This window comes from Paralcaligenes sp. KSB-10 (assembly GCF_021266465.1).
GTDB lineage: Bacteria > Pseudomonadota > Gammaproteobacteria > Burkholderiales > Burkholderiaceae_B.
In genome coordinates this window covers 3,367,707-3,424,822 of the sequence record NZ_CP089848.1, presented here as the reverse complement: position 1 = coordinate 3,424,822, position 57,116 = coordinate 3,367,707, and the positions used below count along the sequence as shown (strand labels likewise).

The window sequence follows — 57,116 nt, the reverse complement described above, 5'->3', positions numbered from 1 at the left end:
TCTGATTCCAACGCAGATCGGGACGAACCCGATACCAGCAACTGATTCGTCAGCGTGTCGGCATCCGCTCTCTCGCCTCGCCCGGCGGTGATCTGGTCAGCCAATCGGCGCAGGTTCTCGACAAGGACAATTCGCAGTGTGATTGCCACTGCCCATAGCTCGCCGATGGTAAGGGGCTGAACGCGTTGGTAGGCGGTAATGAACCGCCGCAATATGTCTGGGTCGAAGTGGCTGTCTGTGTGCGCCACAAAGGCCCACGCAAGACCGAAGACCCTTGGATATCCGGCAAATGGCCCCTCCGCCAGTTTCGGCAATTGGCGATAATAGCCAGGCGGCAAATCATCCCGAATCTCGCGGATCTGTTCTTCGACGACATGATAATTGTCGAGCAGCCATTCGGCGGCGGGTACAACCCCTTCGCCGCCTTCGAGTTCGGCGGCACTCGCCTTATAGGCAGCAAGCAAAACGGCTGCATTGTCATCGAGCCGGGTGTGCAAAGGCAGCACCTTGGGCGGCCTGGTGGTGACCCGCTGCGCCGCAGCGAGGCTTTCAGCATGTTGCTCGAGTCGTTCTATACCGAAAAGCTCTTCCCTTACCGGTGCCTGATCGTCCCATGGCGGCACGGCAGGGCGATTCCTGAAAGCGTAAGAAAAAATCGATTTCATGAGCACCCCTCCGGCCGGCGCCGGCGTTTCGCAGTCGCCAGGGCCAGCGCAAAGAGCCCCCCGTTTATTTCTTCTTGGTGTCGGATGTCTGTGCCCCTCCTTTGGTGGAGGCGGCGCCAAACGGCGAAGCGGGCATTGCGGGCTTTGGAGGCTGCTTGGGCTTTTTTGCCTCTTTGTTCCCGCGTAATTGACCTTTGGCCATGGATATACTCCTTGAGAGACTACAGTTGTATGCCAGATGGCTCACTACAGCATACGCGCTATCCGATGGGATTGGGCGACTATCCATAAGCGGCCCCCGCATTGTTGCCGTGTACCGAGCTGCAGTTCGATCCGTGAGCATGTGTAAGAACGTATTGCAGGCGCTTGTGCCGCGTCGGTCGTGTTGCTAAATTGAAGACATGGTTGGAGTTGATTGCCGATTTATCTGGTACATGCTTTCCAACTTTGGAGGGTCGGCATCATGGCAAAGTTTCCTCTTTCGGGTAGCGAGCGGGCAGAGCTTGCCGGGGCGCGGTGTGTCGGCGCTGCCGACCCGGTAGAACAACTGGAAGTAACGGTGCTGATGAGGCGCCGGGGCGATGACGAGTTGCGTCGCATTGCCGATCGGCTTGTCGCAGGAGAAAGCACGCCGGCTTGTCTGTCGCGTGAGGAATTTGCGCGAAAATTCAGTGCCGCATCGCAGGATATCGCCAGAGTCGCCGAATTTGCAGATCGATACGGCCTTCGCGTGCTACGCAAGAATGCGGCTGGCAGCAATGTCGTTCTGGCGGGAACGGTCGCGCAGTTCAATGCCGCGTTCAATGTCGACCTGCAGGGGTACGAGCACATTCTTGGCAGCTATCGCGGACGAATCGGCCCGCTGCATATTCCCGAGGAGCTCAAAGAGATTGTGACCGCAGTCCTTGGCCTCGATAATCGTCCGCAGGCGCGATCTCATTTTCGCCTTCGTCCGCCGTTCCGGATAGCGCGGCAAGCCGCCCGCATCTCTTATCTACCGACGCAGATCGCTTCGCTCTACAACTTTCCGGACAATGCGGGCAAAGGGCAATGCATAGGCCTTATCGAGCTTGGGGGCGGATACAGTCCAGGCGATCTGTCGGCCTATTTTTCGAAACTGGGCTTGAGGCCTCCGGTGGTGACGGTGGTTTCGGTGGATGGTGCAAGCCATCCGCCAAGCGGCGATCCGAGCGGGCCAGACGGGGAAGTCATGCTCGATATCGAGATCGCCGGCGCGATTGCACCCGAAGCCGACATTGCCGTTTATTTCTCTACCAATAGCGATGCGGGTTTTCTCAGCGCATTGAATAGTGCGGTGCACGACGCCGACAATAAGCCATCGATAATTTCGATCAGTTGGGGCGGCCCGGAACCCGCCTGGACACCGCAGTCGATACGCGCGTTCAACGATGCGCTGCAAGCCGCCGCCGCGATGGGAATAACGGTCTGTGCCGCTTCGGGAGACAATGGCGCGAGCGACGGCGTCTCCGATGGTGCGAATCATGTTGATTTTCCGGCTTCCAGCCCTTATGTGCTGGCGTGCGGCGGTACAAGCCTGCGCGCGGCCGGTAATGCCATCCTGAATGAAGTGGTGTGGAACGATGGCGAACAAGGCGGTGCCGGAGGCGGCGGTGTCAGTGCTCTATTCGATTTGCCTGTGTGGCAGCGAACGTTGATGGTAAAAGGCCGCAATGGCGGCAGTACGGCCCTCTCCGGGCGAGGTGTTCCGGACGTTGCGGGCGATGCCGATCCCATGACCGGGTATCAAGTGCTTATCGATGGCACCGAGGAGGTCGTGGGGGGTACAAGCGCCGTGGCGCCTTTATGGGCGGCGCTCATCGCCCGGATCAATGCATCCAGAGGACAGGCAGTCGGGTATGTGAATGCGAAATTGTATCGGCAGCCCGAGGCCTTCAACGATATTACGCAAGGCGACAACGGCGGTTTTGCCGCTTCATCGGGATGGGATGCCTGCACGGGCCTGGGCAGTCCGAACGGAAGGAAGGTGGCCGATGCGCTCTGAACCCTGTTTCGACCCAACTCCGTACGGCAACGGGCCCGATGATTCGGTTGCTGACGCAAGCGAGAACGCGGCGGTCACGCATCATACGATCAAGCTTGGCGTTCACGCATTTGCGTATACGGCGACAGCGGGGCATTTGGTCGCTGTCGATTCCAGCAGCTCGAAGCCGTGCGCGAAAGTGTTCTATGTCGCCTTCACGCTCGACGGGCCTGCTCCCGAAAATCGCCCCGTCACGTTTTTCTACAATGGAGGGCCGGGATCGTCATCGGTTTTCGTCCTGCTGGGTTCGTTTGCACCCAAGCGCATCAAAACGGCCATGCCGGGCTTTACACCGCCCGCGCCGTACACGCTCGAAGACAATCCCGACAGCTTGCTCGACAAGAGCGATCTGATTTTCATCAATCCGGTCGGCACGGGGTATTCGGCTGCGGTTGCTCCGTTCAAGAACAAGGATTTCTGGGGCGTGGATCAGGATGCGAGATCGATCACCCAGTTCATCAAACGCTACCTCACCGCGAACGATCGCTGGAATTCACCGAAGTTCCTGTTTGGCGAATCGTATGGCACGGCCCGCAGCGCCGTGCTCTCGTACGTGCTGCATGAAGACGGCGTCGATCTGAATGGTGTGACGATTCAATCGTCAATTCTCGATTACGCCCAGGCCGGCAATCCGATCGGCGTCTTGCCGACCGCCGCGGCCGATGCCTGGTATCACAAGAAGGTCGGGGTTCATCCACGGCCCGCGCAGTTGTCGTCATTCATGGAAACCGTCCGCTCCTTTGCGCAGGGCGACTACGCGACGGCACTGCGGGAATTTCCGAAAACCAGGCCGGCCACGATAAAGCGGCTTGGCGATTACACGGGGATCGACCAGGCGACGCTGATGGCGTGGAATCTTGATCTTGCCGCAAGCGACACCCAAGGGCGGTCACTGTTTCTTACCGGCCTGCTGCAAGACAAAGGACTGGCATTGGGATCGTATGACGGCCGTGTGACGGGCATTGACACGGGCATCGCTAAAAATATCGCGCCGAACTCGGGCGGCAATGACCCAACCATGACGGCGGTATCGGGGGTCTATACGGCCATGTGGAACAGTTATCTGAACGACGAGCTGAAGTTCACGTCGAACTCGGCCTTTACAGATCTCAATGACCAGGCCTTCCAGAACTGGGATTTCAGCCATATCGACCCGACCGGAGCACAAAAAGGGATCGATGCCAAAGGCAATATCATCCTGTATACCGCGGGAGACCTGGCGGCCACGATGAGCCTGAATGTCGACTTGAAGGTGCTGTCGGCCAATGGCTATTATGATTTCGTCACGCCGTTCCATCAGACCGCCCTCGATCTGCAAAACATGCCGTTGGTGGATCCCTCTGTGCGCAAGAATCTCAGACTGGGATTCTATCCGTCCGGACACATGATCTACCTTGATGCCGGGTCGCGAACGGCATTGAAGGCGGATCTGGCAAAGTTGATCGACGAAGCGATCTCCGATCATCCGGCGATGATGCGTATCAGGGCATTGCAGGCGCGCAAGGCGGGTTAGCACCGGGTTTGCATTCCTCCAACGGGATAGAGCCGTACTCGATATACTGGCTGCATCAAACCATCGGGGGATTCAATTGAACAGTACGGGGCTTGCGCTCTGCGCATGGTGGCGAAGGTTGGGACTGGTCACCCTGGCCTTTTTGGCGGGATGTACAGGGGGAGGAAGCCCCGTCGGCGGCGATCACGTTGCCGCCGCTTTGCCGCCGTCTTACTGGCGACCGGGTTTGACCGACACCTGGCAATGGCAACTGAGCGGAGAGCTCAACACATCGCATGTAGCCACCGTTTACGACATCGATTTGTTCGATACGCCGGTTTCCGCCATTCGGGCGCTACAGGCTGCGGGGCGGAAGGTGGTTTGTTATTTCTCTGCCGGCAGTTCCGAAGATTGGCGATCCGATTTTCCCCGATTCAAACCGGCCGATATGGGAAGTAGCCTGGATGGCTGGGCTGGGGAAAGATGGCTCGATACGCGTTCGCCCAATGTGCGGCAGATCATGCGCGCACGGCTGGCTCTGGCGGCCAGGAAGGGATGCAATGGTGTGGAGCCGGACAATGTGGATGGTTATGCCAACAAAAGCGGATTGCCGCTGACAGCGGATACGCAACTGGACTATAACCGTTTCCTGGCCGCTGAAGCGCATAGTCTGGGCTTGTCCATAGGCTTGAAAAACGATGTGGATCAACTGGCCGATCTGGCGGAGTATTTTGATTTTGCGGTCAACGAGCAATGCCATGAATATAAGGAGTGCGATGGTTATCAGGCCTTTATCAGCGATGGCAAACCTGTGTTCAATGCCGAGTATGCCGCCTCGTATCGTACGAACCCGAAGGCGCGTGCCGCGCTCTGCGCCGATGCCCGCGCTCGCGGGTTTCAGACGCTGGTGTTGCCCCAGGAATTGGACGACAGTTTTCGCTATAGCTGTGGGCCTGAGTAGGATGAGCTCGGTGCCGGTGCCGTAGCGTGAGTGCCTTTTTGGTTCGAGTGTTTACGGGGTTTGATGGGTGGGTAGCTTTGGTATTTAAAGACGCCGTCTATCGGGGATAGGGTCAGGACCGGCACGGCGTGCTTGATCCGGATCTACCTCGTCCAGGCGGGCGTCGGGCGAACTCGCGTCGCCCCGCGGCGCGGGGCGCCACTCAGACAGCGCCCGCCGAAAGCCCCCGCCTTCCCTACGGTAGCATCCGGCGCACGCCTTACGCCGGTCCTGACCCTATCCCCGATAGACGGCTCACGTAATGGCATGCCTGGAATGAACTTGCCGACTCAGCGTATACCTCGATGCATGACCTCAACGCTTCTCTCTATGCATTTCCTCAACGCAAGCCGCAGGGTGGGCGGTGCTGTGTAGTCCGGCGGTAGTCCAGCGCCGGGTGCTGACGAAGGGAAGGCGGGGGCCTTCGGCGGGCGCTGTCTGAGTGTCGCCCCGCGCCGCGGGGCGACGCGAGTTCGCCCGACGCCCGCCTGGACGAGGCAGACCCGGGCAGTCGGGGTGCGTAGCACCACGACCGCTGGACGTGCCGGACTACACAGCACCGCCCACCCTGCGGCGTCTTTATAGAAATACTTCCACCCCAGCCAAACACAGTCAAAACGAATAGCTCAAGCCTAAAAACAGCTCAAAAAACAAAGTGACCGAAACGCATCCAGTGCCATAAAACACTCGAACCAAAAACACTCTAGCCGATTTGCGAAGCGCGCTTCCACCAGTCGTGGACACAAGGGCGGCTCCATTGCCGTTTTACATACTTCCTGATTTTTTCAGGTACAGGATCGCCGTTGGCAAGCAGGCGATTCAACATGACGGCGAAGTCCACATCGGCAATCGACCAATGCCCAAAAAGATGATTGCCTTCCTCGTCGATAAGCATATCGGCGATATCCAGCAGTTTTTTTACCTCCTGTCCGGCCTGAGCCGACAGGGGCCTGGGGTTTTTCGCCGCATAAAAGACAGTAGTGGGGCGCTCGTCGCGCAAGGCAGCCAGGTCGCTGCGCAGCCAGGCCTGGATTTGGCGGGCCTTGGCTCTTGATTTCCTGTCTTCGGGGAAAACCGAAATATGGTCGGGGTGAGAATAGGCCTCTTCCAGGTATTCGATAATGGCCGAAGATTCGGACAAGGAAAAATCGCCATCCACCAGGGTTGGAACCCGCGAGGTCAAGGAAAGCCGCGCATAATCTTTTGAAAATTGCTGGCCGCTGTTGAGGTCGATGGTTTTAAGATCGAAAGAAAGACCTTTCTCGACGAGAGTGGCATAAACCGATAATACATAGGGGCTGGAAAACTGACTGTTGGCGTATAAGGCAATGCGGTTGCTCATGGCGGTTTCTTCCGGTGACGTGGTTTGTCCTGAAGAAAGTATGACATCAGGCACGGTTCTTATCATAAACCTTGCCTATTTTTTGAGTCGCCTTTTCTGCCCATCAGCGGGTCGGTGCGGCAATGTCCACGCATTGCCGCATCGTGCTTCAAATCGCCGCCACTGCCGCTGTGTCGGGATTGCTGTGGCGCAGGTGCAGGAAGTTCACCACGGCCGCACGGCAGGCGAGGTAAGCCGGATTGCCGGCCAGGGCGATGCGGCTGCGCGGCCGTTCAAGCCCAACGTCCAGAATCTCGCCTATCGTGGCGGCGGGGCCGTTGCTCAGCATGACGATGCGGTCCGAGAGCAGCACGGCCTCGTCGACGTCGTGCGTCACCATGATGGTCGTGGTCCCGGTGCTTGCCACAATGCGCAAGAGCGCATCCTGCAAATGGGCCCGGGTCAGCGAGTCCAGGGCGCCGAAGGGTTCGTCCATCAGCAGTACCTTGGGTTCAATGGACAGGGCCCTGGCAATACCTACGCGCTGCTTCATGCCGCCGGAAATTTCCCGGGGATATTTGTGTTCGGCGTGCCGCAAGCCCACCAGATTCAGCGCCGAAGAAGTGCGTGCTTTGAGTTGCCGCACGTTTTCCGTGGCGGAAAAAACCCGTTCGACCGCCAGGTAGACGTTCTGAAAACAGCTGAGCCAGGGCAGCAGTGAATGATTTTGAAAGACGACGGCACGATCGGGCCCTGGACCCTTGATCTCTTTGTCGGCGCACAGCAGGACGCCGTCGGTGGGCTGCGTGATGCCGGCAATCAAATTCAGCAGCGTGGATTTGCCGCAGCCCGAGTGCCCGATCAGGGAAACGAATTCCCCTTTCTGTATGGACAGGTTGATGTCGCGCAGCGCGACAAAAGGGCCATTTTTGGTGTCGAAGGTTTGTCCGACATATTCAATGCTCACAAATTTTTTCATGATGTCAACTCTCGCTGTAGTCATAACGCCTGGCCAGCGCCAGCAAGGCCAGATCGAGGATCAGCCCCACCATGCCGATAATCAAAATGGCAATCAGAATGTGCCGGACATTCAGGTTGTTCCACTCATCCCACAGCCAGAAGCCTATGCCCGTGCCGCCCGTAAGCATCTCGGCGGCCACTATCACCAGCCATGCCGTGCCTATGGAGAGCCGTACCCCGGTTATCACATTGGGCAGGACCGACGGCAGGAGAATGCGTGTGAATATTTTCCATTCAGACAAGTTCAGCACGCGCGCCACATTCATGTAGTCCTGGGGAATACGCTTGACGCCATCGGCGGTGTTGATGATCATGGGCCAGATGGAGCAGATGAAAATGGCCCAGATGGCGGCGGGATTGGCGGCCTTGAACAACAGCAGGCCCAGCGGCAGCCAGGCCAGGGGCGATACCGGCCGCAGCAGGCTGATAATGGGTGCGCACATCGAGCCCAGCGAATGGAATCGGCCAATCAGGAACCCGATGGGGATGCCGGCCGCGGCGGCCAGCAGAAAGCCTATGGCCACGCGGCCCAGCGAGGCCAGAATATTCCAGCCTATGCCCACGTCGTTGGGTCCCTTGTCGTAGAAGGGATGCGCGAAAAGTTCGACGGCCGCTTGAAAAGTGCTGGCCGGGCCGGGGATATCGCTGATTTTCAGCGCGATGATCTGCCAGACGATGAGCAACATGGCAATGCCCGCAAGCGGCCCCGCGCTTGCCCTCAGAATGTGCCCGGCTTTATCGCGCCATGCGATGTTGCGCATAAAAGAAGTCAAGGTTGCCGCGGTCGTATTCATGATGCTCTCGTTACGTTGAAACGTTGATCTTGAAGCCGTCCGCATAGGCGGCCGGATTGCTGCCGTCCCACACCGTGCCGTCCATCAGCCGGCTGGAACGCATTTCCGAAGCGGGCAGCGCCGCTCCTGCCGCTGCGGCGGCGCTTTTATAGATGTCGATGCGGTTGATTTGCCGGGCTGCGGCCAGGTAGTTGGGGTGTTCTTTGATCAGGCCCCAGCGTTTGTGCTGCGTCAGGAACCACATGCCGTCGCTGAGATATGGAAAAGTGGCCGCTCCGTCGCCATAGAAACGCATGGGGTGCCGGTCAGTCCACGATTTGCCCAGGCCGTTGGCGTATTGGCCCAGCATGCGGTCCACGATCATGTCGGCATCGGTGTTGACATAAGCTTTGGCTGCAATGGTCTGCGCCGTCTTGCGCATGTTCTCGGCGGAACTATCTATCCACTTGCCTGCTTCGAGAATGGCCGCTGTCACGGCGCGCGCTGTATTCGGATACTGTTGCACGAAATCGGCGCGCGTACCCAATACCTTCTCGGGATGGTCGGGCCAGATTTCCTGCGTGGTAGTAACGGTAAAACCCGTCTTGTCGGCGATGGCGCGTGCATTCCAGGGCTCGCCCACGCAGAAGCCATCCATATTGCCGATACGCATATTGGCTACCATTTGCGGTGGAGGGATGGTGATGACGCGAGTATCCTTGAACGGGTTGATGCCGTAGTGGGCCAGCCAGTAATACAGCCACATGGCATGTGTGCCGGTGGGGAAAGTTTGTGCAAAGGTGTATTGACGCTTGTCGGCGGTGATTTTTTTCTTCAGCAATTCGCCGTCGCTGACACCAGCCTCATGCAATTGGCTAGACAGGGTGATGCCTTGGCCGTTCTGGTTCAGGCCCATCAGGACCGCCATTTCCTTTTTGGGTCCGGCAAGGCCCAGATGCATGCCGTATATCATTCCGTACAGCACATGGGCCATATCCAGGTCGCCATTACTCAGTTTTTCGCGCACGCCGGCCCAGGAGGCCTCTTTGCTTGGAATGATCTTGACACCATGCTTTCTGTCAAACCCCAGGACGGAAGCCATGACGACCGATGCGCAATCCGTCAAGGGAATGAAACCGATCCGGATCTCGCTTTTCTCGGGCGCGTCGGAGCCTCCCGCCCAGGCCGCGGATTTGATGAAGGGATCGAGCAGCGACATAGTCCCCAGACCCGCGGCGGCTTTCGCGACATTGCCCAGCCATAGCCGACGCTGGGTACTGACGACAGTGGTAGCATCGTCGGCTGTGTATAGGGTCGGTATAAGGGGCGATTCATTGGCAGGTTTCATATCCAGTCCTTGTAAAAAACAGGGGGGTTGCATCCGGTCGGCATGAGCGGCCAAGATTTGGCGGCTATGCCTGGCCTATATCTGGACTGAAGCAATTACCATGCCAGGTTCTTTCTGGCTGACATCGGGCCGGCGCTGGGGCAGCAGGCCGCACCACGAGCAGGCCGTTTGCCGCCGAGGCAGTGCGCCCGGGCACTAAAAGCGTGCCGGGAGGGTAAGCTAGCGGTGTTCCGTAATACAATTTTGTCGGCAGTGTGCCGGTTGTGAAGAGGCTCGGGAGGGCGCCAATTGACTATGTATGAATTATTAAAAGTAGATCGCAATGCTCCAACTCTCAGGGAATTGACGCTGGGCAAGTTGAGGGAAGCCATTTTCCAGGGTTATTTCAAACCGGGTAGCCGCCTTGTGGAACGGGCGTTGTGCGATCAGTTGGGTGTCAGCCGAACCGTTGTCAGGGAGGTGCTCCGGCATCTGGAAGCAGAAGGATTAGTCACCAGCGTTGCGCATCAGGGGCCTATTGTTGCGATCCTGGATACCGCTAAAGTAAAGGAAATCTACGAAATACGGGCATTGCTGGAAGCTCATGCCGCCAAGGCTTGCGCCGAAATTGCAGATGAGTCAACGATAGCCCGGCTGAAGGACATACGGGCCGTGATTGAAAAGGCTTTTGCCAAGAATGATTTTCATCGCGTCCTGGAGTACACCGGCCATTTTTACGAGGCCATGTTTGTCGGCGGCGAAAAGTACGTGACGCTGGAAGTCGTCAAATCGCTGAATGCCCGCATCAATAGTTTGCGGTTCAGGACGATATCATCACCTCGCCGTGGCGATGAGTCCAACAAAGAGATGCGCAAGCTCATGGACGCGATCTCGCGCCACGACGGGCTAGCCGCCTTTGAGGCTTCCATGGCGCATGTCGAACGCGCCAGTGAAGTGGCCCTTGCCTCGATCGAAAAGCTCGAGGCCCTGGAAAGCGCGGCCGCGACTCGATAAAAAACGTAGTCGCCGCCAAGAGAAACCGTCCTGTGCGCCTTCAGTGGCGCGATATACGCTGTGGCGGCGTCCCTCGCATCGATGCCAGCCCTGCTGGTTGGCCTTCGACGGTGCGGGTTTGACAGTGTCCAGCCCATAAAAACTTTCTTGATTATTTTTCCGCTCGGCGTTTGTCCCTGGCGATGGGGTTGACGAAATATATTAAATTAGATTATGGTATACCGTAATATAAAATTCCAATATCAAAGATCGGCATAAGGTCGTATCGAACGTTTGGGGTTTTATTGAAGTGCATGGGAATTTTCAAAGGAAGGAAAATGGCAATGGAGTTGAGGAAAGTGGTGTCGTATACGGAAACCACGTACATAGAGGGCGGGAAAGCCGCGGCAATGCCATTGAAGTTGTTTGCCGTGGCGGCCGTTTTGAGGAATCCGTGGTACGGGCAGGGTTTTGTCGAAGACTTGAAACCCGCTATTCATGAAATCGCACCGCAACTTGGCGAGATCCTGACAAAAGAGATATTGGCCGTCGCAGGCGGAGGCGAAAAGATAGAAGGGTATGGGAAAGCGGCTGTGGTGGGGACTTCCGGCGAGATAGAGCATGCTTCCGCCATGATACATACGCTGCGGTTTGGAAATAAATTCAGGGCCGCGGTAGGCGCCAAAAGCTACTTGAGCTTCACGAATACACGCGGGGGTCCGAATGCTTCCATTTCGATACCTTTGATGCACAAGCTGGATGAAGGAATGCGCTCGCACTATTTGACGGTACAGTTTTCCATCAACGATGCGCCCGCCCACGACGAAATATTGGTAGCGCTGGGTGGATCGATCGGCGGCCGGCCTCATCACCGCATCGGCGACCGTTACAAGGATCTTGAGGAGCTCGGGTCGAATGTCGCGGCCTGAGGCGATGGCCAGGCCGGAGGCGACCGGGGTTGCCAATGGAACCTCATATTGTGTATGCGGGACCGGCCCTGCCTTGGTGCTGATCCATGGGGTAGGAATGAGGAAGGCCGTCTGGGCTCCGCAAATAGCGGAGTTGTCGGATCGTTATCAGGTGATTGCGTATGACATGTTGGGGCATGGCGGTAGCGAGCTGCCTCCTGAAGCTCCGGCGTTGTCGGACTATTCCTCCCAGTTGCGGGATTTATTGCGGCATCTGGGAATCCGGGCCGCCCATATCATCGGCCATTCGATGGGGGCGCTTGTCGCCCTGGATTTCGCCCTGGATTATCCGCGGCATGTCTTGAGCCTGGTAGCCATGAACGCTGTGTATGAGCGCAGCGCGGAGCAAAGCGAGGCCGTGATGCAGCGGGCGCAGCACATAGAAAACACCGGCCCCACCGGAAATTGCGAAGCGACCCTGGAGCGCTGGTTCGGCCAGCCGGCAAACAGCGTCTTGCGGGCCGGCGCCGATTCCATACGCGAGCTCCTGTGCCAGGCCGACGTAGTCGGGTACGCCCGCAGCTACAAATTGTTCGCCGCTTCCGATCGTGCGCATTCCGAACGCCTGGCCCGCCTGCAATGCCCCGCCTTGTTCATGACCGGCGAACTCGACGCCAATTCCAGCCCGGCGATGTCCCGACGCATGGCGCAAATCGCGCCCGAGGGCGAGGTGGAAGTGTTGCCCGGCGAACGGCACATGATGAGCATCACAGCTCCTCATGAGGTGAATCGGCGTCTGCGCGCCTTTCTCGACAAGGCTGGCCAGCGGCCCGCTTGGGACGGAGCTCAATGCGCTACGCCACCGTCAAGAACGATTGCGTTTTAGTTGCAGGTAGTTCAAGAAATCATAACCGGCATCTGGCCAATATGGATTTGGGAAAAGGAGATAAGGAATGAATCGCAGGAATGCATTGAAGACAATAGGAGGCCTGGCGATCGCGGCGTCCGCCTATTCGAAGCTCAGTTTCGCAGGCAACCCCGCCTTGAATGTGGTTGTGCCATTCCCGCCCGGCGGGGGAACGGATGTGCTGGGCCGCGTGATCGCCTCGGAGCTCGACAAGACTCTTGGCCGGGCCGTGATTGTTGAAAACAAGGCGGGCGCGAGCGGGATGCTGGGCGCCGATTACGTGGCGAAAGCCGCTCCGAACGGAAATACCCTATTGTTTTCGGGCTTGGTGCCGTCCATCAAATATTACGCGCTATCGGCCGACGATCTGTTGAAACGGCTCACGCCCGTGTGTTCCATAGCGCGGTCGTTCTATATGATCGCGGTAAATTCCGAGTTGAAAGTGGAGACGCTGCAGGATCTCGTTGCTTTGGCCAAAAAAACCCCAAATCAGTTGTCGTATGGAACGCCCGGCAACGCCACTCCGCAGCATATAGCGACTGAGCTGCTGCAAGTCGAAACCGGTATAAGCATGATGCATGTGCCTTATCGGGGAACGGGCCCCATGATGACGGATTTGATGGGAGCGCAAATACAAGTTGTCGTTGCCACGGTCGCTGCCGTGGAGCCTTATCTGAAGGGTGGCCGCTTGAAAGTGCTGGCGGTTACAAGTCTTGAGCGGCTGAAGGATTTCCCCCAATTTCCCACCGTGGCTGAAAGCGGGTATCCGGGCTTTACCGCTGAAATCAGTTATGCCACCTACGCTCCGGCTGGAACCTCGCCGGCCGTTGTCGAAACCTTGAACAAAGGCGTCAACGAAGCCCTGAAGAAAGATGTTGTCAGTAAAAACCTGACGGTGCAGGGATTCATCACCACGGGCGGCTCGGCTCGGCAGTTGGAAGATACCTTGCGTGCCGAAATGAAAAAAGTTTCGGCTTTGATCAAGCAAGGCAGGCTTAAAGTGGATTTATAGGCCAATCCCCCCCTGGCACGGCTGGATCCTCCTGGACTAGCCGCACCGGATTTCCATGGCCCGTCGCGGCTTGGTACTATGGCGCATCATGATTGCGTCTACCAAGAAAAGCTTCTCTGCACGGTTTTACGTCCTATTGTTTTTGTTGGGCATGGTGGCTTTGTGGTCGCTGTTATGCGGCATCAGCCACAAGTCGCCCGACCTGGACAATATGGAAGAGCTCGTCTGGGCGTCGAGCTTCGAATGGGGATATTACAAACATCCACCTGTACCGGCGTGGTTCATGTACGGCTTGACGTCGCTGTTTGGCAAGCCCATTTGGCTGACGTTTCTGGCCGGGCAGCTGTTTTCGGCCATAGCCCTGTGGTTTGTCTGGTTGCTGGGCTGCGAATTCACCACGCCCAGGCGGGCTTTCATCGCCATGCTGCTGGTGTCGATTACCTCGTATTTCTCGGTCAGGGCCACCATGTACAACCACAACTCGGTGCAGTTGTGGTCGATTGTTGCCTCGACATGGCTGTTTTATCGGGCGCTGCGCTATCAGAAGATGTCCGACTGGCTTTGGCTGGGGGCGGCTTGCGGCATGGCGTTCATCACCAAATACAGCGCGCTGATCCAGTTCGCGGCATTTTTTGTATTTGTGGTCTGGCAGAAGCACTATCTGCAGGCGGCTGCCAGAAAAGGCGTATTGCTGGCACTGCTGACGTTTCTGATCGTTATTTCACCGCATGTCTATTGGCTTTTCCAGCATTCGTTCGAGCCGCTGTACTACGCTAATGAATCCATAGAGCCTGGGCAGGTTCCGTTCAGCGTGCTTGGCGATATCTGGGGTTTCAGCACCACTCAGCTGGGCCGGCTAAGCCCCATGCTGGTGGCGTGGCTGGTCCTGTTTTTCTGGGATCGCCGTAGCCGCAATGCGGCTGCGGCGCAAGAGCCGGACTCTTCAAGTGTGCAGCGGTACGCGGCTGCCCTGAGCGCCTGGGATCGTTCATTTTTATTGATAGTGGGCCTGAGCCCTGTTGTGCTGACTGTGCTGGTATCGGGCATTCTTGGCACCAGGTTGGGAAGTTCCTGGGCCAGTACCTTTTTTGTGTTGTTCGGGTTTTATGCATTCTGGTGGTTGCGTGGTAATGAAAATACCGTTTTGCGGCGCGCGGCCATTACGGTTATTGCCATTCAGGTCCTGATGGCCGTGGGCTATGCGGTTGGACGGGGGCCTTTGGCCTACTACACGGGCCGCAAAACCGATTCAACGTTTCCAGGCCTGGCCATATCCCGGGAAATGCAGGATGTCTGGCGTCAGCATGTACCCGGTGTCCCCCTGACGCTGGTGGCAAGCGACACCTGGTTGGGCGGTAATATTGCCGTGCACATCAAGCCCAGCGCCAATGTGTTCATCGACGGCAGCAAGCAGGAATCGCCCTGGTTGAAATCTGTCGATGTCATGACATGCGGCATGCTGGTTGCCTACAGCACCACCACCGATAGCAATGCGCCCAATCCGGGTATACGGAAACTGTACGATCAGGCAAGATTCAAGGGTGTGGTGGAGCAGCGCTGGTCGTCGGCAAAAAGTCCCTTGATTGTGATCAATTGGGGCATTATTCCGCCCGAGGCGGCATGCCTCCATGTGGCGGGACATTAGGGTATTTTTGGGTTGAGTTGTTTATGGCACTCGAGTGTTTTGGTCGCTTTGGTATTTACGTTTTGGTATTTTAAGACGCCGTCTATCGGGGCTTGGGGTCAGGCCCGGCACGGCGTGCTTGATCCGGATCTACCTCGTCCAGGCGGGCGTCGGGCCAAACTCGCTACGCCGCTGGCGCGGCTACGCTCAAACATGGCCCGCCGAAAGCCCCCGCCTTCCCTACGGTAGCATCCGGCGCACGCCTTACGCCGGTCCTGACCCCAAGCCCCGATAGACGGCTCGCGTTGTGGCATGCCTGGAATGAGCTTGCCGACCCAGCGTATACCTCGATGCATGACCTCAATGCTTCTTCTCTATGCATTGCCTCAACGCAAGCCGCAGGGTGGGCGGTGCTGTGCAGTCCGGCGGTAGTCCAGCGCCGGGTGCTGACGAAGGGAAGGCGGGGGCTTTCGGCGGGCGCTGTCTGAGCCCGGCCTCGCGAGGCCGGGCGAGTTCGCCCGACGCCCGCCTGGACGAGGCAGACCCGGGTAGTCGGCTAGCGCAGCTAGCCGACCGCTGGACGTGCCGGACTGCACAGCACCGCCCACCCTGCGGCGTCTTTATAGAAATACCACCACCGCCCACACAGCCCAATGCCCCAAGCCTAATGCAGCACCCCCGAGGCCTTGGCCACGTGCGTGGCAATGGCATCCATGAGTGCCGGCGACAGACAATCGTAGGGTTCCAGCCCTTTTTCCCTGAGGCTTCGGCGGATGGATGCCATGTTGCCAGGATCGGTACCGCTTTCAATAATGGACGATACAAACGCGGCAAATTCGGGCGGCGACCAGCCGCCGTCGGGGGATAATTCAGTATGAACAAAATCCAGCCCGAAAAAAGGGTGGTTTTCGTTATCGATGCGCCCGTACATATAGGCTCCACAGCCCTTGCAGGCATAGCGCTTGATAGTGGCGCCGGAGTCGACCACGGCAAGCTTTTCGGGATGAGCAGTGACTGTGACCTTATCGCGCGAGACGACCGCCACTTGCGAGAATAATGCGCCTTCGGGCTTCCAGCATTTGGAGCAGCCGCACAAATGGTTGTGTGCCGTTTGCGAGGAAACCCGGACTTCCACCTTGTTGTCGGGACAGAGGCATTGCAGCGTACCGCCGGCAAAAGACGGGTCGGCTGGCTTGATGCAGTGATCAATGGCCGGATGCAGGGAAAATTGAATCATGGTTCTGGCTCCTGGGCTAAATTCATGGGAATAAATTCGGGCCTACCTTTTATTGCTTCCAACGATCAAGCAATGCCACCATGCAAGTCATCCTACGCCGGCTCCAGGCCGGTTGGCAAGCGGTCGGCCGTGTTCTGGCCATTGCCGGCGCTGGGCCAGGGCCATGAAACTGGCTACACTGTCCCTGCTTCAGAGGATTTGAAATGGAATTGCGCCAGTTGCGTTACTTTGTGTGTGCGGTCGAGGCGGGCAGCCTGGGCCGCGCCGCGCTCGAGCTGGGGGTCGTGACCTCCGCGCTGAGCCAGCAAATCAGCCGCCTGGAAGGCGAGCTGGCCACGCGCTTGTTGCAGCGCACTTCGAGCGGCGTGATTCCCACCGATGCCGGGCTGGCTTTTTTCAGGCAGGCGCAACTGGCCCTGCGGCATGTCGAGCATGCCAGCCAGGCCGCCCAGCAGGCGCGATTGTCGGGGCATGTGAGCGTGGGAATGGCGCCCACCACGGCGTCGATACTGGGACTGCCATTCATGCAGGCCATGCGCGAACGCTATCCCGATGTGCGCCTGCATATGGTGGAAACCTTGTCGGGCCATTTGTCCGCCATGCTCAATACCCGCCAGCTGGATCTGGCTGTGGTATTTCAGACCGAGATGGCGCAGCGCTGGAGTACCACGCCATTGCTGAGTGAGCGCCTGTTTGTGATTTTTTCGCCGGCCCTGCCCAAGATGCCCAGGGCCAAACGCATTCGTCTCGACCAGGTGGGCGCTTTGCCCCTGATTTTGCCGACGGGCTCGCACGGCTTGCGATCCACGCTGAATGCGGCGTTTGCCCGGAACAAGGTTGCCCCTAATATTGTGATGGAAATCGACTCCCTGGCCATGCTGATGGATGCGGTGCGCGCCGGGTACGGGGCCACCATACAGCCGGGCGCGGCTATCGCGCGCTTAAGCGGCGATGCCATGCGCCTGGTGGAAATCTCCGATCTGCAAGTGGGGCGCCAGAATATTCTGGCCAGTCTGAGCGAGGACGAGCTGTCGCCGGCCGCACTGGCCGCGCGCGTCGTCTTGCTGAGCACGGTCAAATCCCTGGTTGCCGAGGGGTGCTGGATGGGAGCAACTCTTCACAAATCGTGAAGGCCCCATCAGTCTTAGCTGTCTAGTGGCCGATGGGATTGTCGGATAGAGTTATCGGTTGGTATCCGGGAGTCGAATGATGGTCGATGTATTGGTAATAGGCGGAGGCAATGCCGCTCTTTGTGCCGCGCTGATGGCGCGCGAAGCCGGGGCCAGCGTGCTGCTGCTCGAGTCGGCGCCGCGCGAGTGGCGCGGCGGCAATTCCCAGCACACTCGAAATTTGCGCTGCATGCACGATGCGCCGCAAGACGTCCTGGTCGAGGCCTATCCCGAAGAAGAATACTGGCAGGATCTGCTCAAGGTAACAGGAGGCCAGACCGACGAACATCTGGCTCGCCTGGTGATACGCGCTTCATCGAACTGCCGGGACTGGATGCGCAAGCATGGCGTGCGGTTCCAGCCATCCTTGTCCGGGACCTTGCATGTGGCCCGCACCAATGCCTTTTTCATGGGCGGGGGCAAGGCCCTGATCAATGCGTATTTCCGCAGCGCGGAAAACCTGGGCATACAGATTCGCTATGACGCACCGGTCGATTCCCTTGAACTGGATGGCGATCGCTTTGTGGCCGCCCGTATCGGCGACGAACGGATCGAGGCCAGAGCTTGTGTCGTGGCTTGCGGCGGATTCGAATCGAACCGGGAGTGGCTGCGTGAAGCGTGGGGCCAGGTCAATGGCGAGTGGGTAGCCGACAACTTCCTGATACGCGGCACCCGCTTCAACATGGGGGTCGTTCTCAAGGATTTGCTCCAGTCCGGGGCCGACTCCATAGGCGATCCCACACAATCCCATTCGGTGGCGATAGATGCCCGGGCGCCCCTGTACGACGGCGGCATCTGTACCCGGATCGATTGTGTATCCCTGGGTATCGTCGTGAACGGCAAGGCCGAGCGTTTCTATGATGAAGGCGAAGATTTCTGGCCCAAGCGCTATGCCATCTGGGGGCGCCTGGTGGCGCACCAGCCCGGCCAGATTGCCTATTCGATTATCGACGCCAAGGCCATCGGTCGATTCATGCCGCCGGTATTTCCCGGCATTGTTGCCAACACCTTGCCTGATCTGGTTCGTCAGTTGGGCCTGCCGGAGCAAAAATTCCTGGAGACGGTGCAATCCTATAACGCAGCCTGCCGCCTCGGCACTTTCGATCATGAAGTGCTGGACGACTGCCATACCGAAGGCATTGCGCCCGTAAAAACGCATTGGGCCCGCCCGTTGGACACCCCCCCTTATTACGCCTATGCATTGCGGCCGGGCATCACGTTTACCTATCTGGGCGTCAAGGTGGACGACCGGGCCCGGGTGCACTTTGGCGGCAAGCCCAGCGCCAATCTGTTTGCGGCCGGCGAGATCATGGCCGGCAATGTGCTGGGCAAGGGCTATACCGCCGGTGTCGGCATGTCGATCGGCATGGCGTTTGGCCGCATCGCGGGCACTCAGGCCGCCTCTGCCGCGCAGCACACCGCCGCTCACGTTTAATCGGAACCGAACATGCAAACTTTACAGAGCCTGACCAGCGAGGCCCAGACCTGGCAGCCCATACAGCTGACTCGCAACGAGGAAGAGGTTTCCCGCGTGATGCAGATATGCAATGCCTGCCGCTACTGCGAAGGGTTTTGCGCGGTCTTTCCGGCCATGACCCGGCGCCTGGATTTCACCAAGGCCGATGTGAATTACCTGGCCAACCTGTGCCATAACTGCGGCGCATGCCTGCATGCCTGTCAATACGCGCCGCCGCACGAATTCGGGGTGAATGTGCCGCAAGCCATGGCCAGGGTCCGGCTCGATACCTATACCGAATACGCGTGGCCGCGTGCGGTAGGGGTGCTATACAAGAGCGCTGGCGCCACCCTGGCGATAGCGGTGGCAGCGGGCCTGGCCTTGTTCCTGGTGCTGGCCCTGGCCATGACCGGGACTTTGCTGCACGAGCCCATGGCCGGCAATTTTTATGCGATTTTTCCGCATAACCTGCTGGCCGCGATGTTCGGCGTGGTTTTTGTCTGTGCCGTGCTGTCGCTGGGTATAGGCGTACGGCGGTTCTGGCGCGATGTGTCGCCGGCCGAAGCCTTGCAAACGGGCAAAGGGCCGGCATTTGCCGAGGCGGCGGGCGATGCGCTGAGCCTGAAATATCTGGACGGCGGCCACGGTGAGGGTTGCAATAATGAAGACGACCGGTATTCGCTGGCGCGACGGCGTTTTCACCACCTGACTTTTTATGGCTTCCTGCTTTGTTTCGCGGCAACCTGTGTCGCAACCCTGTACCATTTTTTCCTGGATTGGCCTGCGCCATATCCTTACCTGAGTTTGCCTGTCGTATTGGGAACCTTGGGCGGCATTGGCCTGTTGATCGGGCCGGCGGGCCTGCTGTACCTGAATATGCACCGGCATCCCCAGCAGGGCGATGCCGCTCAAAAACCCATGGATCGGGGTTTTATCGTGTTGCTGCTTCTGGTCAGCCTGACGGGCTTGCTGTTGCTGGCCTTGCGCGATACATCCGCCATGGCGCTGCTGTTGGCGGTACATTTAGGGTCTGTCATGGCATTTTTCCTGACCATGCCCTACAGCAAGTTCTCGCACGGGGTATTCAGGTGCGCTGCCTTGCTGAAAAACTCAATCGAAAAAAGGCTGCCCAGCCGTCTTCGTTTGGGATCGGATTAAGCAACTGCAAAAGCTGCATGTAAAAATGGGCAGGCGCTATGGCTTGTTGTCGAGGCCATGGCGCTTTCTGCGTCGTCTGAGAGGCTCCTTGAGTCGGCGTCATTTTAAAAATCACTTTGACACGAAAAGGAATCGAGACAATGAAATTAGCTTCTTTGATGAAGACCGGAGCCCTGGCTCTGGTGGCCGGTACGTTCTGCGCGACAGCCTATGCCGCCAAGTGGCCGGACCGTCCCATTACCCTGGTGGTGCCCTTTACTCCGGGCGGGACTACCGATATGGTGGCGCGCCCTCTGGCTCAGTTGCTGAGCGAAAAGCTGGGCCAGTCGGTGATTGTGGATAACCGCGCCGGAGCGGGCGGAACTTTGGGGGCGGGTTATGCCGCGCGCGCCCATCCGGATGGCTACACGCTTTTCCTCGCGACCATCGCCCACACGATTGCTCCCGCCATTTATCAGCATTTGCCTTATAACTTCGAAAAGGATTTCGATCCGGTCACTGTAGTGGCTTCGGTGCCCAATATCCTGATCGTGAACAAGAAGTTGCCGGTCAACTCGGTGCAGGAATTGGTCGATTACGCCAAGAAGAATCCTGGCCTGGTCAATTTCGGATCGGCGGGCATCGGCAGCACGGAAGATATGGCCGGTGAAATGTTCAAGTCGATGACCAAGACGGATCTGGTTCATGTCCCCTACAAGGGTGGCGCCCCGATGATGGCGGACCTGATTTCGGGCCAGATACAGATGGCTATCGAAACCAGCGGTTCGGCGGGGGCGCAAATCAAGGCGGGTACGGTCAAGGGTATTGCCGTCAGCACCGACAAGCCGTCCAAGTTTTTTCCGAAGCTGCCTACGATTGCCGCGTCGGGTGTGCCGGGCTATAACTTCCAGACTTGGTATGGGCTCCTGGTTCCGGCCGGCACTCCCGCCGAAATTCGCGATACGCTCTATAAAGATACTGTGGAAGCGTTGAAAAATCCGAAGCTCGTTCAGGTCTTCGACACGCTGGGTGCCGATCCAGGCGGGATGAAGCCTGCGGAATTCAAGACCTTTATTGCCGATCAGACCCGCAAATGGGGTGAAATTGCCAATGCTGTTGGCATGAAGAAGAACTGATCGAGCAGATCCGGGGTGTTTCCACGGCCGTCGGCTGTGTGTGGAGGCTGCCTCGGTGCGGTGTAGCATCCCTGGTGGCCGTTCGTTATTCGAGTTCTTAAGGCGCGGGGGTGGCGGCCCAGGCAGGGTGGCGCTCGCCTCGTCCGGTCCTGGCTGCGCCAGGACTGCCCGCGGCCGGCGCCTGGCTCGGGCGAGGCGGTGTCGATCACCTTATTAGGCCATGATGATAAAGCCAGGGGGTCAGGGCCGCGGCTTTTGTTGCGGGTGGCGCTCGATCCATGCGCTTAGTTGAGCCCGGTACCGATCGAGCGCGTCTTCGTAGAGATCGAAGATGCAAGGCTCGCATGAGCTGTGACAGCATTCGTCATTGTCCGGCCGTGTCGGCGGCGTTGGTTTGGGGTCTTCCCTGTTGGGTGGCTCACGCACGATGGCACTCGCATAATGGGCGTGGCTTCAGTATAAAACGGGCTGGGCTTCCCCGGGATGGTGAATGTGTGTGGCTTAGCCCTTCAAGGTACGCGCCAGAAACGCCGCCATTCCTTCTTCGACCGTTGTCATGCCGTGAAACTCATGCGTGGCCGGTGCGTTCGCCGGGTAAAAATGAGTGGCCTCGGGCACATGAATATGTTCGCATTGAAGGCCCAGCTCGCGCAGGCGTTTCACGGTTCCGGGAGTGTGGCTGGCGACGTAGTCCAGATCATGTTCCGCGCTGATGAAAAGCAAGGCCGGGAAGCTTGAACCCACGGCGGTGTGCCGTTCCATATCTTCCGGGTCCATGTATCCGGACAGCGCGACGACGGCGGCAACCGGTTCGCGTTCGCCCAGTGCGACATTGAGGGCGGTTCGGGCGCCGGCGGAAAATCCGCCGATCGCCAGCCTGTCTGGATCCACGCCCCACTCTTTGGCGCGACCCTTGACGTAGCGCACCGCCACGGCCATGTCGTCGCTGGCGGCTTCAATGCCGCGCCAAAGCAGATCGTCGCTGGCTTTGGGCAGCCCCATGATTTCACGCACCATGTCGACCCGCGAGCGCGGGATGCGGCCGGCGTCGGCGACCACGGGGGTGGCGCCGGGCAGGGGATCTTCCGGCACCAGGCGGTAATCGATCGAACAAGCCACATAGCCTCGTCGTGCAAACTCATGGCAATACCAGGCGACGGAGTTGTTTCGATGCGGGATATCTCCATAAGTGTCGTCTTCCTTGCTGCCGCGATGAAAGGCGCCGCCAAAGGCCAGTATCAACGCCGGCAGGCTTCGGGCCTGGGCTTCAAGCACCGGCTGGTACAGGTCCAGCTTCAGGTCGCGCTGCGTTCTTTCATGGCCGTTATGGAGGCCGATGTCGCCCGCGCCGTACACGATATTTCTGGTGACTTGCACGCGGTAGGGTTTCGACGCGCTCAATGGAGTATCTGGGTTCATGTTCAAGGCTGAATCCTCAGTTGACCGTTGCGCCGGAGTCATGGGCGATTTGCCCCCACACCTGGACGTCGTTGTTGAAGGTGGCCTGCCATTGACTCGCGCTGGTCGGCGGTGAGATGGGAATGGAGCCGCTTGTGACGATCAATTTGCGCATATCGGGTGTTGCCAGCACTTTGTTGACGGCGGCATTGAGGGTATGGGTAACGGCGGGCGGCAGGCCTGCCGGTGCGAACAGCCCGTACCAGCCGACCGCGTCGAAGTGCACGCCCTGCTCGCTCAATGTGGGAATATTCGGCAATTCCGGCGCACGGATTGGGCCGGTAATGGCCAGGGCCTTCAAGCGGCCGCTTTTAACCAGCGGAGCCATGGAGACCACATCCAGAATGCCAATGCTGATTTGCCCGGACAGGATTTCGGACAAGGCGGCCTGCCCTCCTTTATAGGGTATCTGCCGCATTTTTATCCGGGCCAGTTGCTGGATCTTTTCGCCGACCAGATGAGGCGGGGAGCCGACTCCGAATGTGGCATAGGTGATATCGGCCCCTTTTTTCCTGGCCGCGGCGAGGAGGTCTGCGACTGTGTTGAGTGGGGAATCGTTGCGCGTGACAATCAGCAAGGGGACGGTGGCGATTTCGGTGATGGCGGTGAAGTCCTTGACCGGATGGAAAGACAGGCCCTTGAACAAGGCCGGGGCGATGGCAAATGGGGCGGCGGTCATCATCAGCGTATAGCCGTCGGCCGGGGCGTGCGCAACCGCGGCGGCGCCAATATTGCCGCTGGCACCGCCGCGGTTTTCCACATAAACGGTTTGTTTGAGATCGGCGGTCAGCTTCTGGGCCAGCTTGCGCGCCACGATATCCGTGCCGCCACCGGCCGGAAATGGAACCAGCAGCTTGATGGGTTTGTCCGGGTAAGTGGCGGCGCTGGCTGTGGACATTATTCCGGCGGAGGCGATGCCGATGCCCAGCAATAATTTATGAAACCAGTTCATTGTCTCTTCCTTCATGGTATTGGTGAGACAATAGTGAACCTGTTTGTTATAAAGATATACGGGCAAGAAGCTATGGATCCATAAGGAAATACCATGGATGAGAGTGCGCATCAAATGGCGCTGCGCTTGCGGCGCCTGAAATTGCGGCATTTTGAAGTGCTGCTGGCGATTGCGGAGCATGGCAGCCTGACAGCTGCGGCGGCCGCGCTCGGAAGCAGCCAGCCGGCGGTATCGCAACAATTGGCGGAAACAGAGGATGCCCTGGGCGTCGCCTTGTTTTCCCGAGGCCGGCAGATCAAGCCCACTCCGTATTTACCCGCCGTCCTGAGGTATGTGCGCCGCGTCATAAATGATTCACGGCAATTGCAAAGCGAACTCGAAACTCTTGCGCTGGGCGGGCAAAGCATGGTGCGGGTTGGAACGATGCTGGTTACTGGAACGGAGTTATTGCCCGATGCCGTTATTCGCCTGCGCCAGCAATCGGAATTGATACAGATGGAAGTCGTCGAGGATATCGCGGCCGGATTGTGGGCGCGCTTCGAAAGGCACGAGCTCGATTTGATCGTGGGGCGGCTGGATGAGCGGGCATTCGCGGGCAACGTGCGGGTAGAGGCGCTGTATCAGGATCCGCATTGTGTCGTCGTGAACAAGAGGCACCCGCTTTTGAAGAAAAAAAGCCTGGCCTGGCGCGATACGGTAGCCTATCCGTGGATACTGCCGCCAAGGAATACAGCGTTGCGGCGCGCCATCGATGCCACTTTTCTGGACGAGAACCTGGGCCCCCGGACTCCGTGGGTGGAATCGGCCTCGCCCACCGTCAATCTGGTACTTTTAAGCAAGACTGAAAGCCTGAATGTGATTTCTAAAAGCGCTGCGGGCCTCTATTCGGGTTTAGGCGCTCTTGCGGTTTTGCCGTTGCAATTAAAATATGATGTAGGCCCGATCGGCATGGTATGGGCGGAGGCGGAAGAGAGTCCCGCGCTGGCTGCCGTGTTGGCGGCATTGCGGCAATCTGTAAACTTCGACCCGCCTCGCTGAGTATTCTGATTGATCATGGAATTAAAGAATTCACCCTCTCAAGAAGCTCTACGCCGTATCGCACATCTGGATATGGATGCGTTTTACGCGTCGGTCGAATTGTTGCGCTACCCCGAGCTGCGGGGCCTGCCGGTGGTGATAGGCGCCGGAAGCAACACACAGCCCCGCAAGCAGGCCGATGGCACGCACATTTTTGCGTGCCTGCGCGACTACACCGGCCGCGGCGTGATTACGACTTCGACTTACGAAGCCCGAGCCCTGGGGGTATTTTCGGCCATGGGCATGATGAAGGCTGCGCAACTGGCCCCCGATGCGGTGTTGCTGCCGGTGGATTTCGCGGCGTATCGTCGATATTCAAGGCTTTTCAAAGACGCGGTGGCCGCCGTGGCGCCTGCGATCGAAGATCGCGGCATCGACGAGATTTATATCGATCTGAGCTCTCACTCCGAGCCGTCTCGCGAGTTGGGGCAACGAATCAAGGATGCCGTCAAGACGGCTACCGGCTTGTCCTGTTCGATCGGCATCTCCCCCAACAAGCTGCTGTCGAAAATCGGCTCGGATCTGGAAAAGCCCGATGGCCTGACGATTTTGAGCCTGGACGATCTGGAACAGCGCATCTGGCCTTTGTCGGTGCGCAAGATCAATGGCATTGGGCCCAAGGCAGGCGCCCGCCTGGCCGGCTTGGGAATCAACACGGTGGCGGAGCTGGCGCGGGCGGCTCCGGCCTTGCTGCAGGAACATTTCGGACTTAGCTACGCGCGCTGGCTGGTCGAGGTGGCTCATGGCACGGACGAGAGGCCGGTCGTGACCCATTCCGAACCGAAATCGCTGAGCCGCGAAACGACTTTCGAGCGCGATCTGCACGTGGTGCGCGATCGCGCGGCGCTGTCCGAAGTGTTTCGGCGCCTGTGCGCGCAACTGGCTGGCGACCTGCAGCGCAAAGCGTACCTTGGACGTACTATAGGCATAAAGCTGCGCTTCGATGATTTTCGTACTGTCACGCGCGACATTACCTTGCCTGAGGCCACGGCCGACGCGGCTGTCATACATCGCGCCGCGGGCGCCTGCTTGAAGCGCATCACTCTGGATCACCGGATCCGCCTTCTGGGGGTGCGAGTCGGCAGCCTGTCGGCGCGCGACGCGCAGGCCGATGACCTGGTTCACCAGGGAGTGCAGCTGACGCTTTGCTGATGCAGCTTTAGTCTTGCCGGGAGCAGCCATGGACAATTCTTCTGTAATACACACGTTCCTGCAGGCCATGTCAGCGGAGCCGTCTGTGTTCGAGGCCAGCGGCTTTGATGCGACAGGTGCGGGTTCCTTGCCCTCGGCGTTCGCCGTTACCGAACTGGCGGTTGCCGCGGTTGGCTCGGCCGGCCTGGCGGTGGCCGAGTACATAGGGCATCGCTTTGGCAGCCGCCCCTCCGTTACGGTGGATCGCCGCCTGGCTTCTTTCTGGTTTGGCGCGTCGTTGCGGCCTCAGGGCTGGAGTCCCCCCGATGTCAGGGATCCCGTTACGGGCGACTACAGAAGCAGGGACGGCTGGGTTCGCCTGCATGCCAATATGCCACACCATCGCGCCGCGGAGCTGCGGGTACTGGGAGTGGAGGCCGACCACGAGGCGGTAGCGCGGGCGGTGGCGTCCTGGGATGCCCTGGAACTTGAAACGGCTATTGTCCAGGCCGGCGGCTGCGCGGCGATGATGCGCTCGCAAGACGAATGGGCGCATCACCCTCAAGGCCAGGCGGTGGCTGCCGAGCCGCTCTTTCATTATCAAGAGGCCAGTGCCGGCCCCCCGGGCGATTTGCGGGGGGCGCCAGCTCGGCCTTTGGCGGGGCTGAAGGTGCTGGATCTCACGCGTGTGCTGGCGGGGCCGGTGTGTACGCGATTTCTGGCCGCTTATGGGGCGCAGGTGTTGCGCGTGGATCCGCCGTTCTGGGTCGAACCGGGCCTGGTGCCCGAAGTCACCTTGGGCAAGCGCTGCGCGCAACTGGATTTTCGCGACCTGGCGCAGCTGGAACAGTTCAAGGCCCTGCTGGGCGGCGCCGACATTCTGGTGCACGGCTATCGGGCCGACGCTCTGGAGCGCATGGGCCTGGGGGCGGAAGTCCGGCAACTGATACGGCCGGGCCTGGTGGATGTGTGCCTGGATGCGTATGGTTGGACGGGGCCCTGGAACACCCGGCGCGGTTTCGATAGCCTGGTGCAGATGAGCAATGGCTTTGCCCATGCCGGCATGCGGCATTACGGCAAGGATAAGCCGACACCCTTGCCGGTGCAGGCGCTGGACCAGGCCAGCGGTTATTTAATGGCGGCCGCGGTAGTGCGTGCCCTGACCGGGCGCCTGGTCACGGGACTGGGGTCGACGACGCGCTTGTCGCTGGCGCGCACGGCCGTGTTGCTGGCGTCCCGCCCGGCCTCGCGGGCGATGGCGGCATTGGAGCCGGAGATCGCGGATGACTGCGGCCCCGAAATCGAACTTACCTCCTGGGGGCCCGCGCACCGGCTCAGGCCACCCTGCGACGTGCAGGGCGCGCCCATGCGATGGGATTATCCCGCCAACGCCTTGGGCAGCAGCCCGGCGCAATGGTTGGCATAAGGGCGCAGTCAATTAAATAACGGAAACGGCCATGTCATTGCTTTTATATTCATTTTAGATATATATAAGTAATTATGAAATCGTTATCAAGCCGCTTCAATATTGTTAGCATGAGCATATATGCAGGGGGAATATCTGGCGCGGGCGCGTTGGGTGCTCCGCATCTTATTCAGCAGGAAATCAAATGAAATTGACAAAGTACGTACGTAGTGCGCTGGCTGCCGGAACCATGGCTTTTGCAACGTTGATGACGGTTTCCGCGCATGCCGCGGATTTGCTCGACACCGTCAAGGCGCGCGGCACACTGATTGTGGGCCTTGAAGGGACCTACCCTCCGTTTAACTTTGTCGACACCAAAACACAGCAACTCGATGGTTTCGATGTGGATGTGGCGAAACTGGTTGCCGGCAAATTGGGCGTGAAGGTTCAGTTCGTCAAAACGGAATGGAGCGGGATTCTGGCCGGCCTCGAGTCAGGCAAATTCGATGTGATTGTCAACCAGGTGGGCATTACGCCCGAACGCAAAAAGACCTTCGATTTTTCGGTTCCTTATGTCGCGTCCAGCCCGCAACTGATATTGCGCAAGGACGACACCAGCCAGTACAAGAGTTTCGCCGACCTGAAGGGCAAGAAGCTGGGAGTGTCCCAGGGCAGCAATTACGAGGCGCTTGCCAAGGCGCAGGCCGGCGTTGTTGTCAAGAGTTATCCGGGTGCCCCCGAATACCTGTCCGACCTGGTTGGGAAGCGAGTCGATGCGGCGCTTAACGATCAACTGATGACGGCTTATCTGGTCAAGACGTCCAATATCCCGATCAAGGGCGGCGCGATTGTGGGCGATCCAAAGTTCAACGGCATTCCTTTCAAGAAGGGTAATCCGAAGTTCGAGGCGGCCGTGAACAAGGCGCTGGAAGATTCGTTCAAAGACGGCGAGTTTGCCAAGATCTCCAATAAATGGTTCGGCATCGACGTCAGCAAGGTTCGCAAGGCTGATTAGGCTGGCTCTGTGTTTCGCAGGGGCGGCCCTTGTGCCTGCCCCCGCGCTTTCAAAGTCATTTCTTGCCGTGCAAGACGGTTTCCGTGGAACAGGACCACGCGGTATGTCTGGCGGGCGCTATTAAAAAATAGCTGGATGACTCGTCCCCGCAGGCGTATAAAGCGTTTGCGGGGACTTTGCATTATTCGGCGGCGATGGCATGCCGCGCGTTTGCGCGGCATTTTGTCGAGCGGCAGCGCCATTTCACACGCGTTCGCCGTCAGTGCCGCGGTAGGTACGGCGCTTTGAAATGCCGTTTTGTCTGCAAGCCGGCTTATGGATCAAGTATGAATTTTTTGGAATTGATGAAGGTAGCGGCGCCGATTCTTTTGAAGGGAACCGGCTATACGCTTATCTTTGCCTTTGCGGCCATGCTGGGCGGTTTGCTGATCGGGTTCGCGATCGCCGTGGCGCGCATTGTGCCAAGCCGTCTGAGCCGATGGCCGGCTTCCGTGTATGTGAGCCTTATGCGGGGCACCCCATTATTGGTGCAGGTGTTTATTATTTACTACGGCTTGCCGGGCATAGGCATTTCGTTCGATCCGCTGACTGCGGGCATCCTTGCCTTGAGTCTGAATGCGGGAGCCTATATTTCCGAAAGCCTGCGTGGGGCCATTCTAGGTATTGCGCGTGGGCAGTGGTCCGCAGGCTACAGCCTGGGCCTGACTTACTGGCAGAACCTTTATTATGTGGTCCTGCCTCAGGCTTTGCGCCTTGCGGTGCCATCCATGAGCAATACCTTGATCAGCCTGATCAAGGATACGTCGCTGGTGTCGGTCATTACCGTGACCGAGTTGCTGCTGGCCACCAAGGATGTGATTGCAACCACCTTCCAGCCGCTGCCCTTGTATCTGGCCGCCGCTGGCATCTACTGGGTGCTGAGTCTGTGCCTCGAACGCGTACAGGGACGCCTGGAAAAGTATTTCGGGCGCAGCAGCCAGGCAGCTTAAAGGTCGAATTCGGGCTCTACGTAGTCGCCCGTGCTCAACTGCGAGCTGGGTCCCGCCACTACGGCATTGACACCAAACAATACCCCTTCCTCGAAGCTGCGGTGCGCGGCCAGAGTAAGGCCGGGTTCGGCCGCCGATAGGGCCGTTGCCTGATCGATATTGGGGATGGGGCAGCGGGCGCAGGCTTTAACGAAGGCAAAGGCCAGCGAGCCGATGCGCATTCCGCCGAGATAGTCTTCCTCGAAGGGAGCGAGTCCCTGCACGACGATATTCGGGCGAAAGCGGTTCATGGGTACAGGCGCTTGTCCTTTTTCCTGCAGTTGTTGGTTCAGTTCGTCCAGCGAGGCCTGGTTGGCAACAAGAAAGGGGAAGCCGTCGGCAAAGGCGAACTGGTGACGGGCCGGGAAATCGGGCTCCCAGTGTTTGTGTTTCCCGAGCCAGGCATCGACATGCTTTTTGCTGGCGATCCGGGTGGCTTGCGGGTGCACGCGCAACAGGCGGCAAGGCAGATTCAAGAATTGACTTAGCCATTGCGCTGGCGAATCGCCTTCGTCGTAGCCTAGGGTATCGGAGCTCCAGATGCGTACGGGAACCTGCGTGGGAACAGGGTCGGTGCTGCGCAAGGGGATGGCGATGGCGGGCATGCCGGGCGCGCTCAGGCTCAGGCAATCGGCATCGAGCCCAGGCTGGATCAAAGCCATCCTGGCGTAACTGCGCTGGGTCATGAAGATTCCGTGCTGGTCCACGATGACCCAGTTCCGATCGAAGGGCATGCCGGCGGCGGTGATGGGCGCGGTTTCGTGCGCAAGGCCCGCGCATGATTTGACGGGGTAGCTGTGCAAACTCAAGACGGAGATTGACATATTGAACCTGATTTTCTTGCTGTATCGGAAAAATCGGGCCGAGCCCATGTGCTTGCATGACTCGGCCTGCTTTGCTAACTATACAAGGTCGCGCGGGCCCTAGCTGGACAATTGCGACAAAGATAGGTCGAACATATTTTTTCGGCTTCAGGCAAAATAGTCGCGCATAACACCTTGAGGATTGGAAATGCCCGTTCGTGACTGGCTGGCTGCTTTGGCCGTGATAAGCGCCTGGGGCATCAATTTCGTGGTGATCAAGGTAGGCCTGCACGAGATTCCCCCTCTGTTGCTGGGAGGATTGCGGTTTGGCCTGGTGGCGTTTCCCGCCGTCTTTTTCATCAAGCGCCCTTTGCTTGCATGGCGCTCGCTGCTCTTGTATGCCCTGACGCTGAGCTTTGGACAGTTTGTCTTTCTGTTCACGGCGATATACGTTGGTATGCCGGCGGGCCTGGCCTCGCTGGTGTTGCAGTCGCAGGCTTTTTTCACTGTGCTGATAGCCGCCCTGTTCCTGGGCGAGCGTGTGCGCTGGCCCAATGTGCTTGGCATAGTGGTTGCGGTCCTGGGGCTGGTGCTGATTGAACAGGGGGCGCTGCCTGGCAGCGTTTCGGTGCTGGGCTTTATCCTGACCCTGTGCGCGGCGTTGTCCTGGGCCTGCGGGAATATCGTCGTCAAGCGCATCGGCAAGGTGGATATGCTTGGGCTGGTGGTATGGGCCGCACTGATTCCGCCCATCCCGTTTTTCGTGCTGTCCTGGGTAATCGAGGGTCCGGCGCGGATTCGGCACAGCCTCCTGAGTATCAGCGCTGTTGGCGTGGCCTCGGTCATCTACCTGGCGCTGGTGGCAACGATTGTCGGTTATGTGTTGTGGGGGCGCCTGCTGGGCAGGCACCCCGTCAGCAAGATTGCCCCTCTGAGCCTGCTGATACCGGTTATTGGCCTGGTTTCGTCGTGGCTGCTGCTGGGCGAGCATCTGAGCCTGATCCAATGGGTGGGCGGGGCGGTGGTCATGCTTGGGCTGGCGCTCAATGTCTTCGGACTGCAGTTTGCGCAGAAGATATTCAGCGGCAAAGCCCGCAATTGATGTGGGCGGGCCTCGTACCCCCATCACCGGTGCGCACGATCGATGTTGGCTCGTTTTACAGGCCTGATTGGTTGCGTGCCAATTTGATCTTTATAATTCCGAAGTAATCTTCTGCAGCGGGATTGTTAAAATCTCCTGTTTTCAGGGCGCCGTGTGTCCTGGAAAGCCTGCAGTTGCCTGGGATCTTTTGTTCATCACCCTCCCTTTCCTCAAGGATGTCAAAATGAAATTTAATCAGTCGGACGTGAACGCACTCATGGAAATCACTTCACGTCCAGAGCTGGTGTTTGTCCGTGGCAATGGTTCCTGGCTCGAGGATCACAACGGCAAGCGATATCTGGATTTCGTGCAGGGGTGGGCGGTGAATTGTCTGGGCCATTGCCCCGCGTCCGTGGTCAAGGCCATCAACGAACAGTCGGCAAAGTTGCTGAATCCCTCGCCGGCCTTTTACAACGAGCCGTCGATCAAGCTGGCCATGCGCCTGACCGGCGCGTCGTGCTTCGATCGCATCTTTTTTGCCAATAGCGGCGCCGAGGCCAATGAAGGGGCAATCAAGCTGGCTCGAAAGTGGGGCCAATTGAACCGCAAGGGCGCCTACAAGATCATTACTTTCGACCACAGCTTCCATGGGCGCACGATAGCCACCATGTCGGCGTCGGGCAAGCCGGGCTGGGATACCATTTTCGCACCTCAGGTCGACGGCTTCCCGAAAGCCGACCTGAACGATATAGCTTCGGTGCGGGCCCTGATCGATGCGCAGACGGTCGCCATCATGCTCGAACCCGTGCAGGGCGAAGGCGGGGTGATCCCGGCTACAGCCGAATTCATGCAGGCTTTGCGCAAGCTGGCCGATGAGCATGGCCTGCTGCTGATTGTCGACGAAGTGCAAACCGGGATGGGCCGCACCGGCAAGCTGTTTGCGTACGAGCATGCCGGCATTACGCCCGACATCATGACCCTGGGCAAAGGCATAGGCGCCGGCGTGCCGCTGGCGGCTTTGTGCGCGCGGGAAGCCGTGTCGTGCTTCTCGCATGGCGACCAGGGCGGCACCTACAATGGCAACCCACTGATGACGGCGGTGGGTGTGGCTGTGTTCGACGAGCTGACCGCGCCGGGCTTCATGGAGGCCGTCAACGACCGCAGCCAGCAATTGTCGGAAGGCCTCGCAAGGCTGTCGGCCAAGTGGGGCATGAAGGGAGAGCGGGGCGTGGGCCTGCTGCGCGCGCTCATCATGGATCGCAATGATGGCGCCGCCATTGTGGAAACGGCCCGTAACAGCAGTCCAGAGGGCATGTTGCTCAATTCGCCGCGCCCGAACTTGCTGCGCTTCATGCCGTCGCTCAATGTCACCGCCGAGGAAATCGACCTGATGCTGCGGCGCCTCGATGATGTGATTCAACAGGTTCGCGCCTGAGCCGCCGCAAATACCGCCGCTAAGGCGGTATCGTAAGCGCGGGCCTTGTGCCCGCCCGCGGCAACGCGTCGGCCGAACAGGCGGGCACAAGGCCCGCCCCCATGCCGATGAATCCGCCGTAACCGGGCGGCACAAGGGCTGTCGCTATGGAATAACGCGCTCCATCAGCATTTCATGGCGCGTTCGATCAGCACTTCAATTTTGTCCGCATTGTCGATTTCAAGCATGGCCAGCAGGGCGAACCGGGCAAGCGCCTGATTGGCCTGGGATTCGCCGACTTCACTTAGCGATTTGCACAGATGGGTGTAGACACGGTCCAGGTCGAGTTCGTTCATGCGAGCTCCTGTTGATTCGAAGCGCCTTTCAGGCAAGCGCGGATAGCCTGTTCGAGGGTGTTGCCTGACGTGGTGCGCCAGCGCCCCAGCACGTAGCCGTCGGGCCGCAGGATGTAGCTGGTGCCCGGGGTGGCGTCGTACAGCCCGAAAGCCGTACCCTGTGCATCCAGAAGAAAATCGCAGTCGCTTGCCTCGGCGGCCGGCTCGCGGCTGAGCAATGCCAATCGCACCGGCAACTGGCAGGATTGGAGCTTGGCGACGGCAGCGGCGAGGCCGGCCGCCGCCCGGCCTTCGGTGCAAAAATGCAGGACGAGGAACTGGCCAGCCTTGATCTGGTCGCCCAGATGAGTGGGTGTGCCGTCCAGCCCTTTGCGCCAAAGCGTGAGCGGAACATTGCTGAGTACGGTGCCAGCCGGCGGCCCGCCGATAAATGCGGAGTCTTCGCTGCCTGGTGCATTCAGGCTTGAGCCGGTATACGCAATGGCGCTGGTTTGTCGCGGATTGATCAGGCTGCGTATGGCCGGAGTATCCACCGAGAGATTCAGCACGGCTTCGCGCATGAGCTTGAAGGCGAAAGTGGGCGGAGCCATGAATTCGGTGCTTTTCATGCCGCTCTTCAAGTTTTCGCGGGCGGCGAAGACACGTTCCCCGGAATAGGAGTCGAGCAGGGATTCGTGTGCGTGGCCCTTGATGACGCTGGCCAGCTTCCAGCTCAGATTGTCGGCGTCATCGATGGAAGAGTTGGCGCCGCGGACCCCAAAAATAGGGACCAGATGGGCGGCATCGCCGGCGAACAGGACGCGCCCGTGGCGATACTTGCCCAGCGTCAGGGCGTTGGCCTTGTAGACCGTGATCCAGAGCGGTTCCCAGCGGCCTGTTTCGCCTATCATTTCCAGGTGGGCCTGGACCCGCGGCAATACGTTTTCGGGTTTTACCGCTTCTTCGGGGTCTTCATCGTCGCGCAACTGGTAATCGATGCGCCAGATATTGTCCGGCTGCTTGTGCATGAGCAGGGTTGATCCGGGATTGGATGGAGGATCGAACCAGGCCAGGCGTTCGGTGGGCAGGGCGGATTCCAGCGCGATATCGGCAATGACGTAGCGGCCTTCGTAGGCCGTGCCTTCCAGTTGCAGGCCCAAGGCCTCGCGCATGAGGCTGCGGCCGCCGTCGCTGGCCAGCACCCAGTCGGCTTCCAGGCGGTAGGTTTGTTCGGCCTCGACGATATTCAACCGCACGCCATCGGCTTCGTTTTGTACGCCCGTTACTTTGGCGCCCCAGCGGATATCGATCAGTTCGGGGTAGCGTTCGGCCGCCTGGACCAGGAATTCTTCCAGATAGTATTGCTGGATATTGATCATGGGCGGCAGTTTCTGGTTTTCATCATGGGGCATGGTGAAGTGCAGCACCTCGGTGTCGCGGTAGTAGGACCGGCCCCCCGTCCAGGCCAGGCCCTTGGCCAGAATCGCATCGACAGCGCCGATGCGCTCGAAGATCTCCAGGCTGCGGCGTGAAATGCAGATGGCCCGGCTACCGTAGCAGACTGTATCGTCGGCTTCGATCACGACCGAAGGTATGCCTTGCCGGGCCAGGGCGACCGCGGCGGTAAGGCCGGCCACACCGCCCCCGACGATGACCACCGGGTGCCGGGTGTTGTTCGGCAGACTGGAATGACTTGACTGTCGTTTGGTGAAGTCAAAGGGGTAGGCTTTAAGTTCGATGGGCATGGGAGTCCTTGGCAGGAGGTGCTGCATAACGGCTATTAAATAACAATATTCTTGTTTATTGATAATAAAGCATAATTTTTATTCAAAAATATGTCAATATTCTTTTTAAATGAGATAATTGCCGAGTTCTATTTCCAGGCATGGTGTCAGCGCGAAGTAAGCCTCCATCCTGCCGCCAGTCGCGATCTGGAAATGGGCCAACCGATAAGGGAGTGTTGCGTGTGAATCCAGCTTTTGTCGCCCGGAGGGTTTGCCATGGCCAATGAGCGTTCAGTCATCAGCCGCGTGTCGACCATCCTGAACCTGTTTGGCGAGCACAAGCCGCTGATTACCATCGATGAAATCGCACAGGCCCTGGATGCGAGCCCGGCCTCGGCCTACCGCTATGCGGCCGATCTGGTCGAGGCTGGACTTTTGTCGCGGCTGTTCGGTCGCTATCGGCTTGGCCTGAAGCTGATCGAGCTCGAATACCTGATCAGCACTTGCGATCCGATCATCGCGGCGGCGCATGATCTTATGGATGCGTTGGCCCGCGCTACCGGAGCCAATGTGCTGCTGTGCAATATGTATGATCACACGCTGGTGAACGTCGCGCATGTGACCGGGGTACAAGCCATACGGCTGCGGTATACGAAAGGTTTGCCCATGCCGCTGTTCCGGGGTTCGCAGGCGCATGTGGTCGTGGCGCATATGGAGCGGCGTCGGCTCAAGCGCCTGTACGAGGCTTCGCTGCTCGATCCGCTCACGCGCGACGATGCGATGGCCTTGGGGGGCGACTGGAAGGCGTTCAGCCGTTCGTTGAGGCAAATCCGCAGCCAGGGCTATTACATTTCGCGCGGCGAGCTGGATAAAGGGGTGGTGGGTATTGCCGCTCCCGTGTTTGGCGAGCACCAGGAAATTCTGGGCAGCCTGGTGCTGGTGACCGACGAGCGCACGCCTTTGCAATTGCCGGAAACAGCGCTAATCGAACTCGTGGTGCAGAACGCCAGGCAATTGTCGCAGCGCATTGAGCAGCTTGCGTGAGTGAGCGGCGCCGGTGGCTTGGACACGGGCAGTCTCGGCAAGGTCAAGGCTGGGCGATGCGAGCTCGACTCGCCTGGGGCATTTTTGGTTCGAGTGTTTTATGGCACTGGGTGTGTTTCAGTCACTTTGTTTTTTGAGCCGCTTTTTGGCTTGGGTAGTGACTTTGGAGTGAGCGTTGCTGTGTAGGCGGCGGTTAATTCTATAAGGACGCCGCAGGGTGGGCGGTGCTGTGCAGTCCGGCACGTCCAGCGGTCGGCTAGCTGCGCTAGCCGACTACCCGGGTCTGCCTCGTCCAGGCGGGCGTCGGGCGAACTCGCCCGGCCTCGCGAGGCCGGGCTCAGACAGCGCCCGCCGAAGGCCCCCGCCTTCCCTTCGTCAGCACCCGGCGCTGGACTACCGCCGGCCTGCACAGCACCGCCCACCCTGCGGCTTGCGTTGAGGCAATGCATAGAGAGAGGCATTGGGGTCGTGCACCGAGAGAAACATGCACCGAGAGAAACGTTGAAATCATGCATCGAGGTATACGTTGAGGCGGGCAAGTTCATTCCAGGCATGCCATTACGCGAGCCGTCTATCGGGGATAGGGTCAGGACCGGCGTAAGGCGTGCGCCGGATGCTACCGTAGGGAAGGCGGGGGAAGTCGTCGGGCCCTGTTTGAACGGAGCCGCGCCAGCGGCGTAGTGAGTTGGCCCGACGCCCGCCTGGACGAGGTAGATCCGGATCAAGCACGCCGTGCCGGTCCTGACCCTATCCCCGATAGACGGCGTCTTTAAATACCAAAGCTACCAAAACATCGAATTCCGTAAGCAACTCAAACCAAAAAATGCGCTAGGCCACAGGCGCAGCGGTTTAAGTACGCAAAACGCCCGCAATAAGTACCCCACCACGAAACAGCGGATTACCTATCGATTATTGGCCTTCCTCCAGACAGCGAAATCGTCCAGGGTTTTAGGGTCGGTGGCCGGATACAGGCCCAGAATCGAACGGCCTTCCTTTACTTTTTCCGTCACGAAGTCTTCGAAGGCCGTCATCTGGACCGCTTCTTCAGCCAGATCTTCGACCACATGCGCCGGGATCACGACCACGCCTTCCTCATCGCCGAAAATAATGTCGCCCGGAAATACAGGCGCGTCGCCGCAGCCTATCGGCACATTGATATCGATGGCTTGATGATGCGTAAGATTGGTCGGCGACGAAGGGCGGTGATGATAGGCGGGCATCGTCAGGCTGGCGATTTCCATTGAGTCGCGAAAACCGCCATCGGTAATGACGCCGGCCACGCCGCGCTGCTGCAGGCGCGTGACCAATATTCCGCCCGCCGAGGCGGCCCGTGCATCCTTGCGGCTGTCCATCACCAGCACATATCCCGGCGGGCATTCTTCCACCGCCTTGCGCTGCGGGTGCTCGTGGTCGCGGAAGACCTCGAGTTTATTGAGGTCTTCACGCGCCGGCATATAGCGCAGTGTGTAGGCTGGCCCGATCAAGCGTTCTTTCTTGCCGGCGCCGACAGGGTAGACGTCCTGAATCATCTGGTTTCTGAAGCCGCGCTTGTACAAGGCCGTAGTGACGGTGGCCACACTGACTTGCTTGAGCTGGTTCATGATGACTGCGCTGAGTACTGCCATGAGATGTTCTCCTAGAAGATGTCCGGTTCACCGACGGGCTTGCCAAATCCGGTTTGTAAAAAGTCGAAATCACAGCCGAGATCGGCTTGCTGGATATGGCGCGTGAACATCCACCCGTAGCCGCGTTCATAGCGGGGTTCGGGTGCGCTGCGCGCGGCCTTGCGACGCTCCAGTTCGCTGTCGGAAACATTCAGGTGAATACGGCGTGCCGCCACATCCACCGAGATTTCATCGCCGTTCTCGACCAGTCCAAGCGGGCCGCCAATATACGCTTCGGGGGCCACATGCAGCACACAGGCACCGTAGCTTGTGCCGCTCATGCGCGCGTCGGAGATGCGGACCATGTCGCGCACCCCTTGTTCGACCAGTTTTTGCGGAATTGGAATCATGCCCCATTCCGGCATGCCAGGGCCGCCCTGCGGGCCGACATTGCGCAAGATCAGAACATGGTCGGCCGTGACATCGAGATCGGGCCGGTTGATCTGTTCTTTCATTTCGGGGTAGCTATTGAATACCAGCGCCTTGCCGGTGTGCTTCAGGAAGCGTTTTTCGGCGGCGGCCGGCTTGATTACGCAGCCGTCGGGAGCCAGGTTGCCTTTGAGCACCGCCAGCGAGCCTTCCGCGTAAATGGGGTTGTCGAGGCTGCGGATGACATCGTGGTTGTAGACTTCGGCGCCCTCCAGATTTTCCCCCAGCGTCTTGCCCGTGACGGTCATGACGCTCAGATCCAGGTGCGACTTGAGCTCGCCCATGAGCGCGCGCAGGCCGCCGGCATAGTAGAAATCTTCCATCAGGTATTTGTCGCCGCTCGGCCGCACATTGGCAATCACGGGCACCTTGCGGCTTGCCGCCTCGAAATCGTCCAGGCTGATATCGCAGCCCGCGCGACGGGCCTGGGCGATGACATGGATGATCGCATTGGTGGAACAGCCCATGGCCATGGCAACGGTAATGGCGTTCTTGAACGCGGCAACCGTCTGGATTTTTTCCGGAGTCAGATCTTCCCAGACCATATCGACAATGCGGCGACCGGCTTCGGCGCACATGCGGATATGGTTGACATCGGCGGCCGGAATCGACGATGCGCCCGGCAAAGTCATGCCCAGCGCATCGGCAATGGCCGTCATGGTGCTGGCCGTGCCCATGGTCATGCAGTGCCCGTGGCTGCGTGCGATGCCGCCTTCGATGCCCAGCCATTGCACCGGCGTGATATTGCCGGCGCGGCGCTCGTCCCAGAACTTCCAGGCATCCGAGCCCGAACCCAGCACCTTGCCTTCCCAATTGCCGCGCAGCATGGGGCCGGCGGGTATATAAATAGCCGGCACGCCGGCGCTGCTTGCTCCCATGAGCAATGCCGGCGTAGTCTTGTCGCAACCGCCCATCAGCACCACGCCGTCGATAGGGTGGCAGCGGATGAGTTCTTCGACATCCATGGCCAGCATATTGCGATACAGCATGGTGGACGGCTTGACGTATTGTTCCGCGAGCGACAGGGCCGGCAATTCGAGGGGAAAGCCGCCCGTCTGCAGCACGCCGCGCTTGACGTCTTCGACGCGCTGCTTGAAGTGGGCGTGACAGGGATTGATATCCGACCAGGTATTGATGATGCCGATTACCGGTTTACCGGCCCAGTCGTCAGGGCCGTAGCCCATTTGCATGATTCTGGACCGGTGTCCGAAACCTCTCAGGTCGTCGGGAGCAAACCAGCGTGCGCTGCGTAATGAATCCGGGGTTTTCATTTGTTTTCCTGGTATGAGTTAGCTTTGCATGCCCCAACGCCTGACGGTTTTCTTTTCGATCAGGCGAAAGACCAAGTTTTCCACGATCAATCCGATAATGATAACGGTCAGCAGGCCGGCAAACACCGCCGGTATGTCGAGCAGATTGCGATTTTCGAAAATGAACCAGCCCAGGCCGCCTTTGCCGGATGCGACCCCGAACACCAGTTCGGCGGCGATCAGGGTACGCCAGGCAAATGCCCAGCCTATTTTCAGGCCGGTCAATATCGAGGGAAAGGCTGCGGGAATCAGGATTCTGGCCACATAGCTCAGGCCGCGCAGCTCATAATTCCTGCCCACCATGCGCAAGGTATGCGAGACCGCAAGAAAGCCGGCCTGCGTATTGAGCGCCACCACCCATACCACCGAGTGCAGCAGAACGAAGACGATGCTGGTGGTGCCCAGGCCGAACCAGATCAGGGCCAGCGGCAGCAGCGCTATGGCGGGCAGCGGGTTGAACATGGCGGTCATGACTTCCAGGAAGTCCGTGCCGATGCGGGTGCTGATGGCCAGCACGGTAATGATGGCCGCCAGCGTTATGCCTATGACGTATCCGATCAGCAGCACCTTGATCGAGGTCCAGGCGCGCGCCAGCAGGACTCCATCGCCGATGCGGTCGATGAAAGACTGGACCGTGTCGGAAAGCGTGGGAAACAGCAAAGGGTTATTGAGCAGGCGTCCGTAAATTTCCCAGGCCAGGGCCAGCACGATAATGATGGCGGTCTTGCGGAAAAAATTATTGTTCCAGAGTTTTTGCCAGGCCGACAGCTGGCGTACCAGCACGACATTCTTGGTGGCCGAGGTGTCGGCCGCCTGTTTCATGGTGATAGTTGCCTGGCCCATTAATGCGCCCCTTCTTTTTGATTGAATAACAACTCGTGTATTTCCTGTTCGAGCGCCGCGGCCGAGCCGTCTTCGAACGAAACGGCCTCGACATTGCTGACTTCGGCCTTGACTTCGCCGGGGTGGGGCGAGAGCAGGAGGATGCGATTGCCGATGCGTATGGCTTCGGCAATCGAGTGGGTCACAAACATGACGGTGAAGCGGGTGCCTTCCCAGAGCTGCAGAAGCTCGTCCTGCATCTGGCGTCGTGTCAGAGCATCGAGCGCGGCGAAAGGTTCATCCATCAGCAGGATGTCCGGCTCCATGGCCATGCCGCGGGCGATGGCCACGCGCTGCTTCATGCCGCCCGACAGGGTGTGGGTGTAGCTGTCGGCGAACTTGTCCAGATGGACCTTCTCGACATAAGCCCTGGCGCGCTCTTCAGCCTGCTTTCTGGGCATCTTGCGCGCTACCAGCAAGGGGAACATGACATTGTCGAGCACTGTTTTCCAGGGCAAAAGCTGATCGAACTCCTGGAACACCATCATCCGATCCGAACCTGGCCGTTTGACCGGCTTGCCCTTGATCCGGATCTCGCCTTCTTCTGGAGCCAGATAGCCGCCCACGGCCTTGAGCAAGGTGGATTTGCCGCAACCGGAAGGGCCGAGCAATACGAACCGGTCTCCGCTATTGACGTTAAAACTGACCTTGTCGGTGGCCGTGACAATACTATCGGGTGTTTTATACCGCAGGGTTACGGTGTCTACTTCAAGCAAATACGACATTCTGATCTCCAGATCTCCGCCTTACTTAATTACCATTGAGCGACGCGGAGGCGGGCAGGAAGTAATCGGTCCATTTCTTGGGCATGGTTTTCAGGATGCCGACTTTGTGCATGTGTTCGGCGAACTTCATGGAACCGGCCGGAGCCATCTGGAAGTCCATCATGCCGGGTTGTTTGAGCATGTCCAGCAGCTCAGGCACGCTGGTCTTGTCGCCGCTGATCTCGCGGTAGATTTCGACCGACTTTTCGGTATTGGCCTTGATGTAATCGATAGCCTCTTTGGATGCGGTCAGCACAGCCTTGATGATTTTGGGATTGGCGTCCGCAAACTTGGTGGTGGTGAACAGCGTCGATTGGGACAGGCCGCCGTCGATGACGTCGTTCGAGCGCAGGATGACGTGCGCGTTGGGGACAGTCTTGAGTTCTTTGTAGTCATAAGGAGGCGCGGCGAAATGCGAGGAGATTTCGCCTTTTGGATTGGCCAGCATGGCGGCCGCATCGGGATGGCCCAATTGCACTGTATTGACGTCGAGCTTGGCCCAGTTGTCTTTGCCAAATGCCTTTTCACACGCCATTTGCAGCAAGATGGCCTGGGTCGAGATGCGTACCGTCGGCACGGCTATTTTGTCTTTAGGGCCGAAGTCTTTCAATGTCTTGATTTTCGGATCGCGGCTGACCAGCGTCAGGGGCAGCGCCGAGTTGGTCGTAATGCCCTTGACCTGGCCTTTGGTGCGGTCCCACAGCAGCAGCAAATTGCCCAGGCCGCTATTGACGATCTGCACATTGCCCGACAGCAGGGCATCGGTCGATGCGCCGCCGCTGCTGAATGAGCGCCAGTTCACTTTCAGGTCCTTGATGCCGTCGGCCGCGGCGGCTTTTTCGATCAGGCCTTGCTTTTCCATGACCAGCGCCGGCAAATACAGAATGCTGGGCTGCTTGGTAATGGTTATTTCATTTTGCCCCTGGGCATAGGCTGTTGCCCCGGCCGCGGTGAGCGCAGCCATTAAAATGGAACTGATGTGTTTGACGATTTTCATATTGTCTCCATTGATCGAAAAAAATTTGTTAGTCATTGCGGAAAACTATACTAATATATTAGTATATTAACAAAAAGTATTAATTTTATATAAACTAAATCCTTTCGATTGGTTTTAACTATGGCATCGACAGCAGAATTGGATCGGTACAGACAGGCGGCTCCGCAGTTGTACGAGTTGCTGCGGCATAAAATCATTTCCCTGGAGCTACTGCCGGGGGCGCCGCTGTCGCGTGTTCAGCTCTCGGCGGATTACCGCGTCAGCCAGACGCCGGTTCGAGAGGCCCTGCTGAGGCTGGCCGAAGAGCAACTGATCGATGTATTTCCGCAGGCGGCCACAAAGGTCAGCCTGATCGATACCCGCCATGCCGAAGAAACTCATTTTCTACGCCGCGCGATCGAGCTTGAAATCGTGCGTGACCTGGCCCTGAACAGCACTCCCGAATTGCTGGCAACCTTGAAGTCGCTGCTGGACAGGCAGGTATCGCTGCAGGAAAAACAGGATTTCGGCGGTTTTGCCGAGACCGATCAGGAATTTCATCGCTGCATGTACAGTGCCGCGGGTAAAGAGGCGCTATGGAAGCTGGTGCGCAGCCGCAGCGGCCATATCGATCGCTTGCGGCGATTGCATTTGCCCGCCGCGGGCAAGATCACACGTATCGTCAGTGACCATAGCCAGATCCTTGCGGCCATTGTGCGCGGCGATCCCCTGGCCGCGCAACAGCATTTGCGCACGCACTTGTCGGGGACTCTGGAATCCATGGAACAAATCCGCGCCAGCCATCCTCAGTTTTTCACGCAAGCGTAGATACCGCCCTGGAAGTCAAGGGGCGGCAACGTGGGAGTGGCCTTTGCGGCCGCCCGTCGGGATCGGTGTATCTCCAGACTTGGCCCGATTCAGTCTTCTTTCTGGCCGGCATTGGCTAAAAATTCTTTGGCCAGCTTGTCGAGCAGGCGATTCAAATTATTCTGTTCGTCGGACGAGAGCACCGACAGCATGGCCGATTCCATCGTATGGCCGAGATCGTCGCTGGCAATCCGCAGCTCCGTTCCGCGTTTGGTCGGCCAAAGCTGATGGTGGCGGGCGTCGTCCGGATGTATCGAGCGCCGGATCAGTTTCAGCGCGATCAACTCGGCCACGACTTTTGACAGTATGGTTTTTTCGACCAGCGTCAATTCCCTCAGGCCTGTGGCGGTCACGCCCGGGTTATCGCAGATGGCACGCAACAGGCGCAACGAGCGCACGTCAAGCCCGAATTCCTTTCGGTAGACCAGATTAGCCTGGCGCAGCATTTCCGATTTGACGAGATCGAGCTTGAAAGTCAGGTAGGCGGCGAATTCGGAGCGATGCTGTGTGACCTGGATAGGTGTTTTTGCCATGCGCCTGATGGTCCCGGTTTTTATGCCAGCCCTCATTCTATCTCAAGGGCCGAAAACCCCATGAACATTGGGATCGGGCACCCCCTGACCTAGGGAAACCGAGCATAAGAAAATTAGTTGATAATTTCAACTTTTGAGATATTCTACGATTTTTCCGTGCCGTACGAATAATGAATGCGGCAGAGGTTTGATTGCTTTCAAGGAGCTGAAGCGTGATCCAGGAATCCGAACTGCTTGCCCTTGCTGCCGATATGCAGGGCTGGCGCCGCGACATACACAGGCATCCGGAATTGGGTTTCAAGGAACATCGGACCGCGGAAAAGGTTGCGGCTCTGCTGGAGTCATGGGGCATCGAGGTGGTGGCCGATTTTGGCGGTACGACTGGAGTGATAGGAACGCTGCGCGGTACGCGAGGCACCGGTGTCTCGCTTGGCCTGCGGGCCGACATGGACGCCCTGCCCATGCAGGAAAATGGTCATGCCGAGTACCGTTCGATTCACGATAATGTGTTTCATGGCTGCGGCCACGATGGCCATACCGCCATTTTGCTGGGCGTGGCCAAGTACCTGTCTTCACACAAGGACTTCCGGGGCACGGTGCATTTCATTTTCCAGCCGGCCGAAGAAACGCTGCGCGGCGGTTCGGAAATGATTCGTCACGGTTTGTTCGAGCAGTTCCCCTGCGACGAAATTTACGCTTTGCATAATAATAATTGCGTGCCCGCCGGCAAGGTGGGTGTGAGGGCGGGGGCTATTTTGTCGGCTTGCGATCTGTTCCGCATCCGCATCAAGGGTGTGGGCAGCCATGCCGCCATGCCGCATAAATCCGTGGATCCGATCATCATTGGCTCGTCGATCGTGCAGTCGCTGCAAAGCGTCGTCAGCCGCAATGTCGATCCGTTCGATGCGGCAGTGCTCAGCATCTGCAAGTTTCATGCCGGCACGGCAATCAATGTCATCGCCGAGACCGCCCAGCTTGAAGGTACGGTCCGCACGCTTTCCAAGGCGGCCCAGGCATTGATGCTGGCGCGTTTGCGCGCGGTTTGCGAGGGGGCGGCGCAGACTTTCGGCTGCGAAGTGACGTTCGAGCATCTGCAGTCTTCTCCTCCCACTATCAATACCGAAGCCGAAACCGACGTGGTGAGGCGCGCCGCCGAGTGCGTGGTGGGCAAAGGCAATGTGATCGTCAATGCCGACGCACTCATGGCTTCCGAAGATTTTGCCTTCATGCTCGAGCAGCGGCCGGGCTCGTATTTTTTCCTGGGCCATGACGGCCTGACCTGCCATCACCCCGAATTCGATTTCGACGATAGTTCTTCATCGATAGGTGCTGGCGTTTTCATTCAAATAGTTCGCCAGAGATTAGGCTGAACAAGTCCAAAAGGAGACGGGCATGGATGTGAGACAACCTTCACCGCAGATGGTGCGGCGCGCCATCGTGGCATCGGTCATAGGCAATGCTTTCGAATGGTTCGATTTTGCCATCTACGGGCTGTTCGCCGTGGTGATTTCCAAGCTGTTTTTCCCGGCGCACAGCGATTATTCTTCATTGCTGCTGGCCCTGGCCACCTTTGGCGTGGGCTTTGCCGTGCGGCCGCTGGGCGGCCTGCTGCTGGGCATGTACGGCGATCGCATGGGCCGCAAGAAGGCTTTGTCGTTTACCATCGTTTTAATGGCGGTAGGCACGGGCATGATAGGCTTGTTGCCTACTTACGCGTCCATCGGCATTGCGGCGCCCATACTCATGGTGCTGGCGCGCCTGATACAAGGTTTTTCGGCGGGCGGGGAATTCAGCGGTGCGACGACCATGCTGATCGAGTTCGCGCCAAAGAATCGCCGCGGCTTTTATGGCAGTTTCCAGATGTGCTCGCAAGCCCTGGCATTCTCTTGCGGTGCGCTGGTGGCGTATCTGCTGACGGTGAACCTGTCGACTCATGCCCTGGAATCCTGGGGCTGGCGCATTCCATTCTTGTTCGGCATTCTGGTTGGGCCGGTAGGCTGGCTGATCCGCTCGCGCGTCGACGAATCGCCGGAGTTCCTGGCCTATATCAACGAAGCGTCGAAGAGTCGCCAAAAATCCGCCAAGACATCGTTTGCTCGCCTTTTCAAAGACTATCCGCGCGAGATGCTGGCTACGCTTTGCATAGGGGTGGTGGGTACGGTATCGGCTTATGTATTCATTTTCTTCATGCCGATTTTTGCGAAGAAACAGCTGGGCATGGCGGCGGCCGACGTCAACCTGACCACATTTATCGGTACGGCGGTGATACTGGTGTTTTGCCCGCTCGCCGGCTATCTGTCGGACAAGTATGGGCGCAAGAATGTGCTCTTGCCGGGGATTATTGCGTATGGCATAGCGAGCTACTTCCTGTTCCATCATCTTGTCGCGGCGCCTTCGTTCGCCGCCTTGCTGACGGCGCAGATGGGTGTATCGTTTTTCATGAGTTTTTTCTGGGGCCCCACTCCCATTGTGTTCACGGAAGTCTTTCCGGTCGGGGTGCGTTCGACGGGAGCCGCAATCACATACAACCTTGCCGTGCTGCTGTTCGGCGGCTTGGCGCCGTTTTTCAATACCTGGCTGGTGCAGGCGACCGGCAGCAACATCGCTCCTATTTATTATGTGCTGATCAGCGTGCTGATCGGTATAGCGGGTGTTCTGCTGTTGCCGGCGCGGGAAGGGCGCGCCACAGTGCGGGCGCAGGCCGCTTAACGTATTTTTGGTTCGAGTGTTTACGGGATTCGATGTTTTGGTCGCTTTGGTATTTGAAGACGCCGTCTATCGGGGCTTGGGGTCAGGGCCGGCACGGCGTGCTTGATCCGGATCTACCTCGTCCAGGCGGGCGTCGGGCCAAACTCGCTACGCCGCTGGCGCGGCTACGCTCAAACATGGCCCGCCGAAAGCCCCCGCCTTCCCTACGGTAGCATCCGGCGCACGCCTTACGCCGGCCCTGACCCCAAGCCCCGATAGACGGCTCGCGTTAGGGTATGCCTGGAATTACATTACGGGATGTCTGGAATTAACGTGCACGCACCCATGCCTCCATCACGTGGTCACGTATACCTCAATGTACGACTCGATTGACTAAACACGGGCTCCCCAACGTATACCTCGATGCATTGCCTCAACGCAAGCCGCAGGGTGGGCGGTGCTGTGTAGTCCGGCGGTAGTCCAGCGCCGGGTGCTGACGAAGGGAAGGCGGGGGGTGTCGGCGGGCGCTGTCTGAGCCCGGCCTCGCGAGGCCGGGCGAGTTCGCCCGACGCCCGCCTGGACGAGGCAGACCCGGGCAGTCGGGGTGCGCAGCACCACGACCGCTGGACGTGCCGGACTACACAGCACCGCCCACCCTGCGGCGTCTTTATAGAACTACCGTCCAAAAAACGAAAGTCACTGAATGGTTTCACGGTGGGCGGGCATAAGACCCGCCCTGAACAGGGCTCGTCCCGACGAACGTTAGCGTGCCTTGACTGCCTGGCGTGCGCGATGCAGCAGCGGCTCGGTATAGCCATTGGGTTGTTCCAGCCCCTTGAACACCAGGTCGCACGCGGCCTTGAAGGCAATCGAGCCTTCGAAGTCGGGCGCCATGGGGCGGTAGGCCGGGTCGCCCGCGTTCTGGCCGTCGACCACGGCGGCCATGCGCCGCATGGTTTCGGTAATCTGCGCGGGCGTCACGATTTTGTGGCGTAGCCAGTTGGCCATGTGCTGGCTGGATATGCGCAGGGTGGCGCGGTCTTCCATCAGGCCGACATTATGGATGTCGGGGACTTTCGAGCAGCCTATGCCCTGATCGACCCAGCGCACCACATAGCCGAGTATGCCCTGGGCGTTGTTGTCGAGTTCTTCCTGGATTTCCTGTTCCGACCAGTTGGTATTGGCGGCGACTGGAACGGTAAGCAGCTTGTCGAGCAGGGGTTCGGACTTGCCTTCCATGGACTGTTGCACGGCTTGTACGTCGATCTGGTGATAGTGCAGGGCATGCAGGGTGGCGGCGGTGGGCGAGGGGACCCATGCCGTATTGCCGCCCGCCTTGAGCTGGCCGACTTTCTGGACCAGCATGTCGGCCATCAGGTCGGGCATGGCCCACATGCCCTTGCCGATCTGTGCGTGGCCGCGCAGGCCGCATTCCAGGCCTACCTGCACGTTGTTGCGTTCGTACGCGTCGATCCAGGCGCTGCGCTTCATTTCGCCCTTGCGCACCATGGCCCCGGCCTCCATGGACGTATGCATTTCGTCGCCGGTGCGGTCAAGGAAGCCGGTGTTGATGAACACCACGCGCTGGGCGGCCTGTGCAATGCTGGCCTTCAGGTTGGCGCTGGTGCGGCGCTCTTCGTCCATGATGCCCATTTTTATGGTGTTGGGTTCCAGGCCCAGCACGCCTTCGACACGCGTGAATATTTCGCTGGCGAAGGCAACTTCGTCTGGGCCATGCATTTTCGGCTTGACGATGTAGATCGAGCCGGTGCGCGAGTTGCCGCCTTCGCGCTTGAGGTCGTGCATGGCGATCAAACTGGTAAGGAGGGCGTCGAGTATGCCTTCGGGAATTTCCTGCCCCTGTTCGTCGAGGATGGCTGGATTGGTCATCAGGTGCCCGACGTTGCGGATGAACATCAGCGAACGCCCCGGAAGAGTCCGGGCCTGGCCGCCGGCATCGGTATAGCCGCGATCGGGGTTCAGGGCGCGGGTAAAGGTTTTCCCGCCCTTTGTGACTGTTTCGGTCAGATTGCCTTGCATCAGGCCCAGCCAGTTGCGATAGGCCAGCACCTTGTCGTCGGCATCGACGGCGGCGATGGAATCCTCGCAATCCATGATGGTGGTGATGGCCGCTTCCATCAGGATGTCTTTGACGCCTGCGGGATCCTGTTTGCCTATGGGGTTGTTTTTGTCGATCTGGATTTCGAAGTGCAGGCCATGGTGTTTGAGGACAATCGCCTCGGGCGCGCCGGCATCGCCGCGATAGCCCGCGAACAGGCTGGTGTCCGCCAGGCCGGTCGTGCCGCCGCCCTTGAGTCCCGCGCTGAGCGTGCCCTGCTTGACGCTGTACGAGACGACGTCGGCATGCGAACCTTGCGCCAGGGCTGCGTTCTGGTCGAGAAAGTGACGTGCATAGGCAACGACCTTGGCGCCGCGTACCGGGTTATAGCCGCCGGCGCGTGTCGCGCCGCCGTCTTCGGAAATGGCGTCGGTGCCGTACAAGGCGTCGTAAAGACTGCCCCAGCGGGCATTGGCCGCGTTCAGTGCGTAGCGCGCATTCATGACGGGTACCACCAGCTGCGGCCCGGCCTGGCGGGTGATTTCGAGATCGACCTTGCTGGTTTTGACGGCGACGCTGGCGGGCGCATCGTTCAGGTAGCCGATCTGGCGCAGGAAGCCGCGGTAGGCGGCTGCATCCTTGACGGCGCCGGGATTCTGCCGGTACCAGTTGTCCAGTTCAGCCTGCAGGCGATCGCGTTCGGCCAGGAGAGCGCGGTTTTTCGGCGCCAGATCGTGGACGAGCTGGTCGAAGCCCGACCAGAAGGCTTCTGAATCAAGGCCTGTGCCGGGCAATGCTTCCTGTTCGATGAATTGATGCAGCACATTGGCAACTTGCAGCCGTTTGCAAGAGGTTCGCTCGCTCATGGTTTTCCTTGATCAGATAAGTTAAATAGTCTTTAAGATGGCCGCCGCAGCTTGCAACAAGCCGGCACGGCGCTTGCGCGCTCGTGCAATGGGCTGCTGTTTTTCGTTGTACCTGATTATAGGACGTGTTTGAAACAGCCGGACCGATACGCCAAGCGCCTGTCTTTATTCGAGACAGGCGCTTGGCGCTGATCGGCCTTTGGCGCGGCGGGGGGCCGGGCCAAAGGAAAGGCTGCTTATAGGCTAATGGCCCGTGTTTTTGGCCTCGACCGTGGCTATATGCAGCAGATTGGTGCTGCCGCTGCGCCCGAAAGGCAGGCCGGCAATCACAATGACGGTATCGTGCTCGCCCGCCATCCCGTGTTGCGTTGCAAGGGCGGTGGCATGCCGGATCATGTCGCCGACATTATCCATCTGCGCGTTGAATCGAATCGGGTGCAGGCCCCATGCCAGGGCAAGCTGTCTTGCTGTGCTCAGGTTGGGCGTCAAGGCCAGAATAGGCGTCATGGGACGTTCCCGGCTGGCTCGCAGGGCGCTGAAACCCGAGGCGGTGTAGGCGACTGTGGCGGCGGGCTCGAGTAGATCGGCCACGCGGCGCAAGGCGCAACAGACGGCGTCGGGAGGGTTGGCCTTGGCCGGGCTGTGGCTGGCTTCCAGGCCTGCGCGCCAGGCGGGGTCCTGTTCAACTTCGCGGATGATGCTTTCCATGATGGTCACTGCCTCGACCGGATACTGGCCGGATGCCGACTCGGCCGACAGCATGACGGCGTCGGCCCCGCTGTAGATGGCGGTGGCGACATCCGAGGCTTCGGCCCGCGTCGGCACGGGCGAGCCGATCATGGACTCCAGCATCTGCGTGGCAACGACCACGGGGCGGCCGGCTGCGCGGGCGGCCCGCACAATGCGCTGCTGCAGGATAGGCACTTGTTGCGGCGGCATTTCCACGCCAAGGTCGCCGCGTGCCACCATGACGCCGTCGGATAATTCAATGATGGCGTTCAGATGCTCGATGGCGGCGGGCTTTTCCAGCTTGGCCATGATCCAGGCCCGCTTGCCGATAATGGCCCGGGCTTCCGCAATATCTTCGGCGCGTTGCACGAAAGACAGCGCGACCCAGTCCACGCCCAGGTCGAGGCCGAAATCGAGATCGGCACGGTCTTTGGCGGTCAGTGGCGAAATGGGCAGGACCACGCTCGGGACGTTGACGCCTTTGCGGTCCGATAAGGATCCGCCCACCAGGACGGTGGTTTCCGCAAAATCGGGCCCAAATTCGTCTACGCGCAGCCGCAGCTTGCCGTCGTCCAGCAGCAGGTCGGTGTTTTTTTCAAGCGCTGCAAAAATTTCGGGATGAGGCAGGCTGGCTCGTGTGGAGTTTCCTTCGGCAGGATCGAGATCCAGCCGGAACCGCCGGCCGGCTTCAAGGGTGGTTCGCCCTCCCGCGATGCGCCCCACCCGCAGTTTGGGGCCTTGAAGATCCATCAGGATGCCTATCGGGCGCCCGGCCTCGCGTTCGGCTTCACGAATGATGCGCAGGCGCTGCGCGTGATCTGCGTGGGTGCCGTGGCTGAAATTCAGGCGGAATACGTTGGCCCCGGCGTCGATCAGTGCGCGGATGCATTCAGGGCTGGAGCTGGAGGGGCCGAGTGTGGCGAGTATGCGGGCGCGGCGCGGCGTGTTCATGGCGGGTCTCTCTTGAGGGTGTGCGGGTCTGGTCCGGCGATCAGAATGGCGCGGAAATCGTTGACGTTCGTCAAGGTGGGGCCGGTAATGAGCGAATCTCCGAGGGCTTCGAAAAAGCCGTGCCCGTTGTTGTCGTCAAGATGGTCGCGGGGCCGCATTCCTTGCGCGATTGCGCGCGCCATGGCCGCCGATGCCTTGCCCGCGCCGATGACCAGGGTACGCCCGGCTGCCGGCGGCGGCAGCATGCCTGCCATGCAATGTCCGGGTTGTGCCGCTTCGACGGCGGCCGCAAACATCCTGGCCAGCAGCGTGCGGGGCGGAGTCGTCATGAGCGGGCTCCCTCGGGTCTGTGCTTTGGCTTACTGGCCGATTTCGAAATTGGCCATGATTTCCAGGGCCCGCACCATGCCCGAGTGATCCCAGCCAGACCCGCCCTGCGCGGCGCAGGTGTTGAACAGTTCCTGTGCAAGGGCAGTGCAGGGCAGCGATACGCCGATCTGCCGGGCCGTGCCCAGGGCCAGGTTGAGGTCTTTCTGGTGCAGTTCAATACGAAAGCCCGGATCGAAAGAACGTTTGACCATGCGTTCGCCATGCACTTCAAGAATGCGCGAGTTGGCGAAGCCGCCCATCAATGCCTGACGCACCTTGGCCGCATCGGCGCCGGCCTTGGAGGCAAGCAGCAGCGCTTCGCCGACGGCTTCGATAGTGAGCGCCACAATAATCTGGTTGGCGACCTTGGTGATCTGGCCGTCGCCATTGCCTCCGACCAGCGTTATGTTCTTGCCCATCAGGTCGAGCAAGGGCTTGACGGTATTGAACGCCGCCTCGTTGCCGCCGACCATGATGGTCAGGCTCGCGGCCTTGGCGCCAACCTCGCCGCCGGACACGGGCGCATCCAGGTACTCGCAGCCCAGTTCGTTGATGCGGCGTGCGAACTGCTTGGTGGCGACGGGCGAGATCGAGCTCATGTCGAGAACGGTCTTCCCTTTGCTCAGACCCTGGGCAACGCCGTTCTCGTCGAACAGGGCGGCCTCCACGTGGGGCGTATCGGGCACCATGGTAATGATGATATCGCCGCGGTGCGCCACTTCGGCGCCGTTGGCGCATGGCGTTGCGCCGGCATCGATCAGGGTTGGTGGGGTCTCCCCAAGCGTGTGGGTATACAGGGTGTGGCCGCCCTTGACCAGGTTGGCGGCCATGGGTGCGCCCATGATGCCGAGTCCGATAAAGCCGATATTAGCCATGTTTGATTTCCAGGTTGTAGATAAAAGAGAGGCGTGTTCAGGAGGCCAGGGCGCTGATCCAGCCCAGCCCGTCTTGCGTGGTGCCGGCCGGCTTGTATTCGCAGCCGACCCAGCCGTCGTAGCCCAGGCTGTCCATATACCGAAACAGCCACGCATAGTTGATTTCGCCTGAGCCGGGTTCGTGGCGCCCCGGGTTGTCGGCCAACTGGATATGGGCAATCTGCCGCAGATTCGCGGCCAGTGTGTTGGCCAGTTCGCCTTCCATGCGCTGGGCGTGATAGAGGTCGTACTGCACGAAAAGATTGTCCGAGCCGGTGTCGCGGATGATGTTCAGGGCCTGGTCGGTGCGGCTAAGGAAGAAGCCTGGTATGTCGAAGGTATTGATGGGCTCGATCAGCAGGCGGATGCGGGCGTCCTTGAGTTTCCGGGCGGCGAATCGCAGGTTGTCGACGAAGGTCGAGCGTATTGTGTCCGGATCGATATGTGCGGGGGCAATGCCCGCCAGGCAATTGACCTGCTTGCAGCCCAGGGCGGTCGCGTACTCGATGGCCTTTCCCACGCCTTCCTGGAACTCGCCGACCCGGTCGGGATGGCAGGCGATCCCGCGCTCGCCTTTTTCCCAGTCGCCGGCGGGCAGGTTGTGCAGGACCTGCGTCAAGCCATTGGCGCGTAATTGTTCAGCCAGCGCGTCATGGTCGAAGGCGTATGGGAATAGGTATTCGACCCCTTTGAAGCCGGCCTGTGCGGCGGCTTTGAAGCGGTCCATAAAGTCGAATTCGTTGAACAGCATCGACAGGTTGGCGGCAAATTTCGGCATGGATGGTCTCCTTTCAGGTGCCGGGCGCTCAGTCGAGCAGGGCGATGGAAGTTGGCGCGTCGGCGCCGGTTTCGGCCAGCGCCTCGAATTCGTTGACGTTGTCGATCTCGCCGCCCATGGAGATATTGGTGATGCGCTCCAGAATGAATTCAACGACGACCGGCACGCTGAACTCTTTCATCCATGCGCGAGCCTGGGCGATTGCCGGCTGGATTTCCTCGGGTGTGCGTACGCGGATCGCTTTGCAACCCAGGCCCTCGACCACGGCAATGTGATCCACTCCGTAGCCATTGGTTTGCGGCGCATTGATGTTGTCGAAGGACAGTTGCACGCAATAGTCCATGTCAAAGCCGCGCTGTGACTGGCGGATAAGCCCCAGATAGGCGTTATTGACCAGAATATGCAGGTAGGGCAGCTTGAATTGCGCCCCGACCGCCAGCTCTTCGATCATGAACTGGAAGTCGTAGTCGCCCGAGATGGCGACGATTTCGTCGTCGGGATTGGCCGCGCATACACCCAGGGCGGCGGGAACCGTCCAGCCCAGGGGGCCTGCCTGGCCGGCATTGATCCAGTGGCGCGGTTGGTAGACATGCAGGAATTGTGCGGCGGCGATCTGCGACAAGCCGATGGTGCTGACATAGCGTGTGTTTTTGCCGAAGGCCTGGTTCATTTCCTGATAGACGCGCTGTGGCTTGAGCGGAGCCATGTCGAAATTGGTTTTGCGCTGCATGGATTTTTCGCGTTTGCGGGCCTGGCATTGGGCAACCCATGCGCTGCGGTCGCGCAGTTTTCCCGCCGCCTTGAGCTCGCGCGCCGCCTCTATCATCAGTTCCAGCGCGGCGCCGGCGTCCGACGCAATACCGTAGTCCGGGCCGAATACGCGGCCGATCTGGGTGGGTTCGATATCGATATGCACAAAAGTGCGGCCCTTGGTGTAGACATCGATTGAACCGGTATGGCGGTTGGCCCAGCGGTTGCCTATGCCCAGGACAAAATCGGAGGCCAGCAGCGTGGCGTTGCCATAGCGGTGCGCCGTCTGCAGGCCCGCCATGCCGGCCATCAAGGGATGATCGTCGGGGATGACACCCCAGCCCATCAGGGTGGGGATCACGGGTATGCCGGCCAGCTCGGCAAAGGCCTGCAGCTTGTCGGCCGCGTCGGCATTGAATACACCTCCGCCGGATACGATCACAGGGCGTTCGGCCTGGTTGAGCATCTCGACCGCCTTGGCTGCCTGCGCACGAGTGGCCGACGGTTTATAGACAGGCAAAGGCTCGTAGGTGTCGGGATCGAATTCGATTTCAGCCATTTGTACATCGAAGGGCAGGTCGATCAGCACCGGACCGGGGCGACCCGAGCGCATGATGTGAAAGGCCTGCTGGAACACGCGGGGAACCAGCGCCGGTTCACGCACGGTGACCGCCCATTTGGTTACCGGCCTGGCAATGGCTTCGATGTCCACCGCCTGGAAGCTTTCCTTGTGCAGTTGAGCGCGCGGCGCCTGGCCCGTGACGCACAGGATGGGGATCGAGTCGCCCGATGCGGAATACAAGCCTGTCAGCATGTCGGTGCCCGCGGGCCCCGATGTGCCGAGGCAGACTCCGATATTGCCGGGTCTGGCGCGGGTGTAGCCCTCGGCCATGTGCGACGCGCCTTCCACGTGCCGGGCCAGGATGTGCTTGAATTGGCCGTTGTCGCGCAGGGCCGAGTAAAGTGGATTGATGGCGGCGCCGGGCACGCCGAACAATGTGCTGACGCCTTCTTTTTGCAACACCGCGGCGGCGGCGTCTACTGCTCTCATTCGAGCCATGATGGTTCCTCTATTGCGTGGATGCGGTCTTGAATATCAACGGATGGTGACGCAGGGGTGGCGGCAAGGCCGGCCCCTGCGAACCGGCGTGAGTTTTCTGTATGGAGTCCAGAATAGAGAAAAACGGTGTTGATTTGAATGGCAGGAACTATAGTTTCTGCCGATACTTCTAGTATTTATTGAGGTTTTGGCTTTGTTGCCGGGCTGTAGATGTGTATTGATTTCCAGGCGCGGCTTTAGCTGGCTTTGGCCTGGAAAAATGAAAAGGAACATCCTGGCGGGCATGGGGTTCCCGTTATAATTTCCGCATAGCCCCTTATCAAAGGTATGGAATGGATCGGTATACTGCAATACGCAGCTTTGTCCTGGTGGCGGAAAAAGGCAGCTTCGCGGCGGCGGCGCTGATCGAAGGAGTTACGCCCGTCGTCATGGGGCGCCGCCTCAACGCCCTGGAGCGCAGGCTGGGCGTGCAATTGATGCACCGTTCCACCCGGGGACTGGCGTTGACCGATCTGGGGGAGCGATTTCTTGAAAGCTGCCAGCAACTGATCCATGATTTTGATGCGGCCGAAGGCAGCGTCAGTGCCGGGCGCAGCGCCGTGCGTGGACATCTGGTGGTGTCGGCGCCGGCTGCGTTCGGTCGCCGCCATGTTGCGCCGCATGCCGCCGCATTTCGCGCCCAATACCCTGAATTGCGCCTGTCGTTCAATTTCACCGACAGTGTGGTCGACCTGGTTCGCGAGGGCTACGATGTCGCCATACGCATCGGCGAGGTCAGGGATCCCAATTATGTGGCGGTGCGCTTGTTTCCCAACCGCCGGGTGGTTTGCGGCACGCCCGCTTATTTCGAGCGTCATGGCATGCCGCGCATCCCCGAGGATCTGGCGCGGCACAATTGCCTGGCGTTCAATCTGCAAGGCGGCCAGCAGCGCGGCTGGATCTTCCTGCGCGATGCAAGGCCTTTTGCCGTGCGGGTCGATGGCGACCTGGCGTGCAATGATGGCGAGCTGCTGTATGGCTGGGTCAAGCAGGGATTGGGTGTAGGCTGGCGCTCCACCTGGGAAATACAGGCCGAACTCAAGCGCGGCGAGCTCGTGACCGTGTTGGACGAGTTCGCCTTGCCCGGCTACGACATACAGGCCGTGTACCCCCAGCAGCGCTACCTGCCCGCCAAGGTGCGCCATTTCATTGATTATCTAAGATCCATCTACAACCAGGCCGGGTACTGGGAGAAGCAACAAACGGCATAAGCGGTTTGTTGCCCGGAGTTCGATATGTGCCAGGTCGTGACAGTGTTCCGTGCGACGACGGTTGGCCTCCCGTTGCTGTCAGACGAGCCGCGCCTCGAGGCGCAGGCGCGCTATTTTGCCGATTTCCCGCAGGCATGCGGAGAGTTCGGTGGCGCGATCGCCCTGCAGCCGCGCTTCGATCGCGTCCATGATCTGGTAGCGGCTCAGGCCTTTGACGGCGATTACGAAAGGGAAGCCGAAGCGTTCCCGATAGGCGCGGTTCAGTGTACGCAGGCGCGCAAGTTCTTCGGCGCTGCATTGATCCAGCCCGGCGCCTTTCTGCTCCTGCGTGGAGGCTTGCGTCAGTGTGCCGCCGGCCGCCTCTTTTCCGGCCAGCTCCGGGTGGGCCGCGATCAGCGCCAGTCGATCGGCTTCGCTGGCGGCGTGGACCGCGGCCATCATGGCGGCGTGCAGCGCCTGGATATCGGCGTAGGGGCGGGCGTGCCAGGCTTGTTCGGCGATCCAGGGCGAGTGTTCGAAGATATCTCCCAGGCAGGCCGCGAATTCGGCCTGGGAAAGCCCGGCCACACTGGCCAGCGATAGCGTCGGCGTCTCGGTTTGCATCATGGTGTCGGATTTTTCCGTGCAAGAAGGGGTATGGTGTCGCATGGTGGGTTCGGGCCGGTCAGATGGCCCAGCCGCCCAGGTAGAATACCGCCAGAACGACGGCAATGGCTACCGTGCCTGCATTCAGCTTGTTGAATTCGCAGGCCACGATGCGGCCGATCACCAGCGTGCAGAACCCCAGCATGATGCCGGTCACGATATTGCAGGTCAGCACGATGAAAACGGCGCACAGCAGGCCGGCCATGGCATCGACCATGTCGTCCATATCCAGTTTCCGGATGCTGCCCAGCATCAGCAGGCCCACATACATGAGCGCCGGAGCGGTTGCATAGGCTGGCACCAGCGCCGCCAGCGGAGAAAGGAAAATCAGCGCCAGGAACATCAGGCCGACTATGGTTGCGGTCAGGCCGGTCTTGGCCCCGGCGGCCACGCCGGCCGCCGATTCGATATACGCCGCCGCCGGCGCTCCCCCCAGGAATGCCGAGACGACCGAGCTTACCGAATCGGCCGTCAGGGCTCGTCCGCCATTGATGATGCGGCCGCTTTGATCCAGTTGCCCGGCCTGGGCGGCCACGGCGCGTATCGTGCCGGTGGCATCGAATACCGCCGTCATGACCAGGGCCAGTACGCTGGGGATGACGGCGGCGGTGAGCGCGCCCTTGAGATCCATCGAACCGATCAGCGTAGCGTGGCCGGCCGTGCCCAGGGATGGCAGGGCCATGATGCCGCTGAACGTGACATTGGGATCGACGGCCAGTCCAACCAGGGAGAGGACGACAATCACGATCAGGATGCTGCCCGGTACGCGGCGCCGTTCCAGCCCGAAGATGGCCGCCAGCCCGCCGATCGACAGCAAAGCCGGCAGGCTGGCCAGATTGCCCAGAGCCACCGGCAGCCCGGGCCCCGGGTTCTTGACGACCAGGCCGACTCCGTTCGAGGCAATCAGCAGCAGGAACAGGCCTATG

At 59.4% G+C, this 57,116-nt stretch carries 50 protein-coding genes (2 of these 50 cut by a window edge); 24 read left to right on the top strand and 26 right to left on the bottom strand.

The features are described 5' to 3' along the window. Positions 1-665 carry the beginning of a GH36-type glycosyl hydrolase domain-containing protein gene (locus tag LSG25_RS15745; protein ID WP_232741845.1) on the bottom strand. 7,849 nt of this gene lie to the left of the window's left edge, so the window shows 665 of its 8,514 coding nt (coding positions 1-665); it begins with the start codon at positions 663-665; the stop codon falls past the left edge of the window. Between the two features lie 463 nt (positions 666-1,128). Between LSG25_RS15745 and LSG25_RS15740 the strand changes: the two genes are divergently transcribed. From LSG25_RS15740 to LSG25_RS15730, 3 genes are all read left to right on the top strand, one after another. Beyond that, a complete protein-coding gene (locus tag LSG25_RS15740; RefSeq protein WP_232741844.1) occupies positions 1,129-2,688 on the top strand; it encodes a protease pro-enzyme activation domain-containing protein in 1,560 nt (519 codons plus the stop codon). Continuing rightward, positions 2,633-4,240, top strand: a complete 1,608-nt coding sequence (locus LSG25_RS15735) for a S10 family peptidase (protein ID WP_232741843.1) — start codon at positions 2,633-2,635, stop codon at positions 4,238-4,240. Before LSG25_RS15740 ends, LSG25_RS15735 begins: the two co-directional genes overlap by 56 nt. A gap of 226 nt (positions 4,241-4,466) precedes the next feature. Continuing rightward, positions 4,467-5,180 carry an endo alpha-1,4 polygalactosaminidase gene (locus LSG25_RS15730; RefSeq protein WP_370635890.1) on the top strand — a complete coding sequence of 238 codons (714 nt, stop codon included), beginning with the start codon at positions 4,467-4,469 and terminating at the stop codon, positions 5,178-5,180. Between the two features lie 742 nt (positions 5,181-5,922). Here LSG25_RS15730 and yfcF read toward each other — a convergent pair. From yfcF to LSG25_RS15710, 4 genes are all read right to left on the bottom strand, one after another. After that, the gene (yfcF, locus tag LSG25_RS15725; RefSeq protein WP_232741842.1) at positions 5,923-6,561 is read right to left on the bottom strand and encodes a glutathione transferase; all 639 of its coding nucleotides are present in this window, start codon (positions 6,559-6,561) and stop codon (positions 5,923-5,925) included. A 148-nt stretch (positions 6,562-6,709) separates the two neighbouring features. Beyond that, on the bottom strand, positions 6,710-7,519 hold the full coding sequence (locus LSG25_RS15720) for an ABC transporter ATP-binding protein (RefSeq protein WP_232741841.1): 810 nt from the start codon (positions 7,517-7,519) through the stop codon (positions 6,710-6,712). 4 nt (positions 7,520-7,523) lie between these two features. Further along, the gene (gene ntrB, locus LSG25_RS15715) at positions 7,524-8,354 is read right to left on the bottom strand and encodes a nitrate ABC transporter permease (protein ID WP_370635889.1); all 831 of its coding nucleotides are present in this window, start codon (positions 8,352-8,354) and stop codon (positions 7,524-7,526) included. Positions 8,355-8,364: 10 nt separating this feature from the next. Next, positions 8,365-9,681: a CmpA/NrtA family ABC transporter substrate-binding protein gene (locus tag LSG25_RS15710; protein ID WP_232741840.1), complete on the bottom strand. Its 1,317-nt coding sequence runs from the start codon at positions 9,679-9,681 to the stop codon at positions 8,365-8,367. Positions 9,682-9,975: 294 nt separating this feature from the next. Here LSG25_RS15710 and LSG25_RS15705 point away from each other — a divergent pair, with 294 nt between their 5' ends. From LSG25_RS15705 to LSG25_RS15685, 5 genes are all read left to right on the top strand, one after another. Then, positions 9,976-10,674, top strand: coding sequence for a GntR family transcriptional regulator (locus tag LSG25_RS15705; RefSeq protein WP_232741839.1), 699 nt, complete (start codon positions 9,976-9,978; stop codon positions 10,672-10,674). A 317-nt stretch (positions 10,675-10,991) separates the two neighbouring features. After that, on the top strand, positions 10,992-11,582 hold the full coding sequence (locus LSG25_RS15700) for an amino acid synthesis family protein (protein ID WP_232741838.1): 591 nt from the start codon (positions 10,992-10,994) through the stop codon (positions 11,580-11,582). After that, entirely contained in the window at positions 11,569-12,447 is an 879-nt protein-coding gene (locus tag LSG25_RS15695) for an alpha/beta fold hydrolase (RefSeq protein ID WP_232741837.1), read from the top strand. Before LSG25_RS15700 ends, LSG25_RS15695 begins: the two co-directional genes overlap by 14 nt. Positions 12,448-12,514: 67 nt before the next feature. Beyond that, positions 12,515-13,480, top strand: coding sequence for a tripartite tricarboxylate transporter substrate binding protein (locus LSG25_RS15690; RefSeq protein ID WP_232741836.1), 966 nt, complete (start codon positions 12,515-12,517; stop codon positions 13,478-13,480). 88 nt (positions 13,481-13,568) lie between these two features. Continuing rightward, positions 13,569-15,125, top strand: a complete 1,557-nt coding sequence (locus LSG25_RS15685; protein ID WP_232741835.1) for a glycosyltransferase family 39 protein — start codon at positions 13,569-13,571, stop codon at positions 15,123-15,125. A 643-nt stretch (positions 15,126-15,768) separates the two neighbouring features. Here the strand turns inward: LSG25_RS15685 and gfa are convergent. Continuing rightward, positions 15,769-16,341 (bottom strand): S-(hydroxymethyl)glutathione synthase, encoded by a 573-nt coding sequence (gene gfa, locus LSG25_RS15680; RefSeq protein WP_370635888.1) that lies wholly within the window; start codon positions 16,339-16,341, stop codon positions 15,769-15,771. A 203-nt stretch (positions 16,342-16,544) separates the two neighbouring features. Between gfa and LSG25_RS15675 the strand changes: the two genes are divergently transcribed. The 4 genes from LSG25_RS15675 to LSG25_RS15660 all read left to right on the top strand — a co-directional run bounded on the left by LSG25_RS15675 (position 16,545) and on the right by LSG25_RS15660 (position 21,239). After that, complete coding sequence (locus LSG25_RS15675; protein WP_232741834.1) at positions 16,545-17,471, top strand: LysR substrate-binding domain-containing protein; 927 nt, start codon at positions 16,545-16,547, stop codon at positions 17,469-17,471. Positions 17,472-17,550: 79 nt separating this feature from the next. Beyond that, a complete protein-coding gene (gene tcuA / locus LSG25_RS15670) occupies positions 17,551-18,945 on the top strand; it encodes an FAD-dependent tricarballylate dehydrogenase TcuA (RefSeq protein WP_232744722.1) in 1,395 nt (464 codons plus the stop codon). A 12-nt stretch (positions 18,946-18,957) separates the two neighbouring features. After that, the gene (gene tcuB / locus LSG25_RS15665; RefSeq protein ID WP_232741833.1) at positions 18,958-20,124 is read left to right on the top strand and encodes a tricarballylate utilization 4Fe-4S protein TcuB; all 1,167 of its coding nucleotides are present in this window, start codon (positions 18,958-18,960) and stop codon (positions 20,122-20,124) included. A gap of 140 nt (positions 20,125-20,264) precedes the next feature. Further along, the gene (locus LSG25_RS15660) at positions 20,265-21,239 is read left to right on the top strand and encodes a tripartite tricarboxylate transporter substrate binding protein (protein WP_232741832.1); all 975 of its coding nucleotides are present in this window, start codon (positions 20,265-20,267) and stop codon (positions 21,237-21,239) included. 240 nt (positions 21,240-21,479) lie between these two features. Here the strand turns inward: LSG25_RS15660 and LSG25_RS15655 are convergent, their stop codons facing one another. The 3 genes from LSG25_RS15655 to LSG25_RS15645 form a co-directional block, all read right to left on the bottom strand. Continuing rightward, positions 21,480-21,665 (bottom strand): oxidoreductase-like domain-containing protein, encoded by a 186-nt coding sequence (locus LSG25_RS15655; RefSeq protein ID WP_370635887.1) that lies wholly within the window; start codon positions 21,663-21,665, stop codon positions 21,480-21,482. A gap of 75 nt (positions 21,666-21,740) precedes the next feature. After that, positions 21,741-22,658, bottom strand: coding sequence for an alpha/beta hydrolase (locus LSG25_RS15650; RefSeq protein ID WP_232741831.1), 918 nt, complete (start codon positions 22,656-22,658; stop codon positions 21,741-21,743). A 16-nt stretch (positions 22,659-22,674) separates the two neighbouring features. Further along, the gene (locus LSG25_RS15645) at positions 22,675-23,649 is read right to left on the bottom strand and encodes a tripartite tricarboxylate transporter substrate binding protein (RefSeq protein ID WP_232741830.1); all 975 of its coding nucleotides are present in this window, start codon (positions 23,647-23,649) and stop codon (positions 22,675-22,677) included. Positions 23,650-23,742: 93 nt separating this feature from the next. On the opposite strand from LSG25_RS15645, the gene LSG25_RS15640 reads away from it, so the two are divergent. The 5 genes from LSG25_RS15640 (at position 23,743) to LSG25_RS15620 (ending at position 29,266) form a co-directional block, all read left to right on the top strand. After that, complete coding sequence (locus LSG25_RS15640) at positions 23,743-24,687, top strand: LysR family transcriptional regulator (RefSeq protein WP_232741829.1); 945 nt, start codon at positions 23,743-23,745, stop codon at positions 24,685-24,687. A gap of 15 nt (positions 24,688-24,702) precedes the next feature. Next, complete coding sequence (gene dinB, locus LSG25_RS15635; protein ID WP_232741828.1) at positions 24,703-25,878, top strand: DNA polymerase IV; 1,176 nt, start codon at positions 24,703-24,705, stop codon at positions 25,876-25,878. Positions 25,879-25,906: 28 nt separating this feature from the next. Next, entirely contained in the window at positions 25,907-27,283 is a 1,377-nt protein-coding gene (locus tag LSG25_RS15630) for a CoA transferase (protein ID WP_232741827.1), read from the top strand. A gap of 184 nt (positions 27,284-27,467) precedes the next feature. Beyond that, complete coding sequence (locus LSG25_RS15625) at positions 27,468-28,277, top strand: transporter substrate-binding domain-containing protein (RefSeq protein WP_370635886.1); 810 nt, start codon at positions 27,468-27,470, stop codon at positions 28,275-28,277. A 326-nt stretch (positions 28,278-28,603) separates the two neighbouring features. Further along, a complete protein-coding gene (locus tag LSG25_RS15620; protein ID WP_232741826.1) occupies positions 28,604-29,266 on the top strand; it encodes an amino acid ABC transporter permease in 663 nt (220 codons plus the stop codon). Here LSG25_RS15620 and LSG25_RS15615 read toward each other — a convergent pair. Further along, positions 29,263-30,129: an MOSC domain-containing protein gene (locus LSG25_RS15615; protein ID WP_232741825.1), complete on the bottom strand. Its 867-nt coding sequence runs from the start codon at positions 30,127-30,129 to the stop codon at positions 29,263-29,265. The genes LSG25_RS15620 and LSG25_RS15615 overlap by 4 nt on opposite strands. 187 nt (positions 30,130-30,316) lie before the next feature. Here LSG25_RS15615 and LSG25_RS15610 point away from each other — a divergent pair, with 187 nt between their 5' ends. Together LSG25_RS15610 and LSG25_RS15605 are read left to right on the top strand one after the other, a co-directional pair. Further along, positions 30,317-31,210 carry an EamA family transporter gene (locus LSG25_RS15610; protein ID WP_232741824.1) on the top strand — a complete coding sequence of 298 codons (894 nt, stop codon included), beginning with the start codon at positions 30,317-30,319 and terminating at the stop codon, positions 31,208-31,210. Positions 31,211-31,433: 223 nt separating this feature from the next. Next, positions 31,434-32,624, top strand: a complete 1,191-nt coding sequence (locus tag LSG25_RS15605) for an acetylornithine transaminase (RefSeq protein WP_232741823.1) — start codon at positions 31,434-31,436, stop codon at positions 32,622-32,624. Between the two features lie 164 nt (positions 32,625-32,788). Here the strand turns inward: LSG25_RS15605 and LSG25_RS15600 are convergent, their stop codons facing one another. Together LSG25_RS15600 and LSG25_RS15595 are read right to left on the bottom strand one after the other, a co-directional pair. After that, positions 32,789-32,959: a hypothetical protein gene (locus tag LSG25_RS15600; RefSeq protein WP_232741822.1), complete on the bottom strand. Its 171-nt coding sequence runs from the start codon at positions 32,957-32,959 to the stop codon at positions 32,789-32,791. Beyond that, positions 32,956-34,683 (bottom strand): FAD-dependent oxidoreductase, encoded by a 1,728-nt coding sequence (locus LSG25_RS15595; RefSeq protein ID WP_232741821.1) that lies wholly within the window; start codon positions 34,681-34,683, stop codon positions 32,956-32,958. The genes LSG25_RS15600 and LSG25_RS15595 overlap by 4 nt, the downstream gene beginning before the upstream one ends. A 255-nt stretch (positions 34,684-34,938) precedes the next feature. Between LSG25_RS15595 and LSG25_RS15590 the strand changes: the two genes are divergently transcribed. Further along, positions 34,939-35,706, top strand: a complete 768-nt coding sequence (locus tag LSG25_RS15590) for an IclR family transcriptional regulator (protein ID WP_232741820.1) — start codon at positions 34,939-34,941, stop codon at positions 35,704-35,706. 902 nt (positions 35,707-36,608) lie between these two features. Here LSG25_RS15590 and LSG25_RS15585 read toward each other — a convergent pair. Genes LSG25_RS15585 through LSG25_RS15565 form a run of 5 tightly spaced genes read right to left on the bottom strand, consistent with a single transcriptional unit; the run spans position 36,609 to position 41,752 of the window. Then, the gene (locus LSG25_RS15585) at positions 36,609-37,331 is read right to left on the bottom strand and encodes a ribonuclease activity regulator RraA (RefSeq protein WP_232741819.1); all 723 of its coding nucleotides are present in this window, start codon (positions 37,329-37,331) and stop codon (positions 36,609-36,611) included. A gap of 11 nt (positions 37,332-37,342) precedes the next feature. Next, complete coding sequence (araD, locus tag LSG25_RS15580; RefSeq protein WP_232741818.1) at positions 37,343-39,070, bottom strand: L-arabinonate dehydratase; 1,728 nt, start codon at positions 39,068-39,070, stop codon at positions 37,343-37,345. Between the two features lie 18 nt (positions 39,071-39,088). Continuing rightward, positions 39,089-39,952 (bottom strand): ABC transporter permease, encoded by an 864-nt coding sequence (locus LSG25_RS15575; protein WP_232741817.1) that lies wholly within the window; start codon positions 39,950-39,952, stop codon positions 39,089-39,091. Further along, on the bottom strand, positions 39,952-40,716 hold the full coding sequence (locus tag LSG25_RS15570) for an ABC transporter ATP-binding protein (protein ID WP_232741816.1): 765 nt from the start codon (positions 40,714-40,716) through the stop codon (positions 39,952-39,954). Before LSG25_RS15570 ends, LSG25_RS15575 begins: the two co-directional genes overlap by 1 nt. 25 nt (positions 40,717-40,741) lie before the next feature. Then, complete coding sequence (locus LSG25_RS15565) at positions 40,742-41,752, bottom strand: ABC transporter substrate-binding protein (RefSeq protein ID WP_232741815.1); 1,011 nt, start codon at positions 41,750-41,752, stop codon at positions 40,742-40,744. 120 nt (positions 41,753-41,872) lie between these two features. Here LSG25_RS15565 and LSG25_RS15560 point away from each other — a divergent pair, with 120 nt between their 5' ends. Further along, entirely contained in the window at positions 41,873-42,559 is a 687-nt protein-coding gene (locus LSG25_RS15560) for a GntR family transcriptional regulator (RefSeq protein ID WP_232741814.1), read from the top strand. Between the two features lie 89 nt (positions 42,560-42,648). On the opposite strand, the gene LSG25_RS15555 is transcribed toward LSG25_RS15560, so the two are convergent. Then, the gene (locus LSG25_RS15555; protein WP_232741813.1) at positions 42,649-43,131 is read right to left on the bottom strand and encodes a MarR family winged helix-turn-helix transcriptional regulator; all 483 of its coding nucleotides are present in this window, start codon (positions 43,129-43,131) and stop codon (positions 42,649-42,651) included. A 212-nt stretch (positions 43,132-43,343) separates the two neighbouring features. Between LSG25_RS15555 and LSG25_RS15550 the strand changes: the two genes are divergently transcribed. Together LSG25_RS15550 and LSG25_RS15545 are read left to right on the top strand one after the other, a co-directional pair. Continuing rightward, on the top strand, positions 43,344-44,501 hold the full coding sequence (locus LSG25_RS15550) for a M20 aminoacylase family protein (protein WP_232741812.1): 1,158 nt from the start codon (positions 43,344-43,346) through the stop codon (positions 44,499-44,501). Positions 44,502-44,523: 22 nt separating this feature from the next. Beyond that, the gene (locus tag LSG25_RS15545) at positions 44,524-45,840 is read left to right on the top strand and encodes an MFS transporter (RefSeq protein WP_232741811.1); all 1,317 of its coding nucleotides are present in this window, start codon (positions 44,524-44,526) and stop codon (positions 45,838-45,840) included. Positions 45,841-46,581: 741 nt separating this feature from the next. Here LSG25_RS15545 and LSG25_RS15540 read toward each other — a convergent pair. The 6 genes from LSG25_RS15540 to gcl form a co-directional block, all read right to left on the bottom strand. Next, entirely contained in the window at positions 46,582-48,744 is a 2,163-nt protein-coding gene (locus LSG25_RS15540) for a malate synthase G (RefSeq protein ID WP_232741810.1), read from the bottom strand. A 243-nt stretch (positions 48,745-48,987) separates the two neighbouring features. Beyond that, a complete protein-coding gene (gene pyk / locus LSG25_RS15535; protein WP_232741809.1) occupies positions 48,988-50,424 on the bottom strand; it encodes a pyruvate kinase in 1,437 nt (478 codons plus the stop codon). Beyond that, positions 50,421-50,729: an MOFRL family protein gene (locus LSG25_RS20450; RefSeq protein WP_370636013.1), complete on the bottom strand. Its 309-nt coding sequence runs from the start codon at positions 50,727-50,729 to the stop codon at positions 50,421-50,423. The genes pyk and LSG25_RS20450 overlap by 4 nt, the downstream gene beginning before the upstream one ends. Before the next feature lie 54 nt (positions 50,730-50,783). Then, positions 50,784-51,668 carry a 2-hydroxy-3-oxopropionate reductase gene (locus LSG25_RS15520; protein ID WP_232741808.1) on the bottom strand — a complete coding sequence of 295 codons (885 nt, stop codon included), beginning with the start codon at positions 51,666-51,668 and terminating at the stop codon, positions 50,784-50,786. A 37-nt stretch (positions 51,669-51,705) separates the two neighbouring features. Continuing rightward, positions 51,706-52,485, bottom strand: a complete 780-nt coding sequence (gene hyi, locus LSG25_RS15515) for a hydroxypyruvate isomerase (protein ID WP_232741807.1) — start codon at positions 52,483-52,485, stop codon at positions 51,706-51,708. A 28-nt stretch (positions 52,486-52,513) separates the two neighbouring features. Next, positions 52,514-54,295: a glyoxylate carboligase gene (gcl, locus tag LSG25_RS15510; protein WP_232741806.1), complete on the bottom strand. Its 1,782-nt coding sequence runs from the start codon at positions 54,293-54,295 to the stop codon at positions 52,514-52,516. 332 nt (positions 54,296-54,627) lie between these two features. Between gcl and LSG25_RS15505 the strand changes: the two genes are divergently transcribed. After that, positions 54,628-55,545 carry a LysR family transcriptional regulator gene (locus tag LSG25_RS15505; protein ID WP_232741805.1) on the top strand — a complete coding sequence of 306 codons (918 nt, stop codon included), beginning with the start codon at positions 54,628-54,630 and terminating at the stop codon, positions 55,543-55,545. A gap of 78 nt (positions 55,546-55,623) precedes the next feature. On the opposite strand, the gene uraD is transcribed toward LSG25_RS15505, so the two are convergent. Together uraD and LSG25_RS15495 are read right to left on the bottom strand one after the other, a co-directional pair. Next, positions 55,624-56,151 (bottom strand): 2-oxo-4-hydroxy-4-carboxy-5-ureidoimidazoline decarboxylase, encoded by a 528-nt coding sequence (uraD, locus tag LSG25_RS15500; protein WP_370636012.1) that lies wholly within the window; start codon positions 56,149-56,151, stop codon positions 55,624-55,626. 58 nt (positions 56,152-56,209) lie between these two features. Continuing rightward, a protein-coding gene (locus LSG25_RS15495) for an NCS2 family permease (RefSeq protein ID WP_232741803.1) crosses the window boundary here: on the bottom strand, positions 56,210-57,116 show its 3' portion. It continues 479 nt past the right edge of the window; the window shows 907 of its 1,386 coding nt (coding positions 480-1,386); the start codon falls outside the window, past its right edge — the gene reads right to left on this strand; its stop codon occupies positions 56,210-56,212.

What these genes read in the sequence shown, in the direction of transcription:
- LSG25_RS15575 (WP_232741817.1), bottom strand. Translation starts at nt 39,952, where the DNA reads ATGGGCCAGGCAACTATCACCATGAAACAGGCGGCCGACACCTCGGCC.
- LSG25_RS15610 (WP_232741824.1), top strand. Translation starts at nt 30,317, where the DNA reads ATGCCCGTTCGTGACTGGCTGGCTGCTTTGGCCGTGATAAGCGCCTGG.
- LSG25_RS15620 (WP_232741826.1), top strand. Translation starts at nt 28,604, where the DNA reads ATGAATTTTTTGGAATTGATGAAGGTAGCGGCGCCGATTCTTTTGAAG.
- LSG25_RS15605 (WP_232741823.1), top strand. Translation starts at nt 31,434, where the DNA reads ATGAAATTTAATCAGTCGGACGTGAACGCACTCATGGAAATCACTTCA.
- LSG25_RS15630 (WP_232741827.1), top strand. Translation starts at nt 25,907, where the DNA reads ATGGACAATTCTTCTGTAATACACACGTTCCTGCAGGCCATGTCAGCG.
- LSG25_RS15540 (WP_232741810.1), bottom strand. Translation starts at nt 48,744, where the DNA reads ATGAGCGAGCGAACCTCTTGCAAACGGCTGCAAGTTGCCAATGTGCTG.
- LSG25_RS15545 (WP_232741811.1), top strand. Translation starts at nt 44,524, where the DNA reads ATGGATGTGAGACAACCTTCACCGCAGATGGTGCGGCGCGCCATCGTG.
- LSG25_RS15660 (WP_232741832.1), top strand. Translation starts at nt 20,265, where the DNA reads ATGAAATTAGCTTCTTTGATGAAGACCGGAGCCCTGGCTCTGGTGGCC.
- LSG25_RS15555 (WP_232741813.1), bottom strand. Translation starts at nt 43,131, where the DNA reads ATGGCAAAAACACCTATCCAGGTCACACAGCATCGCTCCGAATTCGCC.
- LSG25_RS15520 (WP_232741808.1), bottom strand. Translation starts at nt 51,668, where the DNA reads ATGGCTAATATCGGCTTTATCGGACTCGGCATCATGGGCGCACCCATG.
- LSG25_RS15600 (WP_232741822.1), bottom strand. Translation starts at nt 32,959, where the DNA reads ATGAACGAACTCGACCTGGACCGTGTCTACACCCATCTGTGCAAATCG.
- dinB (WP_232741828.1), top strand. Translation starts at nt 24,703, where the DNA reads ATGGAATTAAAGAATTCACCCTCTCAAGAAGCTCTACGCCGTATCGCA.
- LSG25_RS15505 (WP_232741805.1), top strand. Translation starts at nt 54,628, where the DNA reads ATGGATCGGTATACTGCAATACGCAGCTTTGTCCTGGTGGCGGAAAAA.
- LSG25_RS15615 (WP_232741825.1), bottom strand. Translation starts at nt 30,129, where the DNA reads ATGTCAATCTCCGTCTTGAGTTTGCACAGCTACCCCGTCAAATCATGC.
- LSG25_RS15720 (WP_232741841.1), bottom strand. Translation starts at nt 7,519, where the DNA reads ATGAAAAAATTTGTGAGCATTGAATATGTCGGACAAACCTTCGACACC.
- LSG25_RS15675 (WP_232741834.1), top strand. Translation starts at nt 16,545, where the DNA reads ATGGAATTGCGCCAGTTGCGTTACTTTGTGTGTGCGGTCGAGGCGGGC.
- LSG25_RS15690 (WP_232741836.1), top strand. Translation starts at nt 12,515, where the DNA reads ATGAATCGCAGGAATGCATTGAAGACAATAGGAGGCCTGGCGATCGCG.
- LSG25_RS15705 (WP_232741839.1), top strand. Translation starts at nt 9,976, where the DNA reads ATGTATGAATTATTAAAAGTAGATCGCAATGCTCCAACTCTCAGGGAA.
- tcuA (WP_232744722.1), top strand. Translation starts at nt 17,551, where the DNA reads ATGGTCGATGTATTGGTAATAGGCGGAGGCAATGCCGCTCTTTGTGCC.
- LSG25_RS15735 (WP_232741843.1), top strand. Translation starts at nt 2,633, where the DNA reads ATGCCTGCACGGGCCTGGGCAGTCCGAACGGAAGGAAGGTGGCCGATG.
- LSG25_RS15560 (WP_232741814.1), top strand. Translation starts at nt 41,873, where the DNA reads ATGGCATCGACAGCAGAATTGGATCGGTACAGACAGGCGGCTCCGCAG.
- LSG25_RS15640 (WP_232741829.1), top strand. Translation starts at nt 23,743, where the DNA reads ATGGATGAGAGTGCGCATCAAATGGCGCTGCGCTTGCGGCGCCTGAAA.
- LSG25_RS15740 (WP_232741844.1), top strand. Translation starts at nt 1,129, where the DNA reads ATGGCAAAGTTTCCTCTTTCGGGTAGCGAGCGGGCAGAGCTTGCCGGG.
- LSG25_RS15625 (WP_370635886.1), top strand. Translation starts at nt 27,468, where the DNA reads ATGAAATTGACAAAGTACGTACGTAGTGCGCTGGCTGCCGGAACCATG.
- gfa (WP_370635888.1), bottom strand. Translation starts at nt 16,341, where the DNA reads ATGATTCAATTTTCCCTGCATCCGGCCATTGATCACTGCATCAAGCCA.
- yfcF (WP_232741842.1), bottom strand. Translation starts at nt 6,561, where the DNA reads ATGAGCAACCGCATTGCCTTATACGCCAACAGTCAGTTTTCCAGCCCC.
- LSG25_RS15565 (WP_232741815.1), bottom strand. Translation starts at nt 41,752, where the DNA reads ATGAAAATCGTCAAACACATCAGTTCCATTTTAATGGCTGCGCTCACC.
- LSG25_RS15700 (WP_232741838.1), top strand. Translation starts at nt 10,992, where the DNA reads ATGGCAATGGAGTTGAGGAAAGTGGTGTCGTATACGGAAACCACGTAC.
- gcl (WP_232741806.1), bottom strand. Translation starts at nt 54,295, where the DNA reads ATGGCTCGAATGAGAGCAGTAGACGCCGCCGCCGCGGTGTTGCAAAAA.
- LSG25_RS15590 (WP_232741820.1), top strand. Translation starts at nt 34,939, where the DNA reads ATGGCCAATGAGCGTTCAGTCATCAGCCGCGTGTCGACCATCCTGAAC.
- LSG25_RS15585 (WP_232741819.1), bottom strand. Translation starts at nt 37,331, where the DNA reads ATGGCAGTACTCAGCGCAGTCATCATGAACCAGCTCAAGCAAGTCAGT.
- LSG25_RS15695 (WP_232741837.1), top strand. Translation starts at nt 11,569, where the DNA reads ATGTCGCGGCCTGAGGCGATGGCCAGGCCGGAGGCGACCGGGGTTGCC.
- tcuB (WP_232741833.1), top strand. Translation starts at nt 18,958, where the DNA reads ATGCAAACTTTACAGAGCCTGACCAGCGAGGCCCAGACCTGGCAGCCC.
- pyk (WP_232741809.1), bottom strand. Translation starts at nt 50,424, where the DNA reads ATGAACACGCCGCGCCGCGCCCGCATACTCGCCACACTCGGCCCCTCC.
- ntrB (WP_370635889.1), bottom strand. Translation starts at nt 8,354, where the DNA reads ATGAATACGACCGCGGCAACCTTGACTTCTTTTATGCGCAACATCGCA.
- uraD (WP_370636012.1), bottom strand. Translation starts at nt 56,151, where the DNA reads ATGATGCAAACCGAGACGCCGACGCTATCGCTGGCCAGTGTGGCCGGG.
- LSG25_RS15685 (WP_232741835.1), top strand. Translation starts at nt 13,569, where the DNA reads ATGATTGCGTCTACCAAGAAAAGCTTCTCTGCACGGTTTTACGTCCTA.
- araD (WP_232741818.1), bottom strand. Translation starts at nt 39,070, where the DNA reads ATGAAAACCCCGGATTCATTACGCAGCGCACGCTGGTTTGCTCCCGAC.
- LSG25_RS15595 (WP_232741821.1), bottom strand. Translation starts at nt 34,683, where the DNA reads ATGCCCATCGAACTTAAAGCCTACCCCTTTGACTTCACCAAACGACAG.
- LSG25_RS15710 (WP_232741840.1), bottom strand. Translation starts at nt 9,681, where the DNA reads ATGAAACCTGCCAATGAATCGCCCCTTATACCGACCCTATACACAGCC.
- LSG25_RS15645 (WP_232741830.1), bottom strand. Translation starts at nt 23,649, where the DNA reads ATGAACTGGTTTCATAAATTATTGCTGGGCATCGGCATCGCCTCCGCC.
- LSG25_RS15650 (WP_232741831.1), bottom strand. Translation starts at nt 22,658, where the DNA reads ATGAACCCAGATACTCCATTGAGCGCGTCGAAACCCTACCGCGTGCAA.
- hyi (WP_232741807.1), bottom strand. Translation starts at nt 52,485, where the DNA reads ATGCCGAAATTTGCCGCCAACCTGTCGATGCTGTTCAACGAATTCGAC.
- LSG25_RS15570 (WP_232741816.1), bottom strand. Translation starts at nt 40,716, where the DNA reads ATGTCGTATTTGCTTGAAGTAGACACCGTAACCCTGCGGTATAAAACA.